Origin of the sequence: Nocardiopsis sp. NRRL B-16309 (assembly GCF_001279585.1) — a bacterium.
Taxonomy (GTDB): Bacteria; Actinomycetota; Actinomycetes; order Streptosporangiales; family Streptosporangiaceae; genus Nocardiopsis.
The window spans coordinates 1-41041 of the sequence record NZ_LGEC01000090.1; the positions used below are offsets into that span (position 1 = coordinate 1).

A 41041-nucleotide genomic window follows, 5' to 3' on the forward strand; every position below is an offset into this window, starting at 1 on the left:
ACCGTTCCCGTCGGCGAAGCTGCGGATGTAGATCTGGTAGACGGCGGCGCTGCGCCACCACTCCCCGCGCGTGGCCGGGGACGCGGTGCTGTGGGTCATGGAAGCTCCAAGGTGTCTGGTGGGTGCGGTCACTTGATCGCGCCCGCGGTCAGGCCGTCGACGATCCTGCGCTGGAAGAACAGCACGAGGAGCACCAGCGGGATCGTGACGACCACGCCGGCTGCCATCTGGGTGCCGAACGGCGTTGCGAACTGGGTCGCGCCCGTGAAGCGGGACAGCGCAACGGGCGCGGTCTGCATCGAGGCGTCGTTGGTCATGGTCAGTGCGATGAGGAACTCGTTCCAGGCGGCGATGAAGGTGATGATCGCCGTGGTGAAGATGCCCGGGGGCGTACACCTCATGGAGTCGGCTGGGGGATGTGGTCGGGGGCGCCTGACAACGTTGTCCGAGCGAACCAGAAGGCGATCGGCTCAGGTTCCGCTGCTGCCCGCGCGGGCCTGACCCGGTGGACGGGATAGAATCCGCACGTGAGGCCTGAGCTAAATCGAATTAGCCTGAGTATGCGCACCACATCACCGCCGTGTCAATAGGCAACCTGCAGGTAACAAATTGACGCGGCGTTCGTCACACGCGACCCTGGACCCTTCCAGGACCAGGAGGATCCACTCATGGCACAGAGACGCGTTACCCTCGCCCAAGTGGCCGAGGAGGCCGGCGTCTCGTCGACGACCGCGTCGTTCGTGCTCTCCGGGCGCACCGACATGCGGATCTCGCCCGACGCCCAGCGCCGTGTGCGCGAGGCTTCCGACCGCCTGGGCTACCGGCCCAATCTGACCGCGCGGGGCCTGCGCACCAAGGTCACGCATACCTTCGGCCTGGTCTCGGACATCATCGCCAGCAGCGGGTACGCGGGCGAGATCATCCGCGGTGCGGTGGACGAGGCCGCCACGCACCAGCACATGCTGTTCGTGGGCGAGACCCAGGGCGACGCGGACCTGGAACGGCAGCTGGTCCAGGAGCTGTTCGACCGGCAGGTGGACGGCCTGGTCTACGCGGTGTTGGGTCCGCGCCCGTGCGTCCCGCCCGAGACGCTGCGCCACCGCCCGGCCGTCCTGCTGCAGTGCATCGCCGACGGCTTCGACCTGCCCAAGGTCATGCCGGACGACGCCCAGGCGGGACGCGAGTCGGCACGTGCCCTCATGGTCGTGGGCCATCGCGAGGGCGTCTACGCGATCGGTGCCCACCACAGGACCGAGGCCCACCCGGCGGGGATACCGGCCGGTCTCGCCCGCATGAACGGCGTGGAGGAGGTCATGGCCGAGCACGGCACCCGCCTGGCCGGTGCCCTGCAGTGCACCTGGGAACCCGCGGAGGGCTTCGCGGCGGTGCGCTCACTCCTGGACTCCGGCGTCCGCCCCCGCGCGCTCATCTGCGCCAACGACCGTGTGGCCATGGGCGCCTACCAGGCCCTCCAGGAGGACGGCCTGCGCATCCCCGAGGACACCTCCGTCGTGTCCGTCGACAACTCCGACCTCGCCACCTGGCTCCGGCCGGCGCTGAGCTCGGTGGATCTTCCCTACTACGAGATGGGACGCCTGTCGGTCCGGCTCCTGGCCGAGCCCGGGGACGCGAACGGCGTCCACCGGGTTCCCATGCGCATGGTGGCGCGCGACTCCGTGGCCGCGCCCGCAGGCTGAAGCTGCGTGGCGCTCGATCCGACTACCGCTTCATCCGCTTGAGCGCCCAGGGCATCAGCTCCTCCAGAACTGTCCCGGGCGATATGCTGAGGCCTATTTGGGCTATGCCGACCGGTTGTAAGGATCCGGCGCCCGAGGGGTCGAGGACCGCGGCCCCACCGTGATCGCACTGCCCTCGCAGCGCCATGCCTTACGGCGGTACCTGCGCCGAGGGCGGCGCGGACGCCGATCGCATTTGCGACCGTGACGGCCACCTTTTCCGCAACCTCCAGATGCCTGAGCTCCTGGGGCCACCACCGCAACACCGCGAGGGAAGCCAGCGCGGCGAATCCTCGCTTCTCACCACGACGTCCACGCGCGGACTACCCCGGCCTGTCCTGACAGAAGAAATCCAAGAGCCGCACTCCCGATCGGCTTCGCACCCCTCAGCGTGGTGAATTCTCTCCGCATGGCATTAATCACTTTTCGTTGTCATGATCGCGGATTCACTCACCGTGGGTAGCCAAGCCTTCTCCACGGCCGGGACGCCCCTTGGACTGTGGAGCATCGGAGAGTGGCCGGATGACCGAGCTGTGTATGGCCAGTGATGGGCACGACCGACGAGTCGGTGCCGGAACACTGCTCCCAGTTGGCGCTCACGCGGCCCGGACCAGCCCGCCCCTGTCGGTTGAAATTCATGCGAGGAGATAGCCTCCCGCGTGCGAGTGATCGCCGAGGAGAGTCCGCCCTCGCCGGGGCCCAGCTCGACATCACCTGCAACCCGCACACACGGCTCTACTACGCACCCCTGCCTCAGGTGAGCCTCTTCCGAGACGGCGGGGCCGCGAGGACCATCAACGGAACCCGCTCCCTGGAGGAGCTCAGGCTGGAGCTCTCCGAGTTCCAGTGAGGCACAGTCGCCTGCACTTGGTGACCTGAGGACCCGGGAAACACGGCTCCACCAAGCTCAGTACATGCCACTCTGAGGCAACGCGTCAGCGTCCGCGGACACGGCACCGTGCTGCGAGAAGTCGGCTTCGAACTTCGCCGGCGGGACCAAACCGATCTCGCCGTGCAGGCGGTGATGGCCGAATCAGTTCATGTACTCGGCGACCGCGATCCCGAGGTGCTCCAGGTTCTTCCAGGGCCGCAGCCCGCGGACCAGATTGGCTGAGTAGCGAGTGGATCGCTTCGGCCAGGACGTTGTCGATAGGAGCCGCGGCTGTCGGTCGGAGCGTGCGGATTCCTGGGACGCAACGGCTGGTCCCGCCAGGTCCCGGTCTGCGTCCACGACGCTGCCGAGGATGAGCCAGTGCTCGTCCCGCCGAGCTGCCCCGAGTTCGTCCGGTTCCTGCGAGGGGGCGGCGCCGTCACCAAGCTGTCGCGGCCCCCTGCCACCAGCAACGACACCACCCGTCACGACCAACCATGATCAAGGAACTACAGATGCCGTGGCAGTGCCTACTCCACGATTCCGATGGGACTGTCGACCACGTAGCGCCATTCGCCGTCGGTACCACGGCGGGCCACCTCCACAGTAGTGCCCGACAACGACAGCGCAGACCCGTCCGGGCCTGTTCCCTCCAACGCCCAGTCCGCGTGCATGAGTGCCACACCGTCTACCTCGAAGGCGACCGTCGGGTTCAGCACGAACGACTTGCTCGCCGCGGTCAGCAAGCCAGTGAGCTGCTCGCGAATCGCATCCAGTCCGACAACAGCTTGCTCGGCAGACGCCACAAACACCGCATTCCGCTCATACAAATCCATTAGTCCTTCGATGTCCTGAGCGAGGAACTTCTCCAAGAACCTTTCCTGAAGAGCGCGGGGAGTAGAGGTGAGCATTGCAATATCCTTCTCTTCAAGGGGCTTATGCGTGGGCGCCGACCCTGAGCTCTGTCTTCTCAAACATTGCTGCGAAAGTCGGTGAAGACAGCGACGTCGTCAGCGATCCGGTGGCGGTGTCGAGTGGGTCAATGAGCGGGGTCGTGCTGGTTCCGCAGCGTGACTACAAGCGACGTCCCGGGTCGAGATCACGGCGATGAGACCGTACTGGGTGACACTGGCAATCCGGGCGGCCACGGCCAGGTCGCCAAACGGGACGATCATCGATGTCGTCCTGCTCATACCCTGCCCGAGCCCCGCCGCACGGTCTTGCTCCCTGACGTACCGGGCTTGTTCATACGCGTACATCTGCAAGGCCATATCTCCGAACCTGTACCAGTACTCACGCCCTGGTAGGACGGGGATGTATCGCCACTGCCACCGAGGCGACTCGCCGCCTGCCTCAGATGCGGTCACGGCGGCGCACGACCACCGCCCCGTTGTGAACTCCTGCGGCGGGGCCACCGTCATCGGCTGAGACGACCGGGACCCCAGGGAAACCACTGCCGGATCGCTGAGATCGCGGTCGCCAGGCTCTCCCGGACGGAAAGACCACCGACACCTGGTCGACCCTGGCGAACTCCAGCGTGACCTCGGCCCGCAGGCCGTGCACAGCGTCCCGCGCCGCCGAAGCCCGCCAGGCGCCGTCCGAAACGATTACCGACGGCCTCATTGACCGCATCATCGGCCGGATTCTCGTCGGCCACGACTGGGCGTTCGACGCCCAGCACCCGCACGCAGAGCGGGCGTTCACCGTCAATCCCCGTGCGGCGATCGGCAACTCGTCCGCGTCTCGACTTGTCACGGTGGACCGCACAGATCCAATCAAGGAGGATGCGATGACCACGACCGCTGAGTCGGTGACGGCCTTCACCACCGGTCTCTACATCGACGGGGTATGGGCCACCGCGGCCGAGACCTTCGACAACCTGAACCCGGCCACCGGCGAGCTGCTGGTGAAGGTCTCCAGCGGCAGCGCCGAGGACATCGACCGCGCCGTCCAGGCTGCTCGCACCGCTCTCGACGGGGTCTGGGCGGAAACGACCGGCGTGGCCCGGGGCCGGCTGCTCAACCGACTCGCCGACCTGATCGAGCGCGACGCGGCCGAGTTCGCTCGGCTGGAGGCCCTCGACGTGGGCAAGCCGGTTGGCCAGCCCGGTATCCTGGACGTCCCCAACACGGTGGCCACGTTCCGCCACTTCGCCGGCTGGGCGGACAAGATCCAGGGTGCGACGATCCCGACCGCCGGCTACCTCGGTGTGGCGAAGACGCACTCCTACACCGTCCGCGAGCCCGTCGGCGTGATCGGTGCGATCGTGTCGTGGAACACGCCGCTGATGATCGCGGGCTGGAAGCTCGGCCCGGCGCTCGCTGCGGGCAACACCATCGTCGTCAAGCCGCCGGAGGACGCTCCGTTGTCGATCCTGCACCTCGGCCGGCTCATCGAGGAGGCCGGGTTCCCGGCCGGAGTGGTCAACATCGTCCCCGGTCTCGGTCGCACCGCGGGCGCGGCGCTCGTGGCCCACCCCGGCGTCGACAAGATCAGCTTCACCGGGTCGCCGGAGGTCGGTCGGCAGATCCAGAAGGTGGCAGCGGACACCTTCAAGCGTGTCACCCTCGAACTCGGCGGGAAGACGCCGCAAATCGTCTGTGAGGACGCCGACGTCGAGGCGGCCATCCAGGGCATCGCGATGGGCCTCTTCTTCAACCAGGGCGAGACGTGCGCGGCCGGAACCAGGATCCTCGTCCACCACTCGCACTACGACACCGTCGTCAACGCACTCGCACAGGCGGCCGAGGCCCAGATCCTTGGCGACCCCTTCGCCGAGTCCACCACGATGGGGGCCCTCGTCAACGAGCGCCAGCAGCAGCGTGTGCTCGACTACATCGAGAAGGGCAAGGCCGAGGGTGCGCGACTCGTCGCCGGCGGCGCTCGGCCCGACCAGCCCGGTTTCTTCGTGCGTCCGACGATCTTCGCCGACGTCGACAACAGCTCGACCATCGCCCGCGAAGAGATCTTCGGCCCGGTCGGCGCCGTGATCCCGTTCGACACCGTCGACGAGGCGATCGCCATCGCCAACGACACGGACTACGGTCTCGCAGCGACGATCTGGACCCGGAACGTGTCGCTCGCCCACACGCTGGCCGCCAAGGTGCGGGCCGGTGCGGTGTGGGTCAACGGCTGGGGCGCCCTCGACCCGGCACTGCCGTGGGGTGGCATGAAGACCAGCGGGATCGGTCGCGAACTCGGCTGGGCCGGGATCGTGGCCAACACCGAGGAGAAGGTCGTCACCGTCGTCCTCTGAGGACGGGGAAAGGGGCGGGTGCTGACATCACCCGCCCCTTTCGCTCGCCTGCATCAGGCAGCGCACCTCTTGCGGAGTTCCCGTGGGGACTGCCCATAGGTACTGCGGAACAGGCGCGAGAAGTGCGCGGCGTCGGGGAAACCCCAGCGGTGGCCGATCTGGGCGATGGAGAGATGCCCGCATCCGGGGTCGACGAGATCGCGGCGGCACTGTTCGAGACGGCGAGTACGGATGAGGGCCGAGACGGAAGTGCCATCCGACTCGAAGACCTTCTGCAGGTAGCGGACAGAGACGAAGTGGGCTTCGGCCACCGTCTTCGAGGTGAGACCCGGGTCCTGGAGCCGTTCGTCGACAAATTTGCGGACCTGCGCGATTAAGGTGCGATGGCCCGCGGGCGATCCCGGATCCAGAGGACGCTGGAGCCGCTGGGCGAAAGCTGCGGTGACCAGTTCGACGACAGCGTCTCCCAAATGCGTGGCGACGACGGGCCGGGCTGCGGTGAGGTGCGCGCCCAGTTCTCTCATCAGGGGGGCGATCAGCGCGCCCAGCCCGTGGTCGCCGGCCAGTCGAACTGCTGTCAGTGAGGCCATCTGCTGTTCCGGGAGGCGGATGAGTGACCGCGGGAACATGGCCACGGTCATCCGGAAGTCGTTGCTGGACGAGACCCGGTAGGGGCGGGAGGTGTCATAGAGCGTGAGATCCCCCGGGTGGAGGTGCGCCTGGCGGTCACCCTGCTCGATGATGCTGGAGCCACTGATCTGGAGCCCGAACTTGTAGAACTCGGGATCATCGGCCTTGATCAGCCGCGGGGTCCGCTCCACTTGGGCGTGGGATGCGGAGACCTCAGCGAAAACCACCGCACCCAGCGTGGCCGAACCGACGTCGCCGGAGAAGTGCGACGTGTCGCGGGAGCACCGGGCACGCAGGGGTACGAAGGTATTGCAGATCCGGTCTTCCCATGCCTCGAAGCTGCCGTCGAGGCCGGGATCCTGAGTGGCCGGTGCGCCCATGTCGTGTCCTCCTGTAGGCGGTGACCCGATCAGAGCGTACGCCACCGCATGTTCGGTCGGTCAAGATCTGTACGACGCCGTCCATGTGCGGGGACAGCTTCGGCGGCAGTCTGGACGGCCAACGCTCCTTCACGTTCAAGAACTGGACGTACCAGCACCCTCCGCGCGCAGCTGCCCGGATCGGCACGCCGTGTACTACCGCACGAACCTCACCATGCGGCAGCTTGCGCCGCTGTTCGGCGTCTCCCTCACTCCCTTTGCTTGACCGCGAAGTGGACAGAGTGGGCGGTGAGCATCTCCGACAGGGCGATCAGCGTCTGCTGTTCGTCCGTACTGAGGGAGCCCGCCCACTGCTGTTCGCGTTCGGTGTGCGCCTGGAATGCGGTGGTGATCGCCCGCAGACCGCTGTCGGTGAGGCTGAGGTTGACCGCTCGTCCGTCGTGCGGGGCACGCGCCTTGATGACAGGACCATCGCGTTCCAGCGTGCTCACCAGCGCTGACACGGCAGTGCGGCTCAGACCGGACAGCTCCGCGACTCTCTTTGCCTCGGCGGGGCCCGACGGCGCTGTCTTCCACCTTGCCGTTCGGTGACGAGTAGCTCAACCGCACCCCTGTGGCGTACACCACGCCATGTTTTGGCATCACCAGCCCTTTCCGTGGTTAACTGCAGAGGTGCAGATGTCCAACATTTGGAGGTTTGATGGAGGGCTTGCGACAGCCTCGCCGCGCATCGACCCTGGCCGCCCAGGTTTCCGACCAGTTGCGGGAGCAGCTGGCGTCCGGGCGATGGCCGGTGGGCACGCGCATCCCGGGCGAGCAGGAGCTGGTCGAGATGCTGGGGGTCAGTCGGAACACCATCCGGGAGGCGTTGCGGGCGCTGATTCACCTCGGACTGCTGGAGGCTCGAGTCGGGGACGGCACCTACGTCCGGGTGACCAGCGAGCTGGAGGCGGTCCTGCTCCGGCGGACGGCCACCTCGCGGCCTGCGGACGTCCTGGAGCTGCGGGCGGTGCTGGAGGAACACGCCGCGGGCCTGGCTGCCGAGCGGCGGTCGGCGGCGGATACCGCCCGGCTGCGTGAGCTCTTGGCGGCGGCTCTCGAGAGCAACCGTTCCGGATCGATGGCGCAGGTAGCGGCGGCGGACGGCGCCTTCCACCTCGCTGTCGTGCGGGCCGGTGGCAACGAGCTGCTCGTGGAGCTCTACGAATACCTGGGTCATGCCCTGTCGGCGCTGTTGACCGCGCTGCCGTGGGACGGCGAGGTCGCTGCCGAGCACGAACACTGGCATGGTGCGCTGGTCGACGCGATCGCTGCCGGCGACGCGGTCGCTGCCCGGAACGCGGCGTCCACGCTGGTCGGGGTAGCCATCCGGCTGAGCGAAGCTGCCACCGCCAAGCAGGACGGCACGGCGGGAAGTGGTCGTTATGCGGATGAATGACTCGGACCGCTCTTCGCACCGGACGACCGATGCTGCGTCGGGACGGTGGTCCATGGTGTGGCTGCTCGTGATCATCGTGCTCATCGCGGTGAACCTCCGTGCCGCGCTGACCGGGGTGGGTTCGCTGCTTCCCCGCATCGAGGATTCGACCGGCCTGTCCAGCACCTGGACCGGGCTGCTCAGCACGCTGCCACTGCTCACCTTCGCCGCCACCTCGCCGTTGGTTGGCCGGACCGCACACCGCTACGGCGCGCCCCCCACCCTGGTCGTTTCGCTGGCCGTGCTGGCAGCCGGACTGGTCATGCGGTCCCTGCCCGGGGTGTTCTTCCTGTTCGCCGGCACAGTGGTGATCGCGGCCGCGATCGCCTACGGCAACGTCCTGCTGCCGTCGGTCATCAAAAGGACCGTGCCGGAAAACCGGATCGGGCAGGCGACCGCCCTCTACGTCACGACGATGGGCCTGCTCGCCGCGCTCTCCTCAGGGGTGTCGGTACCGCTGGCCGAACACCTGCCGGGTGGCTGGCGCACCGCACTGGGAATCTGGGTGGTGTTCGCCGTGCTCGCCGTGCTCGCCCTCGCGATCTGGCTCCCGCGATACCGGCGCACCGGCCCCATGGCGGCACCACCCGCCGCGCGAGCGCGCGTCCCCTGGCGTTCTCCCCTGGCTTGGCAGGTCAGCGTGTTCATGGGCCTGCAGTCCCTCGGCTTCTACACCATGATCGCCTGGTTGCCCAGCATCCTCCATGACCATGGGGTGGGCGAGGCCGCTGCCGGGTGGCAGCTGTTCCTCTTCCAGATGGTCGGCATGGTCTCGAGCAGCGCCCTTCCCATCCTGGCCCGCAGAGTCAAGGACCAACGGATCCAGGCCGCGGCCGGCTCGGTGATCGTCGCGCTGGGCTACGTGCTACTGGCCGTGGCCCCGCAACTGGCCGTCGTGTCCAGCCTGCTCATCGGCCTGGGCGGCGGAGCCTGCCTTGTCCTCGCCCTGTCCTTCCAAGGCCAACGGGCGGCCGATCCCGAGCAGGCGGCAGCACTGGCCTCGATGGCCCAGTCCGTCGGCTACCTGGTGGCCGCCGCCGGGCCGCTCCTGCTCGGGACACTGCGCGACCTCACCGGCAGCTGGACACTCCCACTCCTGCTGCTGGTCGCCCTGACGCTCACCCAGGCCGCCGTCGGCGCCCGCGCCGGCCGCGACCTGCACCTGTAACTCCCCGTCCCCCGCTCCCGTACCCATCGGGAACTGACCGCCATGCCCACGACCGCCCCCTTCAGCTACCCGGACACGCCGACAGCGGCGCCACTGTTCTGTTCGCTGGTGTACGTCAATCCCTTCGCCTCGGCTGAGTGAGCTGCGGAAGCACCACGACCAGCTGTTGCTGGTCGCGAACATGACCAGGGCATCCAGAAGGACAGGGCGGCTATTCCTTCCGGGCTGCCACCGGACAGAGCCTCATCAGGCACATCCATCGCCCTGGTCATCCCACCCCGAACATCACCAAGCTTAGGAGAGCAACATGAACGACCTCGCGTTCGCGTCGGCGACGCGCCTCGTCGCGGCGCTGGCACGTAAGGAGCTGTCGAGCAGCGAACTGCTCGACTACTACCTGGAGCGCGTCGCGCGCCTGAACCCCACGATCAACGCGGTCGTGGTGCTGGACGAGGAGCGGGCGCGCGAGGCAGCCCGCGCCGCAGACGCGGCGATCGCGGCCGGCCGCTCGCTCGGCCCCCTGCACGGGCTCCCGATGACTGTCAAGGAGTGCTTCGAGACGGCCGGCATGCACACGACCTGCGGCGCCCCCGCGTTCGCCGACAACGTGTCCAGTCACGATGCTGACGCGGTCGCACGGCTGCGCGCAGCGGGCGCCGTCGTGTTCGGCAAGACCAACCTGCCGATCTGGTGCGGCGAGGGTCAAGCGTTCAACGAGGTCTACGGCACGACAAACAACCCCTGGGACCTGTCGCGCGGGCCAGGCGGCTCGTCGGGCGGTTCCGCCGCCGCAGTAGCGGCGGGTCTGACCGGGCTCGAGCTCGGCAGCGACATCGCCGGCTCAATCCGCAACCCCGCCCACACGTGCGGCGTCTACGGACTCAAGCCGTCCCAGAGCGTCGTGTCGCTGCGCGGCCACATGACGGGACAGCCGGGCGCGCTCGCGCCCCGGGATCTGGCCGCCGCCGGCCCACTCGCGCGCAGCGCCGACGACCTCGAACTGGCGCTCGACGTGCTCGCAGGGCCGATCGAGGAGGAGCGCACGGGCTGGCGGCTCGAGCTGCCGCCTCCCCGCAGGCGAGAGCTCGCGGACTTCCGTGTCGCCGCGTGGCTGGACGACCCGTGGGCACCCGTCGACGACACGGTGCTCGAGCTGCTCCAGGACGCAATCGGTGTGCTCGAACGCGAGGGGGCTCGCGTAGAACGGCGGCCAGGCCCGGTCGCGCTGGAGGCATCGGACCGCATCTACCGGCGGATGCTGATGGGGGCTGTCTCGATCGGACTGGGCGACGAGGAGGTGGCAGGGATCGACGCAGGACTGGCACGGCTCCCAACTGCGGCCGACAACGTCGGCACACGCCACATGCGTGGCCTCGTCCAGCGTCATCGCGACTGGCTGCGTGCCGACGAGGAGCGCTGGCAGATGCGCCGCCGATGGGCCGACTTCTTCCGGGACTACGACGTGCTCGTGTGCCCGGTGCTGTCGCTGCCGGCGAGGCCGCACGACCAGTCGCCAGACTTGGATGCGCGCGTGATCGAGGTCAACGGGATTACGCGACCGGAATGGGACCTCGTGACGTGGGTCGGCCTCGCCAATCTGCTCGGCCTGCCCGCCGCGTCAGTGCCGATCGGCCGCACGCGCGGCGACGGCCTCCCCGTCGGCCTACAGATCATCGGTCCGTACCTCGAGGACCGAACTGTGATCGAGTTCGCCCGCCACGTCGCCGAGCACGTGCCCGGCTTCGAGTCACCGCCCCGCTCCCGCGCCTGACCATCCGCACACCAGCAGACGAAAGAGCCATGTCCGCTCAGTAGGGTCGGGGACTGGCGCGGTGGCCTGTGAGGCTCCGTTTCCAGCCCCCGCCCGTCAAACCGTGCATGCGCTTCTCGCGCACACGGCCTACCGACATCGTTCACCGCCTGGCATGCACCGCCACCCTGCGCACGTTTCGCTACAGCGGTACCTGTCTGGCCTACCAGATCGGCGCCGTTCTCGGCGGAGGTCTCGCTCCCACCGCATCAGCCGTGCTTCACGCCACGTGGAACTCCTCGGTCCCAGTCAGCCTGTACCTCGTCGGCATCTCGACGCGCGTGTGCTGCATCGTTGCCCTCAGACGCCACACCGAGACAGCCGCCTGAGCGGCACTCGATCTGATCCGCGCACGCCCGTGCCGGGCCGCTAAGCAAATGCCTCGACACAGTAGGCGGCGAACGCCTGTGCGCGGCGGGTGAGTCGCGCACCTCGCGCATGGGCGAGCACCACGTCCACGGTCAGGACCTCGTCGGCGATCTCGCGGTGGACCAACGGGGGGCCGGCATAGGTGAACTCCGCGCGGGGGCGCTGGAGGAGGACGGCGTAGCCCACCCCGCTGGCGACCAGCGACCGTACCGACTCGAAGTGGGTCGAGACGAACCGCACGTCGGGCTCCACACCGCCGACCGCCAGGACCTCCCGGAACATCTCCGCGCTCGGCGGCATGTCGAGCATGACCATCGGCTCCTCCCGCAGCTCGGCGAGGGAAATCGGCTCGGGGGAGGCGAGTCGATGATCGGCCGCCAGGAGAACGTAGGGGCGGACGCTGTAGAGAACGGTCCTGGAGATGTCGTCCGCGATGCCGAGGTCGTACATCAGCGCCATCTCGCAGGCGCCGTCCAGCAGTCGATGCGCCATCTCGGTCACCGATCCCTCGAACAGCCGCACCGTCACGTCGGGGTGCAGCACCGGGAAGCGCCTGAGGATGTCCGGCAGCACAAACGGAGTCAGGGTCGGAAAGCAGCCCAGCGTCAGCTCCCCGCTGACCGACCGGCCCAGACTCTGGGCGGTCGACTGCACCTCCCCGGCATGCGCGAGCAGGCTGCGCGCCTCGGGAAGCACGCGCCGAGCGGCGTCGGTCAGCGAGATACCGCGGGATCTGCGGCGCAAGAACAGCTGCACTCCCAGAGACCGCTCAAGCTGGCTGATCGCGAGAGAGACGGCCGACTGGGATATGAGATGGCGCTCGGCCGCGGCCGCCAGCGTGCCCTCCTCCGCGACAGTCACGAAGTAGCGCAGTTGCCGCAGGCTGAACCTCTCCACGTTGGCGGTCATCGCCTGATGCTAACCGCTTCCTTAGTTTTACTCAACAACTTCGTCAGGATCCTGTTCTTTACTTGGGAGTGGCTGCGGCTGACCATGGATCGACGACGCGCAGACCGGGTTCCGAAGAAGCGGACCGTCTCGACAAGAGGGGTGCCCATGCCCAAGGTGACTTTCCATCACGCCGGCACACGCGCCAGCGTTCTGCAGGTCAACGCAGGTGCCAACCTCATGCGTGCAGCCGTCCACGACAGCGTCCCGGGCATCGTGGGGGAGTGCGGCGGGCAGGCGATGTGCGCGACCTGCCATGTCTACGTACGGGAGCCCTACCTCGAGGCGCTCGGCTCGATCGGAGAGGACGAGGACGAGATGCTCGACTGCACGGTCACACCGCGCGACCAGGTCCGGAGCCGCCTGGCCTGTCAGATCACCGTGGGTCCCGGTGTGACCGACATCGAGGTCGACGTCCCCGAGAGCCAGGTCTGAGGTTCGACATGAGCCATGTGATCATCGTGGGGGCTGGACACGCCGGAGTGCAGGTCGCCTCCAGCTTGCGAGCCGAGGGGTTCACCGGGGCGATCACCCTCGTGGGAGAAGAGCACGAGCACCCCTATCAGCGGCCGCCGCTGTCCAAGGACTTCGTCGCCGGGCAGGATGAGGGACCGCTCCTGCTGCGGAGTGAAAGGTTCTTCGCAGAGAACGCGATCGACATTCGGCGCGGCGTCCAGGCGACCCACATCGACAGGCTCGGCCGAAGCGTTGCACTGGGCAACGGTGATGTCCTGGACTACTCGGCGCTCGTGCTCGCCACCGGCGCCACCGGACGGCACCTGCCGATACCCGGAACGGATCTCCGTGGCGTGCGTCAGCTCCGTTCCCTGGGCGACGCGCGAGGCCTTCGCAAGGACGTGTCCAAGGCCGACTCCGTCGTTGTCGTCGGCGCCGGCTTCATCGGGCTTGAATTCGCTGCCGCGGCGCGGAAACGCGGGCTCGATGTGACCGTCCTCGAGACGGCCGAGAAGCCCATGAGCCGAGCGTTGACGCCGTACATGTCGGACCACCTCACCCGAGCGCATCGCGATATGGGCACCGACCTCCGGCTCGGCGAGGGCCTCGCGGGCGTTTTGGGACACGTCGGCACGGTCACGGCCGCGGTCGGCACGAGCGGCCGCGCATATCCAACGGACCTCGTGCTCCTGGGCATCGGAGTCGTTCCGCGCGACGAGCTCGCGCGCTCGGCCGGCCTGCCCGTCGACAACGGCATCGTCGTCGACCAGTTTCTCCGGACAGCTGACTCGGCCATCTACGCCGTGGGCGACTGCGCCAGCTTCCCGGGCGACGCGCCATACTCGCGACTGCGCCTCGAGTCGGTGCAGAACGCTAACGATCAAGCCCGACACGTCGCCAAAGCGATCGCCGGACACCCCGCACCCTATGCCGCACTGCCGCTGTTTTGGAGCAACCAGGGCCCTCTCCGCCTGCAGATCGCGGGCCTCGCCATGCCAGGCGACCGCACTGGGGTGTCGGGCGACCTGAGCGGATCACGCTTCTCGGTTTTCTGCTTCCGAGACGGACGCCTGGCCGCCGTCGAGTCGCTCAACAACCCGAAGGACCACATCGCCGCCCGTCGGGTGCTCGCCTCGCAACATCCCCTGACCGCCGAGGAGGTCGCCGAACCCGGTTTCAGCCTCCAGGACCACGCGAAGCATCTCGCCCCGGCGAACTGAGACCCCCGGAGTTGATCACGATGACCACCACAGACTCTCCCACCGCACAACCACAGTCGGCCGCCGTCGCGGACTGGGTTGATCCCGAGACGATGTTGCGCGACCCGTATCCGACCTACCGTCGCTTGCGCGAGCAAGGCCCCGTCGTGTGGGTCCCCGTGATGGATCGCTATCTGGTCACCTCGTTCACAGGGTGCTGGGCGATTGAGGCGGACCAATTGACCTACTCCGCCAGCGTCGGCGGCAGCGGCGCAACCATGGCCCGCGCATTGGGCGCCCAGCCGATGCTGCGGAAAGATGACCCCGAGCACGCCGCTGAGCGCAAGACCATCAACCCGTGCATGCGGCCCAAGAACGTGCGACAGAACTGGCTTCCCCTGTTCGAGCGCAACGCGGAGACTCACCTTGCCGCACTGCTCGAGCGCGGGCCCAGCGAAGCCGACCTCAACCGTGACTACGCCGCACCGCTCGCAGCCCAGAACCTGATCGACATGCTCGGGCTCCAGGGCGCATCGCCGACCGACATGACGCGCTGGTCGCATGCCTTCATCGCCGGCATCGGCAACATTCACGACGATCCCGAGATCTGGGCCCGATGCGAGGCCGCCCAAGCGGAGGTCGATGCGTTACTCGACGAGCTCATCCCCTACTACCGGAACAACCCAGACGGCTCGGTGACGTCGGCGATGGTGACCAGCAGCCTGCCCGAAGCAGCCGTGCGCGCCAACGTGAAGCTCACCATTTCGGGCGGCATGAACGAGCCGCAACACATGGTCACCAACATCGTCTGGGCGCTCAGCCGGCATCCGGAGCAGCGAAATCATGTGCTGGCGGACCCATCTCGGTGGCCGACGGTTTTCGACGAAGCCGTCCGCTGGCTGTCGCCCATCGGCATGTACCCCCGACAGACAACGAGAGAAACGGTCCTCGAAGGGATCGAGCTGCCCGCAGGCGCAGGGATCGGTGTCGTGGTGGGCGCGGCCAACAGGGATCCCGCCGCGTTCGACCACGCCGACGAGTTCGACTTCGCACGCGAGAAGAAGCCCCACCTCGGGTTCGGCGCTGGCGCCCACCTGTGCGCTGGCCACTGGGCGGCCCGCATCTCCATAGGTGAAGTCGCGGCGCCACTGCTCTATCGACGTATCCCGCGGCTGACCACTGACCCACACCGGGCTGAGCAGTGGAATGGATGGGTGTTCCGAGGGCTCACCGAACTGCCGGTCACTTGGGAGCCTGCATAGACGTCCACCAGCAGTGCCCTGTAGACGTGGCCTTGGATCGCGCAGTCGCTGCCCGGGACGGTGCACGACAACCGGGCCGCCCGGGTGTGGAAGATCGCTGAGCGCATCCGAGCCGCGGACCTGCTCGGCCTGGGCGACAACCGACCTCGTCCTCCCGGTGCACTGGGACGACTTCGGGCGGTCGCTCGAAAGGAGGCCGAACCCGCCTGGGTCCTGGAACTCCTCGCCCGCAAACGACTGGAGATCACCTGGGCGCCGAGACCTGATCCCGGGGTGTCCGGTCAGCTGTGGCGGGAGGCTCGGAAGGGCCCTGTGCCGAGCTGAGCCCGTCCAGCAGGAGGTCCCCGAGTTCGGAGAAGGCGTCGCCGGCCGTCAGGCCGGTCCTCTCCAGGAGGATCCCCGACTGAATCGCGTCGACGGTGACTGCCACGACCTGGGCGGCGAAATGCCCGTTGAGCGCGCGGAAGACGCCGGTCCGTACGCCCTCGTCGATCAGTTCGTGGACCCGGTGGGCCGCGGCGGCGGAGTTCTTGCGGTATATCTGCGCGGTCGGTTCGTAGCCGACCATGTCGTCGTAGAAAGCGTGGGAGTGCCGTCGCATGGCCGTGCCGACGCTGGCGAGGTAGACGCGGATGCGTTGCCTGGCGTCGGGCTCGGCCTGGACGGCCTGCTCGATCTCGGCTGTCGCATCCCGGAAGAAGGCGCGGGCGACCGCCAGCACCAGCTGTTCCTTGGTGGAGGCGAGGCTGTACAGCGTCGCCTTGGAGCACCCCAGCCGCTGGGCGAGCTCGTCCATGGTCACCGAGGTGAAGCCTTCGGCCAGGATGATCGCCTCGGCCTGACGCAGCAGTTCGTCCCGCCGACCGGTGTCCACGACCCGCCTTCGTGCCGTTCGGCGCGGGCGTCGGTCACGCGAGTCAGTTTGGGCCGTCATCGCAGCAATCCCCCACGATCGTCTCCGTCTGAAGCGGCATCTGGTCGTCTGGGCCGGAAGGCCGACCCATACAAACACGTACCAGCGTACCGGTTAACGTACCCGCAGGCAGTGCCCCGAGTGACGTCCGGACAAGGCTGCCGGAACGGACCCAGGCGGCCGCCGTGAGCTCACTTGCCGAGCGCCACATCGCCGCGAAGGGTCCAACCGGCCGGACGTCAGCAAGGCCCAGAGTTCGTGCCCATGGGTGCGGGCGGCATCCGGATCCTGGTGCCAGTACTCGCCCACCCCGACTCCGAGCACGGAGGGGTTGGTCAGCAGCAGGCGATTCACCTTGACGGTCGGGGTGTCCCGGACCGCGAATCCCAGGACGAGGCGCCCCCGCCGCGCCGCAGCGCACGAAACGAGGCCGGGAAGCGATCCCCGCCGACGGGGTCGAGCACGAGGTCTGCTCCCCGGCCGTCCGTCAGGGCCCTGACTTCGTCAAGAAATCCGTCGGCTCCCACGACCTCCTGTGCTCCTACGGATCGGGCCGGTTCGGCCTTCTTCTCGTCCGGCGGGCTCGCGGCCGCGGTCACCGGATCGAGGATCCGATGGAGATGCCGCCGTCCACGTCAAGGACGACACCGGTGATATAGCCAGCGGGTTCGCTGGCGAGGAAGGCCGCGGCTTCGGCGATGTCCTCGGGTCTGCCGGTGCGGCGCATGGGGACCTTGTTGGTGAGTTTGTCGCGTGCGGAGCCGTTCATCGAGGCCAGCATCGGTGTGTCGATGAGGCCGGGGGCGATGGCGTTGGCGGTGATGCCGTCGCGGGCGCCCTCGAGTGCGAGGGTGCGGGTCATGCCGACGATGCCGGCCTTGGCGGCCACGTAGTTGGTCTGGCCGAAGTTCCCGCGCCAGGACATGGAGGCGAAGCTGACGATGCGTCCGTAGCCCTGGCGTTTCATGGGGCCGAACGCGGCGCGGGCGCAGTGGAAGCCACCGGTGAGGCTTACGTCGATGACGGCGTGCCAGTCGTCGTCGGTGATGTCCTCGACGCGGTTGTCGCGGATGATGCCGGCGTTGTTGACGAGTACGTCGAGGCGGCCCAGTTCGGCGGTGACGCGGTCGATCCAGGCACCGACCTGGCCCGAGTCGGTCACGTCCACCACGTCGGTGCGGAGTCTGGCATGGGATTCGGCGACGGTCCCGGCGGCGTCGGTGAGAACCTGTTCGTTGACGTCGGCCAGCGCGACCGTGGCGCCCTCCGCTGCGAACCGGATCGCCATGGCGAGGCCGAGACCTTGTGCGGCCCCCGTGATGGCGACGACACGTCCTTGGTAGCGATTCACGTGTGGTCCGCCTTCTTGGTGTTTGGTGCGAGGAAGTCTCGCAGGGCGTCGGCCACCGAACTCGCCGACCAGTTGTCGGCGAAGATGGCGAGTTCCGCACGCAGGGCGTCCTCGGGAGTGAGGCCGTCGATCCGGTGCAGCAGCGTCTTGAGCCGCTGCTGGGCGGGGCCGCTGCGGTCGGCCAGTTGTCGGCAGATGCGGGTGGCGGTGGCGTCGAGGTCCGCCTCGGGCACGATCGCCCCGATCCAGCCGGTGTGGGCGAAAGCGGTCGCGGGCAGAAGTTCGCCGGTGAGCAGAAGCCAGCGCGACAGGCCTCGTCCGACCGCGTCGGGCAGTCGCACGCTCGACCCGGCGGCGGGTACCAGTCTCCGCTTGAGGTGGCCGTCGCCGATCAGCGTGGTCTCGGCGGCGACAACAACATCGCAGGCCAGTGCGAGTTCGAGTCCGCCGGCGACGGTGTGACCGTGCAGGACGGCGACCCACGGTTTGGGGCTTGCCGCGATGCGGTCGAAGCAGGCCGATACGTCCGCCAGGAAGTCGACCGGGTTCTCGCCGCGCTCATGTAGTTCCAGGAACTGTTGGAAGTCCCCGCCGGCACAGAAGCTCGGTCCCTGTCCTGCCACGGCGATGACCGCTGTGCCGGGGTCGTCTTCGGCACTGGTGATCTGCTGGTCCAGGGCTGCGATGAGAGTGGCGTCGAGGGCGTTACGCCGCTCGGGGCGGTTGAGCAGCAGCCATCGGACCGTGCCGCATTGCTCGACGAGCAGAGGATCGGTGTCTGTCAACGGGGCTCCGGGTTGGCGGCTTCGGCCCGTCGGCGTTCGCGTAGCAGGTAGCGCTGGATCTTGCCGCTGGGTGTCTTGGGCAGGGCGTCGAGGAAGTGGATCGTGCGCGGGTAGGCGTGGGCGGCATACCGGGTCTTGACCAGCGTCTGGAGCTCGCCAGCCAGGTCCGGTGAGGCGTCGGTGCCTTCTCGCAGGACGACGTACGCCTCGATGATCTCTCCGCGGACCTCGTCGGGCGCGCCGATGACACTGCACTCGGCGACAGCGGGATGCTGGGCGAGGACGCTCTCGATTTCGAAGGGCCCGATCCGGTAGCCGGCCATGATGATGACGTCGTCGTCGCGGGAGGAGAAGAAGAAGTCGCCGTCGTCGTCGACCCGGCCGGCGTCGCCCGTGAGGTAGTAGCGGCCGTCGGCGCTGAACTTGGTGTGGCTCTGCCCCGGGATCTGGTAGCCGCGGAAGGTCATCAGCGGGCTCGCCGCGACGTCGATCGCGACCCGGCCGAGGATGTCCGCCCCAGCGGGCTCGTCCCTGTCGTCGGCCAGGACGGTGAGGCTCCAGCCGGGCACCGGCCGACCCATCGATCCCGTCTTGAGGGGGCGTGCGAGTTCGCGGTGGTGGTGGTTGGCCAAGGTCATTCCGACCTCGGTCTGGCCGAAGTGGTCGTGCACGGCTACGCCGAGCGCGGAGTCGGCCCACTCGTTGATCTCAGGAGTCAGGGGCTCGCCCGCGCTGGACGCTCGTTCCAGCCGCAGCCCCTGTGGCACCGGCACCGACGCGGCGCGCAGTCCCCGGTACACCGTCGGGGCGGCGGCGAAGTCAGTGACCCGGCGGTCGACGAGGGTGCGCCAGGTCGTCTCGGCGGAGAATCCGCCGGACAACAGCAGGCTGGGAATGCCCGCGGCCATCGGAGCGACGATGGCCGCGTACAGTCCGTAGGCCCAGCCGGGGTCGGCGGCGCACCAGTAGCTGCTGTCCGGGGTGACGCCGAGCGCGTACTCCAGGTAGACCTGCCATCCGGCGATGTAGGAGACGGGGTGGATGACCCCCTTGGGCTTGCCGGTGGTGCCGGAGGTGAACATGTGCACGAGGGGTCCGTCGCCGCTCGTGGTCAGGGCGGGCACCGGCTCGGGCGACGCGTTCGCGACAAGGTCGATCAGTGACGCGTCAGCGGGTGCAGCGCTGGTTCCGGTGACGACGACGCGGCGCTGAGGATCGTCCGGCATGTCGGGGCCCGGGTCGAGCTTGTGGCGCTGGTCCGGGTCGGTGACCACGACGTGCGCACCCGAACCCTCCAGGCGCAGGGCGATGGCTTGGGGCGCGAACGCGGTGAACAGCGGGACGTAGACCGCGCCGAGCCGCCAGATCGCGAGGATGACGGTGATCAGATCGGTGCTCTTGCCCATCAAGGTCGCCACCCTGTCGCCCGGACCGACACCAAGCCCCTGCAGTGCCCTCGCGTAGCGGTGCGAGTCCGCGGCGAGATCGCCGAAGGTCAGCGTCGCGGCCTCACCGGTGCTCTCGACGACGGTGAAGCAGACACGGTCGGCGGGGTGCTGGTCGCACAGCAGCCAGGCCACGTTGAGAGTGGGGGCCGTGAATGTCGCGTTCAGTTCGCAGACTCGGTCGGCGGCGCTCATCGCTGGTCCTTCCGGTCGATGATGGGCAGGACCAGGCGGCTGGGGTGATCCGGCCCGTGATGGATGTGGTTGACCGCGGGAATCATCTGTTCCTCGCTCTCACGGGCGATGACGCCGCCGGTGTTGGTGTTGCGGTCGTAGCGGGGGAAGTTGCTGCTGGGGACGTCCAGGCGGATGCGGTGACCGGGAAGGAACACGTTGGCGGTGGCGGTCATGTCGACGGTGATCTCGTAGACGGTGCCGGGGTCCATCAGTTCTTCGGTGGCGAGGCCGTTGCGGTAGCGGGCGCGCAGGATCCCGTCGCACAGGTTGAAGGCCCTGCCGTCCGGGAAGACGTCGACGAGCTTGGCGGTGAAGTCGGTGTCCACCGCCGAGGAGGAGACGAACAGGGTCAGGCTGACTGGACCGGTGACCTCGACGGGCTCCTCGAGGACGGGGGTGGCGAAGCACAGGACGTCCTCGCGGCCGGCGACGGTTCGCTGGTCGACCGGGCCGCAGAACCCCGGCGTCGTCGGCATGGACGCCCCGCCGGCCGAGGGAACCGGACGGCGCGGATCGTAGAGGTAGGTGTCGTGCTCCGCGCTGGTCGGCGCCTCGGTCGTCAACACGCCGTCGCCGTCCGCGGTGTTGGCGTGGCCGACGCTCGTCAGATGGAAGTCGCTCCACCTCGTGTCAGGCAGCGGCCACTCCTGCTCGTCGCGCCACTGGTCGATGCCCATCACGAAGATCTTCACCGGCGCCACGTCGTCCAGGGCGGTGGTGTCACCCCGCAGCCAGCGGTCGAAGAACTTCACGTGCAGATCGCTCAGGCCCATCATCCTGGCGCCGGCCAGCAGGCCGAAGGAGCGGTCGCGATAGACGCCATCCGCGAGGAGGCCGTGATCCCACGGACCGATGATCAGCCGCTGCCCCTCGCGGGCCTGCGCGCTGCCCGCCTGTCGGCGGGCGGTGGTGTAGGTGCGTAGGGTCTGTCCGATGAACAGGTCGTACCAGCCGCCGATGTTGAGCGCCGGAACGGTGACGTTCTCGAGTTCGGGCGTGAGCTCCATGGCGTCCCAGTAGCCGTCGTGGGAGGGGTGCGCCATCCAGCCGTCCCACCACTTCCCGTACTCCGACAGGGCCGGTACCGAGGCCGTCGGCAGGACGTCGTTGAGGGAGTCGGCGGACAGGACCGCTTGACCGAGCTGCTGCAGGTCAGCCGCAGCGTCCTCGCCGGCCGCCAGGGAGCGCTGCGCGTCAGCCGCGTACATCTGGGCGTTCCACAGCGTGACCACGCTCAGTGACAGTGCACCGCCCGCCGAGTACCACGGCGCCTCGTACTTGTCGATCGAGGTGACGGCCGGCGCGATCGCCTTGAGTCCGGGGACGCCGGTCACGGCGGTCTCCCACTGGACCATCCCGAGGTAGGACCCCCCGTACATGCCCACCACGCCGTCCGACCAGGGCTGCTCGGTGATCCAGGTGACGGTGTCCTCGCCGTCGGCCCGGTCGGCCATGTGCGGAACGAAGTGGCCTTCCGAGCGGTAGGTACCCCGGCAGTCCTGCACCACCAGCGCGTAACCCGCCTCTAGCAGGGCCAGGAAGTCGGGCATGAGCGCATGGCCGATGCCGAACGCGATGTCCTTGCCGTACGGCAGGCGCACGAGCAGCGTCGGAGCCTGCCCGACGGCGGGATGCCACACGTTCGCGGCGAGGGCTACGCCGTCCCGCATCGGAACTCGGACGTCTATGTCGTAGATGTGCTGCATCGGTGTTCCTCATCTGACGGCTGCTCAGGATGTGAGGTACGTTACGCAGTACTTAAGTACCCTGTCAATTACCCAAAAGGGATCGACCTGGCGCGCCGCCCTGCGCACAAGCGCCCGGACCTAGCAACCTGGGTTGCTAGGTCCGTGGAGAGTCGGTGCGGGCCGTCGTCACTGTGCGGAAGCGGTACGCGGGTACGGCCGGTGTGCGTCTCGCAGCGCCGCCAGGGCCTCCTCGCGCCATGAGCGCGCCGCGGGCAGCAGCTTGGTCAGTGCGGAGGAGGTATGGATCTGCCCGCGCTGCAGCGAGAAGGTGGCCGGTACACCGGCTTCGGTGAGGCGCCTGGCGTACTCCTCGCCGTCATCGCAGACCGGGTCGTACTCGGCCGACAGGATGTAGGCGGGCGGCAGTCCGGACAGGTCCGGGGCCAGCAGCGGTGACGCGTACGGGTGATGGGCGTCCTGGGGAGAGTCGAGGTAGTACCGCACGCAGGCCTTGATGCCGTCATGCGTCAGCCCGTAGCCCGTGGCGTTGCGCTGATGGGACGGCGTGCTGGCGGTGAGGTCGAGGGCCGGGACCTCCAGCAGTTGCAGGACCAGAGCCGGGCCGGTCTCGTCGCGGGCCTTCAACGCCACCGCCGCGGCCAGGTTGGCGCCGGCGGAGCCACCACCGATGCTGATCGAGTCGGTCCGGACACCGAGCTCGTCCGCGTGCTCGGCGGTCCACAACAACGCCGCGTAGCAGTCGTTGAGGCCGGCCCCGAACTTGTGCTCGGGGGCCTTGCGGTATTCGACGGTGACGACGACGCAGTCGGCGCCGGCGGCCCGTTCCCTGCAGAGGATGTCGATGGATTTGTGCTTGATCGACCCGCCGATCCACCCGCCGCCGTGCAGGTAGAGATGCGCCGGGTGCGGACCCGCCGTGGGTGGGGTGAAGACGTGCAGCTCGACCGAACCGCCCTCGACGGGCAGCTCGACGACGCGCCGTTCCACGCCGTCCGGTGCGGGCTCCATGATCTGGTCCATCAGGACGTCGGCGGCCGCGCCCTCTTCAGCACGCCAGACATCGAAGTCGTCGATCTCTTCCGGCATCGGGGGCATATTGGAAAGGAGCGGTTCGAGGATGGGGTCGATGGGCACGGTGATCTCCAACGGTTGGGAGTGGCTGGACGTGGTTTGGGTTCGGTGAGTTTCAGATGCAGGCGCGCAGGGCGCCGCAGAGGGCTTCGGCTCGGTCGTCGGTGACTCCTCCGGGGCGGATCGTCTGATAGGCGAACGCGGTCTGGGATTCCAGGTGGCCGAAGGCGAGCTGGCCGCCGAGACCGTCGTGACCGAAGCTGCCGGGTCCCGCCATGGGCCGGCGGCGGCTGTGGAGCATGAAACCTGTGCCCCATTGATTCCCTTCGTCCGGGCCGACGTGCGGAGTGCCGCGGGACTGAACGGCACGAGCGTCGCGGACCGTCTCGGGGGCCAGGAGCCGGACTCCTGCGACGTCACCGACGGTGGCGGCGTACACCCGGGCCAGCCCTCGAGCACTGGCGACGAGATTCGCGCCGGGCATCTCGGCGTCGAGGAACTCCGGCCGGTTCGCGGAGGCGGGCATGTCGTAGGGGTCGAAGACTCCTCCGAGGCTCATGGAGCGCTCCACGAGGGGCTGGGCGAGTGCCTGTGCCTGCCGTTCGGCGGCGATCGGATCGGGGTCGGGCATCGGCGCGGCCAACGCACGGACGTCGGGTGCGGCCCTGTCGGCGCCGTAGCTCATGGCGACGCGGAGCGGCTCCGCGATGCGCGCGGCCAGCCACTGGCCTGGACGACTGCCCGTGGCGCGCCGGAGTACCTCTCCGGCCAGCCAGCCGAAGGTCAACGCGTGGTAGCCGTAGGCCGTTCCGGGTCGCCAGGCCGGGGTCTGGGCCGCCAGTGCCCCCACGATCGGGTCCCAAGCCCGGAGGTCGGCTGCGCTGAGGTCCACGTCGGGTGCCATGAGCCCGGCTCGGTGGGCGAGCACGTGCCGGACCGTGGTGGCTTCCTTGCCGTGGGCGCCGTACTCGGGCCAGTAGCGGGTCACGGGCGCGTCGAGCTCGATCAGGCCCTCCTCCACCGCCATGAGCAGGCAGACGGTGGTCACTCCCTTGGAGGCCGAGAACACGACGCTGCGGCAGTCCGGCCCCCAGGGTCCGTCCGGCGTGGTGCCCGCCCACAGGTCGATGGCCACCTGCCCTCCCGCGTACACGACGCAGGACGCGGCGGTGTCGCCTCGGACCTCGAAGTTGGCAGCGAAGGCGTCCGCGACGCGTTCGAACCCGGAGGCCACGGTGCCCTGAACGTCGATCGGGCCGGGGCGGCGACGGGCCCGTGAAGGATGAGGCGGGGAACCGGGCATCGGGTCTCCTGGCTGGCTGATGGTCGATCCGGACGGCGTCGCCGCATGTGATCGTTGACACGTGTAACCTGAACTCGGCAAAAGATAGACCACCTGATTACACGTGTCAACGGTGACGCGGGAAAGGACGTGGCGTGAGCCCTCGACCTCCCACCAGCGCGGACGTGGCCAAGGCCGCCGGGGTGTCCCGAGCGACCGTCAGCTACGTGCTCAACGGCCGCGCCGACGTTCGCATCACCGACACCACTCGCCAACAGGTGTTGACCGCGGCACAGAAGCTCGGTTACCAGCCGTCACCGGCCGCACGTGCTCTGCGGGCGGGTCGCGGCGCCGTCATCATCGTCCTGGTGCCCGCGTGGGGTTCGGGCCGGTTCGCCGACCTGTTGGCCGAGGTGGGGCAGCTCGTCAACCGGCACGGCCTGGTGTGCCTGCGGCACGAAGGCGCCCACTGGGAGGGCAGACTCGCCGAGCTTCTCGCCAGGGTCACGGCGGCCGTGGCCGTCACGATGGAGCCGCTCGGCCCGGAGGACGCCGCCGCGCTGGAACGGGCCGGTGTCCCGGAGGTGAGGTGGTGGCTGGACGACCCGCGACCGCACGACACCACGGTGATCAGCCAGGCCGGGATCGTGCGACTGCAGGTCGAGCACCTCCTGGAACGCGGATACGAGCGGCTGGCCTTCATGGCGCTGAGCCACCCGCAGGAACAGCGCTTCCAGGACATGCGCATCCAAGCCTTCAAGGAGGCCTGTCGCGACCACGGTCTTCGGAGTGCGTCGGTGGCCGTGGAAGAACCCGACCTGGATGCCGTGGCGGCAAGGCTGCGCTCCTGGCGTCGTCGGTCCCATCGCCCGCTCGGAATCTGCGCCTGGAGCGACGTCACGGCGACCGCGGTGCTCAACGCGGCTCGGGCGGTCGATCTGGAGGTGCCGAACGAGGTCGGCGTCATCGGCGTCGACGACGCGCCGATCGCGAGGCTCGCCCTACCGGCCCTCAGCAGCATACGACTGAACCTCTCCCAGGAGGCCGCCCTGGTGGCGCGCAACGTCGCCGCGACGCTGGCGATCGACGAGCCGGAATTCTCTGCCACCCTGGAGTCGGCGATCGTGGTTCCGAGGGCGTCCACGATGAGGCATCACGTCGCATGAAGTGGCGTTCGGTGGTCGAGTCCATAGCGTCTCGGACTGCCTGGACGGTCACGGTTGACAGGATGCGGACCTGTCAGGTCGCCCCGAGCACGCACGTTCAGCGAGTCGACCGCGCACCGCGAACAGTCCAGCTCGGGTTGGCGAAGACCTCCCACCACGCCTCGGCCGCGCTCCTCCAGGTAGAGGCTGCGGCCGTCGGTTCCGGAAAGGACTTCGACGTGAACACCGGTCCGTGGGAGCTGGTGTTTCAGAACGCCTCCACGACGACAGTCATACTGCGCCGTTACCAGCACCGCCCACGTTCTGAGCAGAACCCCGACAAGACGATCTGTCCGTACTCGGTCCCGGTGTCAAGGTGTCCCGCGGGCCGGCCGGACACAGGACCCGAGCGCTCCCGGACAGAGTGCAAGTCCTGCTCTCTGTGTGCCAGGGATTGCGTCCGAAGTCGACTCTACGTGCCGTGACATTCGTGGTTCTCGGGCAGGGCTGAGCGGGCTCCGGCCAGGACCAGATCGACGAGTCGGCGGACATGGTCGCGGCCTGTGGGCTGTCCGCGTTGCAGGACGCGCAGGTGGAGCGGGCCCGCCAGAGCTTCGAGGAGGAATTCGGGATCGGTCTCCCGCGGGAGGTCGCCGCGCTCGATGCCGCGTCGGACCAGATGGCCGGCGCGATCGAGGCGGTCGGTCCAGAACCGGCCGCGCAGTTGCGCTGCCTGGGTGTCGTCGTCTTGCGGGTCGAGGGCGATCCGGGCCAGCGCACGGCCGGTGGGCGTGGCGAGGAAGGCTGCCAGCGCGGTGAAGAAGGTTGTCAAGTCCTCGTGTGTGGAGCCGGTGTCCGGTCGGGGCAGTTCGCTGTCCAGGCGGTGGGAGAGGGCTTCGAGGATCAGCTTGCTCCGGGTGCCCCAGCGACGGTAGACGGAGGTCTCGTGGACTCCGGCTCGGGCGGCGATGTCCGCGATGCGGGTCCCCTCCAGGCCCTCGGTGGCCAGGAGTTCGGTGGTGGCCTCCAGGACGGCCTGGCGTACGGCTGCGCCGCGGCGGTGAGAGGGGGTCGGGCGGGGTGGTGTCATGTCTCTCATTATCGCAGGTGGACTTGCGATCCCTCCGGGCAGAGGTTTCACTGGCCTTATCGCAAGTCAGCTTGCGATGGAGTGATCTGCGGAGGCGACGCCATGCTCACCAGGGCCAAGACCGATAACGGCGTGCTGCGCGGCCGGGCTGAGGGCGGCCTGACCGTCTTCCGCGGGGTGCGCTATGCCACCTGTGAGCGGTTCGCCCCGCCCCGGCCGGTGCCCGCCTGGAGCAGGGAGCGGGACGCCACGGTCGACGGATCGATCGCTCCGCAGGGGCCGTCCCGGCTGGAGCCCGTGATGGGTGTGCCGGAGCGGCACGAGCAGGACGAGGACTGCCTGAACCTGACCATCACCACTCCACAGGCCGACGATCGGGCCCGACCGGTGCTGGTGTGGTTCCACGGCGGCGCCTGGGTCTCGGGCGCCGGATCATGGAAGTGCTACGGCGGTCACCGGCTGGCCCGTGAGGGTGACGTGGTCGTCGTCTCGGTCGGCCACCGGCTCGGCGTCCTGGGCTACCTGCGTTCCCCGGGAATCTCCGAGGGCAATCTGGGCCTGGCCGACCAGCTCGCGGCCCTGCGGTGGGTACGCGACAACATCGCCGCTTTCGGTGGGGACCCGAACGCGGTGACGGTGGCGGGCCAGTCCGCGGGCGCCCACACCGTGCAGTGCCTGCTGGGCATGCCCGACGCCGAGGGCCTGTTCCGCCGGGCCATCATCCAGAGCGTTCCGGCCGGTTTGGGCCTGGGCAGCGCCCGCACCGCCCAGCGTGCCGCCCGGCGCTTCCACGCCCGGCTCGGCACGGACCCGCGCACCGCTCCCTTGGCCCACGTCCTGACCGCCCAGAGCGAGGTCGCACGCGAGGCGGCCGGCAGGTCGCAGCTCAACACGACACCGCGGTTCGCGCCCGTCGCAGGTGTCGGCCCGCTGCCGGACGAAGCACGCTGGGCCACATGCCTCGCGGAGCGGGCGCCCGGCCTGAGCGTCGTCATCGGCACCACCGGGCAGGAGATGAGCGCCTTCTACGCCACGAACCCCGCGCTGCGCCGTCTGCGCCGGATCCCCGTCCTGGGGGCGGCGGCCGCGGACACTGTGGAACGCGTCGCGAGCGCTGCCGTCTTCTCCCGCCCCACCCGCCACCTGGCCGGCCGGTTGAGCGGGGCCGGTGCCCGAGTCTGGGCCTACCGGTTCGACTACGCCGCCCCTGGATCGCCCTTCGGCGCCGCTCACTGCATCGAGCTGCCCTTCCTCTTCGGCACCGACGCCGACTGGGCCACCGCACCGATGCTCGCCGGCGCCCGCCCGGACGACATCGAGACCCTCGGACGGCGCTTGCGCACGGCCTGGCTCGGCTTCGTCCGCACCGGCACCCCGAACACCGGCACCCCCTGGCCGCGGTTCACGGCAGACGCCCCCGCCATCCACTACTGGTACCGCTGAGGTTCCTGCCGACGGGTCCGCGTGCGTTCGTCGGCGGTGATACCGGCTTTCCAGTACGTGGTGACCAGGGCCCGGTCCAGGGCTGCGCGCTGACGCGCTGATAGGCCTGCGCCGAACATGACCGCCATGAGGGTGTGCAGGAACAGCGCTCGGCGCGACACGGCATCGCGTGAGGTCGCGCGGTCAAGCGCAAGGTCCAGAGAGTTCAGATGGACGCCTGAGCGCCGAGCAGGGTGACGATTCCGCCCACAGCCGTGGTCAGGCGGGTGTACTCGTCCTCGGGGTCGATGACCGCAGCCGTCACCCCGGAGTAGAGCGATCTCAGCAGGTCCAGCTTACAGAAATAGGACTTGCCGGATCCGGACCGGGCGAGGACCACGGTGTCGTAGGTGTCAGCCGCCCACCGGTCCCACACCACCACCCCGGAGGACCCGGCATTGAGCCCGTACAGAACAGCCCTGCAGCAGGGGCGGTTCGATCAGGTGTCCTTGATGGCCTCTACTGTGTCGAGGTAGTAACGGCCTCGTGGTGACCTGCGCCGACGAGTGTTCGCCCAGGTCGGAGGGTTCCGTTGAGGGACCTCCACGGCGGTTGGGAGCCGTTGGGAGACGTTCGCGTCTCCCAAAAATCTCCCAGTCCGGGGTGGGAGACGCCCGTCTCCCACCCCGTCCGGACGGACGGCTTCCGCCTCGTGGAGATCCCTCGGTCACCAGGAAAGGGTGATCGGGATGGAGTCCTTCCGTTGGCCACGATGGGTCACCATCGCAGCCGTGCTGCTGCTCGCTGGCATCGCCGCAGTGGTGTCCTACTCCCACATGTACGAACTCGCCCTGCGCCACGGCGAACCCGAGTGGCGCGCGAGCCTGTTCCCGCTCTCGGTGGACGGGATGATCGTCGGCGCGTCCATGACGTTGCTCAGCGACGCTCGCCACGGCCGCAAAGACGGTCTGCTGCCCTGGGCGCTGCTGATCATGGGATCCGGGGCGTCGCTGGCGGCCAACGTCGCGGTCGCCGACCCCACGATGTGGTCGCGGATCATCCACGCCTGGCCGTCCTTCGCGCTGATCGGTGCGTATGAGCTGCTCATGCGCGAGTTCCGCACGGCGGCTAGGAGCGTACGCACTGCGTCCGCAGCTCGTGACCAGTCCCTGCGGGCAGAGGAAGAGGAAGCTCAGGGCTCTGGGGCATCGGAATCCGGGGAGGTCGCCGACCTGCAGACCGTGCATGATCCAGGCAGCGGGCCTGGAGAAATGCTGGCTCTGTCCCCGTTCCAGGACCGAGCTTGGCAGTGGGCGCTGGAGCAGCAACGCGAGACGGGGCGGTTGCCGAGCGGGAAGGAGATCGCGGCGCACTTCGGCCGAAAGGAGCGCTGGGGGCGACTGGTCAAGCAGCGAGGACAACGAGAAGGCGTTCTCGCAAAGGTTGGATAGGTGCTCCGTGTGAGTGAGCCCCACACAACTCCATGCGGTGTGACCTGAACGGCCTGAGAGGTAGAAGTTCCTGCGCCGCGCACAGCCGTGCTGGGGCTTCACACTTGCGGGAAGAGATCTCTGATGCGGCATGGTGAGAGTTAGCCTCAGGACGTGTCGTCGCGGGCCCGGAAGGAGCGGTTGAGAACCGGAAGTGATCGTGGGATCTCGGGGAGGTTCCTAGCTCGTTTTCGTCGGTGATGGGGAGTAGTGTCCGGTCTTGTATCAGCGCGTGGCACTGGTTCGGAAGGTGTTTGGGCAGGTTGCGCGCCGTGGCGGTCGCCCTCCGGGGCGGCCGAGGATCGCAACAGGTCCAAGTACACGGTCGCGGACTGCTGCCGACCGTGGCGGTCGCCCTCCGGGGCGGCCGAGGATCGCAACCGCATCATCGAGGGCGTCGCCGCCGACACCACAGAGGTGGCGGTCGCCCTCCGGGGCGGCCGAGGATCGCAACTCGACAATGTTGATGTGCCCCGTGTCGCCCCGGTAGTGGCGGTCGCCCTCCGGGGCGGCCGAGGATCGCAACACCACCACTCCTGACCGGTGTGGGTGATGCTCTGGGTGGCGGTCGCCCTCCGGGGCGGCCGAGGATCGCAACCGAAGGGACCCATGCCCACCACACCCCAGAACCGGCGTGGCGGTCGCCCTCCGGGGCGGCCGAGGATCGCAACGCCGTGGCAGATGTAGACCACGCCCGGAGCCCAGGTGTGGCGGTCGCCCTCCGGGGCGGCCGAGGATCGCAACAACTTCGTGCCGGAGGACGGCTCCTCCTGCCCTCCGGTGGCGGTCGCCCTCCGGGGCGGCCGAGGATCGCAACATGCCGTTCGACACGGCCGACCGGAGCGCTGACCAGGTGGCGGTCGCCCTCCGGGGCGGCCGAGGATCGCAACTCGTACACGTCGCGCATGTCCACCAGGGGCTTCGGTGTGGCGGTCGCCCTCCGGGGCGGCCGAGGATCGCAACCCTCAGCGGGGCGCCCAACGGCAGCACCACCTGCGTGGCGGTCGCTCTCCGGGGCGGCCGAGGATCGCAACGACCCCGGCGGCGCGAGACGCAACGTCGACCTGCCCGTGGCGGTCGCCCTCGGGGGCGGCCGAGGATCGCAACTACAACGAGACCAACGAGGACGTCAGCAGCACCGCGCGTGGCGGTCGCTCTCCGGGGCGGCCGAGGATCGCAACGAGGGACTCGGGCCCGTCATCGACGACGCGTCGGCGGTGGCGGTCGCTCTCCGGGGCGGCCGAGGATCGCAACGACACTCTGCAGGCGGCCGCCGAGAGCTGCGCCGTGTGGCGGTCGCCCTCGGGGGAGGCCGAGGATCGCAACCCCGCCACCACGGCCCACTCGTAGCCGAGCCCAGTCGTGGGGGTCGAGGATCGCAACGACCACCGCTTCCAGCATGTACACCCCAAGCAGCAGTTGTGGCCTTGCCAGCCGTCGTGCTGGTTCGGTTCGCACTGCACCTGCCAGAGTTTTAAGGAGTTTGGAGGTATTTGTCTATTTTTGGGAACTAATGAGAAATTAGGGACTTTTGCGTTGTGTCTATTTTGTCATTTTTCTTGAAGTGCCGAGAATTGTCGTCGGCCTCCAGTAGGTTCCTTGCTCGTGGCATTCGTGAACGATTTGGGCTTGGAGCGCACCTGTGGCCTTGTGGGGGCATAGCGTCAACCACCAGGGAAAACGACACTCCCTGGAAGATCATCTGAAGGGAACCGGCCGTCGTGCCGGACAGGCCGCGAGTGTGTTTCGGGCTGCTGGTCTGGCCCGTCACCTGGGTCATCTGCATGACGTGGGGAAAGGCGCTTGCGACTGGCAGGACGGGCTGCTGCGGGCCGAGCGCAGCGGTGGGCGGGTCGGTATCCCGCACAAGCACGCCGGAACCTGGCTGGCTGAACAACAGGGCCTAGCGGTGTTCTGCGGGGTGGTCTTCGGCCACCACGGTGGGCTTCCGTCGCTGTCCCGGCTCAAGGACGAACTGGACCAAGCCGAGGGTAAGTACAAGCTGCAGGTCGAGGAGGCCATCGACCGGGTCAGCAAGATCGTCCCGGAAATCCTGACCGGACCCGGGCTGCCCGCCTGGATCGAGCAGACCCAGGATCCGATGGCCGTGGACGTGCTGGTCCGCATGGTCTTCAGCGCGGTCGTGGACGCCGACTACCTCGACACCGCCGAGCACTTCGACGGTCGGCCCCGCTCCCCGCACACCCTGAACGCGGCCGACCTGGTGAGCCGGTTCGAGAGCGCACGGCAGCAGAAGTTGGCTGACGCCGTGGCCTCGCCCGTGAACTTGTTGCGCAACGAGGTCTACGACCAAGCCGTGGCCGGCGCTGCGGGGCCGGTGGGGTTGTACCGTCTTCCCTCACCCACCGGGTCGGGCAAGACCTTCTCCGCTGCGGCGTTCGCGCTGCACCACGCGGCCGCCAACGGTCTACGGCGGGTCATCGTGGCGGTGCCGTTCATGTCGATCACCGAGCAGAACGCCCAGGTCTACCGCGACCTGCTGGACCGGCCCGGCCACACCCCCGTGGTGCTGGAGCACCACAGCGGCATCGACCTGGACAAGCCGGGCAAGGCCGTCTCTGCGGCGGAGCGGTGGCGGCGCCTGGCAGCGGAGAACTGGGACTCCCCGTTCGTGGTCACCACCACGGTACGGCTGTTCGAGTCCTTGTTCAGCAACCGGCCCGCCGCGATGCGGCGCCTGCACAACATCGCTGGGTCCGTGCTCGTGCTGGACGAGGTCCAGGCCCTGCCGGACGCCATGCTGCGGCCCATCCTGTCGATGCTGCGCACCCTGACCGAGCACTTCAACGTTACGGTGCTGCTGGCCTCGGCCACTCAACCCGCCTATGGCAACCTCAAGGTCGTGCGCGACCTGCCCGTGCATGACCTGATTCCCGAACCGGAGCGGCTGTACAAGGCGCTGAACCGGGTCCGCTACCAGTGGTGGATTTCCCCGAAGCCCACCCCCGACCAGGTCGCCCAGCGCGCCGCGGCTCAGCGCCAGAGCCTTGTCATCTGCAACACCACAGCCCAGGCCGCCGAGCTGCACACCCTGATGGAGCAGCACCGCGCTCCCGAGGGCGGGCAGGTCTGGCACCTGTCCACCCGCATGGCCTCCGCGCACCGCAAACGCCACCTGGAGGAAATCCGCGCGCTCCTCACAGCGGGCGAGCCGGTGGCGGTGGTCTCCACCCAGCTCGTCGAAGCCGGGGTGGACCTGGACTTTCCCATGGTGTTCCGCGCGTTCGCGACCGCCGAGGCGATGCAGCAGGCCGCCGGCCGGTGCAACCGCAACGGACACCTGGCCCAAGGCGACGTGGTCATCTTCGACATCGACGGCTGGGACAAGGCCGCACAGCGCATCTACGGCCCGGCCCTGGGGGTGACCCAGGAGTACTTCGGGCCCGGCCGAGCCCTGCCCGACGACATCACGGTCATGGACGCCTACTACACCGAGCGTTTCGCGCGCGCCAACGTCGAAGCGGTGGGCGCCACGATCCAGGACCGGCGCGAGAACGGCGACTTTCCCAAGGTCGCGGAGCTGTTCCGGATGATCGAGGAGCACACCGTCCCCGTGGTGGTCCCGCACAGCACCAAGGACACAGCCGAACAAGCCGAGTGCCATCGCCTGATCGGCCGACTGCGTGCCGGCGCCCCGGGCAGTGGCGATCTGCTGCGCCGGCTGCGGCCCTCCATTGCGAGCCTGCCCAAGGCCCTGGCCCGCAAGCACGCCGACCTGACCAGCCCGGTCCTGGGCGACCTCGTCGAATGGCTGGGCGATTACGACGATCAGCGCGGCATCGAGTTGTCCGATTCGAAGGAGTACGTGTTTTGACCCGACCCCGCCACCGCCCCGGCCAACACCCACCCCTGGTGGTGGAGATCCAGGGCCCCAACGCCTGCTTCACCCGCCCGGAGTTCAAGACCGAACGGCTCAGCTACCCCGTCATGACCCCATCCGCGGCCAAAGGGGTCCTGGAAGCGATCTTCTGGAAACCGGAGTTCGCCTACCAGGTCCAGGCCATCGAGGTGCTCACCCCCATCCGCTGGTTCTCCGTCCGCCGCAACGAGGTGGACTCCACCCTCTCCCTGGACTGGGTGCGCACGGCCATGAGCGACCACCAGCACCGCTTCGACGCCGAACAGCACCGCGACCAGCGCAACATGGTGTGCCTGCGGGATGTGGCCTACCGCATCCACGCCCAGATGCGGATGCGACCACACGCGGACGCGCCCGAGGCCAAGTACCGCGACCAGTTCCGCCGACGCATCCAACGCGGCGCGTGCTTCTCCCAACCCTTCCTGGGCACCCGGGAGTTCTCCGCCTCCTTCGGCAAGGCCACCACCCGGGGCCCGATCGACCACACCGAGGACCTAGGGGTGATGCTGCACAGCATCGACTACACGGACGGCCGTGAGTCCTACCGGTGGTTCCACGCCCAACTCGAGGACGGGGTCCTGGCGGTTCCCCCGCAAGGAGCCGAGCTGCCCACCGCCTCTGCCGGAGTCCGCACCGGTGGGAGGGGATGAGCCGATGCTGTTGACCCGCCTGGTCGAACACGCCCCCCACCTGGACCTGCCACCGGTCTACTACCGGCACCGGCGCGTGCGCTGGGTCCTCTCCCTGGACGCTCAAGGCAGGGTGAAGTCGGTGGACAGCGCCGGACACCCCACGTTGGGCTCCCTTGCCGACGGCGAAAACCGCCACGGGATCGACCTGGCCACCCCTTACGTCTACCGGTCCGGGGCCAAACCACCCCCGATGCTGCTGGTGGACACCCTGCAGTACGTGCTCGCCATGCCGGTGAACGACTCCGACAAGGCCGAAGCCGAAGCGATCCGCCGCAACGACGCCTACATCGCCCTCCTCGAGCAGTGGTTCGAGCACGCCCCGGACGAGTCGACCGCGGCGGCCGTGCTGGCGTTCTTCCGCCGCCAGGACCACCTCAACGTCACCATTCCCGAGGACGCCAAGCCCAGCGACACACTCGCCCTGCGCGTGGAGGGCCAGTGGGCCCATGAAGCCGACAGTGCCTCATCGGTGTGGCGCACCGTTGTGGCCCAGCGAAAGGGAAGCGACACAGGCCAGGGGGTGTGCTTGGCCTGTGGGCAGGAAGGGGCTCTGCTGGACACCATCCCCGAACCCGTCAAGGCCGGGGCGATCCCCGTCCCCACGGGGATGGGCAGGGACACGGTCCTGGTGTCGGTCAACAAGTCCGCCCAGGGCCGCGGTGGACGGATCCAGCTCGCCGACATTCCCATCTGTGACGGATGCGGCAGTACGGCCACCGCCGTGCTCAACTCGCTGCTGGCCACCAACGAGCACCGGTACCGCACCAGCGACAGCGTCACCGTCTGGTGGCTCAAACGCCCCACCCAGGTGAGCCTGCTGCGGTCCTTGCGTGAGGCCCGCCCCGAGGACATCGGCGCGCTCTTCGCCGAACTCGACCAGCCCCACACCGGGCTGGAGAATACCCGCACCGACCCCAACGCCTTCTACGCCTTGACCTTGTCGGCTAACCAGAGCCGAGTCGTGGTCCGTGACTGGCTCGATGTCCCCCTCACCGACGCGCTGACCCACGCCCGCACCTGGTTCCAGGACCACCAGATCCAGGACGTGTGGCAGACAGAACCCCAGCACGTGGCGCTATGGCGAATGGCGCGCTGCCTGGGCCGCTGGAAGGACGACGACACCGGCAAGGGCTACGCCAAGGACAGCGAACCCAAAACAGCGGAGCGCACGCTGCTGTCCATGGCGCTACACGGCGAGCACTACCGGCCGCCGGTGTTCCTGCTCCAACGTCTGGACCAGCGCATCGGCGCCGACGGACACCTCGATCTGCCCCGCATGGCCCTGCTCAAACTCCTCCTGCTCCGCCTCAACCCCCAGCTTCGGGAGACCGTGATGCCCACCCTCAACGACAACGACGACCACCCCGCCGTGCTGTGCGGGCGCTTGTTCGCCACCTTCGAGCAGATCCAGTACCAGGCCCTGCGCGACCCCGCGACGAAGAAGGGCCCCAACACCACCGTCACCGACAAGTACTTCACCGCAGCCAAAGCCCGACCGCTGTCGGTGATGGAGATGGTCCGCGACACCGCCAACGCCCACCTCAAGCGCCTCAAGCGCGACAGCCCGGGTGCCTGGGGCGGATTGAGCAACCGCCTGGACGTCCTCTACACCCGCCTGGGCGGGGCACCACCGGCCACCCTGAACCTGGAAGGCCGCGCCCTCTTCACGCTGGGCTACCACCAGCAGCGCGCCGACGACCGCGCCGCGGCGGCCAAAGCCAAGGAAGCCAAAGCCGCCAAAGCCGCTCAGGACACCCCGTCAGCCGAAACCGAATAACCCCCGCTGAGAACCCTCGGAAAGGACCTCTTCATGAGCACTGACACCACCCGCACGCACCTGGACCCCGCCCGCAAGCACGACTTCGTGTTCCTGTTCGACGTGCGCGATGGCAACCCCAACGGAGACCCCGACGCCGGAGGCATGCCGCGCACCGACCCCGAAACCGGCCAGGGCCTGGTCACCGACGTGGCCATCAAGCGCAAGATCCGCAACACCGTCTCCCTGATCGCCCACGACCAGGCCGGCTACGACATCTACGTCGAGGCCGGCACCTCCCTGAACTCCCAGCACGAACGCGCCTATGAGGCCCTGAACCTGGACGCCGACAAGAAGAAGCGGCGCGTGTCCGAACCCCAGGCCCAGCAGTGGATGTGCGCGCACTTCTTCGACGTGCGCATGTTCGGCGCGGTCATGACCACCGGGAAGAAGACCGCCGGGCGAGTGCAGGGCCCGCTCCAGCTCACCTTCTCCCGCTCCCTCGACCCGGTGCTGCCGCAGCTGCACGGCATCACCCGCGTCACCCAGACCCGGGAGGAAGATGTGGAGAAGGGGGAGAGCACCGAGTTGGGCACCAAGCACACCATCCCCTACGGGCTGTTCCGAGGCCACGGACACTTCAGCGCCCCCCTGGCCCAGCGCACCGGCGTCACAGGCAAGGACCTGGAGGTGTTCTGGCGGGCGATGACGCTGATGTTCGAACACGACCGGGCCTCCACCCGCGGGGAGATGGCGCTGCGCGGGTTGTACGTGTTCTCCCACGACGACGCGTTCGGCAGGGCCCCGGCCCACGAACTCCTGGAGCGCATCGAGGTGGCCAGCCTTGACCAGGGGGCGGTGCGGTCCTTCGACGGCTACAAGGTGCAGGTCAGCGACGAGAACCTGCCCGAAGGCGTCACGTTGACCAGGATCGTGGGGTGAGCACGCCTGAGGCGCCACCCCGAGAGCTCACCCCGGTGATGCTCTCGGCCCTGGAGCATTACGACTACTGCCCCCGCCAAGCCGGGCTCATCCTGCTTGAAGACGGATACGCCGACGACGCCGCCACGGTGCGCGGCACCCTGCTGCACCACCGCGTCCACGAACCCGGCGAAGACAACCGGCCCGGCGTACGCACCCTGCGCGCCCTGCCGGTCTGGCACGACGGCCTCGGGCTGAGCGGGGTGTGCGACGTGGTGGAAATCCACGCCGACGGCACAGTCCTGCCCGTGGAGCACAAGTCCGGCTCTTACAAGCCGGGAGGGCCGGCCGACCTCCAGGTCGCCGCTCAGGCCATGTGCCTGGAGGAACGGCTGTGCACCACGATCACCTCAGCGGTCATCTACTCCTCCGCCGACCGGCGACGCCACACCATCACCGTGGACGGGGACCTGCGCGCCAGGGTGCGGGAAACGGCCGAGCACGTGCGGGCGGTCATAGAACAGACCGCGCTCCCCGCCCCTGCCGCGGACCAGCGGTGCCGCCGCTGCTCGATGAACATCACCTGCATGCCCAAGGTCCTGGCCAACCACAAGAAGTTCGCCACACTTCGGGGAGCGTTGTTCTCCCCGGCACCCGAGACGGACTGGGATGACTGAACTCCTCAACACCCTCTACATCCAAACCCCGGGAGCGTCCCTGCATCTGGAGCACGACACGGTCCGCGTCGTCATCCCCGACACCCCACAACGCCATGTGCTGCCGCTGCGCCGGTTGGAATCGATCGTGGTGATGGGCAACATTCAGGTCAGCTCCCAGCTGATGTCGCGCTGTGCCGAGGACGGCCGCCCCATCGTGTGGATGAGTAGAGGGGGCCGGTTCCTCAACCGCACCGACGGGCCCACCCGCGGCAACGTCCTGCTGCGCCACGCCCAACACCTGGCCCACGCCGACCCCGTAGCGCGTCTGGGGATCGCGCAGGCCTGCATCGCGGGCAAGGTGCAGAACTCCCGCCAGGTCGTCCTGCGCGGGGCGCGGGATGCGACCACGCACAAGACGCGGCTGCGCGAGATCGCCCAGACACTCGCCGAAGCCGTGGACAGCCTGCCCGATATCCAGGACGTGGAGTCGGTGTTCGGGGTGGAGGGCAACGCGGCCCGCGTCTACTTCGAAGCCTTCGCTCTCATGCTGCGCACGGACACCGGAATCGACTTCCCGGGCCGAGTGAAACGGCCACCCACGGACCCCGCCAACGCGCTGCTGTCCTTCCTGTACGGCCTGACACGGTCGGTGGTGCACGGCGCGTGCGAGCAGGTCGGGCTGGACCCCTACATCGGGTTCCTGCACGGGTTGCGCCCCGGGAAACCGGCGCTGGCCTTGGACCTGATGGAGGAGCTGCGGCCATTCACCGCGGACCGTCTCGCGCTCACGCTGATCAACCGCAAACAGGTGCGCCTGGACCATTTCGAGACACTTCCGGGCGGAGCCGTGCAGCTCACCGAGGAGGGGCGCAAACAGGTGCTCACCCAGTGGCAGGCCCATCGGAAGAAGGAGCACCCGCACCGTCTCCTGGGAAGAAAGGTGCCGGTGGCATTGCTGCCCGCGGCCCAAGCCCGGATCCTGGCCCGCCACGTGCGTGGTGACCTTCCCGGCTACCTGCCCTGGACACTGTGATGGAGCTACTGGTCACCTACGACGTGGCGACCGTCGAACCCGAGGGTGCACGCCGGCTGCGGCAGGTCGCCAAGCTCTGCGAGGGGTACGGGCTACGCGTGCAGAAATCAGTGTTCGAAGTGGTGTGTACCGACGCCGAGGTGTTGACGCTGACGGACCGCATCGAGCGGATCATCGATGACAGCGAGGACAGTGTGCGCATCTATCGGGTGCCGAGGGGAACGTTCAGCTCGGTGAACACGCTGGGCATCGCCCAGTGTCTCCCGCACGGGGACTCGTTGGTGCTGTAGTGAGGAACCTGAAGTGATCAGAGAATCCCGGGACGGTTCCCAATCGCCTTCGGGTGCCTCTGGGCGCGAGTGTCTGTTTTTGACCGCATGTTCGGCGCGGATCCCAGGGGAGTTCTCCCAGTTCGCGCGCCGTGGCGGTCGCCCTCCGGGGCGACCGAGGATCGCAACATCGGTTGCTCCAAGCGGGCATGTAGACGGGGGCAGCGTGGCGGTCGCCCTCCGGGGCGACCGAGGATCGCAACACCCTCCCTGATGTGGGCGGGTTGGGGCACATGATCGTGGCGGTCGCCCTCCGGGGCGACCGAGGATCGCAACCCCTTTCTGGGGGTGGTGGCCCGCCCGGTCCCTGGAAGTGGCGGTCGCCCTCCGGGGCGACCGAGGATCGCAACGTCACGGGTCGCGCCCGAAAGCTGGCGTTTGCGGCGTGGCGGTCGCCCTCCGGGGCGACCGAGGATCGCAACGCGAGCTTCTTCAACCCGCGGCTGATCTTCGACACCGTGGCGGTCGCCCTCCGGGGCGACCGAGGATCGCAACTCCCTCAAGGCCGGCCAGGACGCCATGGTCCCCGAGTGGCGGTCGCCCTCCGGGGCGACCGAGGATCGCAACGGTTTGTGCACCGCCGTTGTGCAGCCGGTGTCAGGCGTGGCGGTCGCCCTCCGGGGCGACCGAGGATCGCAACGCCCTCGCTCTGGTCAACGAAGGCCTGGAGGAAGGCGTGGCGGTCGCCCTCCGGGGCGACCGAGGATCGCAACGAGGACACCCGGTTGGGGCTGATGGCCGCGGAGACGGTGGCGGTCGCCCTCCGGGGCGACCGAGGATCGCAACCGCCTCCGAGCTTGCGCGCCAGCCAGTCCCACTCGGGTGGCGGTCGCCCTCCGGGGCGACCGAGGATCGCAACACCACACACGTCGCACACAGCGATCCCCGTGAGCAAGTGGCGGTCGCCCTCCGGGGCGACCGAGGATCGCAACAGCTCAGGGAGACGAGTGGGGCCACGTCGTCGGTGGGTGGCGGTCGCCCTCCGGGGCGACCGAGGATCGCAACGCCAGGATGCAAATGCCTCAGTCGTGGGGCGAAGCAAGTGGCGGTCGCCCTCCGGGGCGACCGAGGATCGCAACGACCAAGACGTGGGCCAGTCCGCGGAAGCCGTCGGCGTGGCGGTCGCCCTCCGGGGCGACCGAGGATCGCAACGCCGGTATCCCCTACCGCATGGTCGTCGGCATCCGCGTGGCGGTCGCCCTCCGGGGCGACCGAGGATCGCAACGCCCTGTCGGCCCTGGGTCTCGCGTGCGTGCTCCGCGTGGCGGTCGCCCTCCGGGGCGACCGAGGATCGCAACCGAGTGACCACCACCACGGCCATGAGTCGCCGCGAGTGGCGGTTGCCCTCCGGGGCGACCGAGGATCGCAACGACGCAGGGTCTCGGAGCTCACCCATGGCGCACCTGTGGCGGTCGCCCTCCGGGGCGACCGAGGATCGCAACCCCTCGCGCAGGATCAGCTCTGTCCGGGCCACCTGGGTGGCGGTCGCCCTCCGGGCCGACCGAGGATCGCAACAAGCAGATCGTCGCCGGGATCGTGGAGTACGACGGGTGGCGGTCGCTCTTCGGGGCGACCGAGGATCGCAACGTCCAGCGTGCCCTGCGCGGCGACGGAGCGGAGGGTGGCGGTCGTTCTTCGGGGCGGCCGAGGATCGCAACGATCTGGGACATCAGGGCCATCATGCCTCCACAACGTGGCGGTCGCTTTCCGGAGTGACCGAGGCATAACGCGTACGAGCTTGGCCATTGAGCGCCGCTGTGCCGACAGGCCCGGACGTGACCGTGAGGATCGAGACCTGATGCGGGAGCCGCAGAGGCTACCTGGTCGATACCCGCGTCCACTAAGAGCTCATCTCATTTGGATTCTCGGTAACCTGGCCGCGTGTCGATGGTTGAACGCCTTGTGCCGGATGAGCTGTGGGACCTGTTCCAGCGAGTGGTGCCCGAGGCGCCCACGCGTCACCAGGCCGGCGGGCGGCGCAGACACGGGGACCGCGAGGTGCTGGCCGCGATCATCTTCGTCGCGACCAGCGGTTGCACCTGGGCGCAGCTCCCGCCGGTGTTCGGCCCGTCCGGGCCCACCGCTCACCGGCGCTTCACCGAGTGGACCCGGGCGAGGGTGTGGGCCAAGCTGCACCGGCTGGTGCTGGACGAACTCGGTTCCCGCGGCAAGGTGGACTGGTCGCGGTGCGCGATCGACTCGGTCAACATGCGTGCCCTCAAAGGGGGGAGCTGACGGGTCCGAATCCTGTCGACCGGGGCAAGAAGGG

General features: G+C 68.5%; 34 protein-coding genes, 2 pseudogenes and 2 CRISPR repeat arrays. Of the genes and pseudogenes, 20 read left to right on the forward strand and 16 right to left on the reverse strand.

All coding sequences use genetic code 11. The features are described 5' to 3' along the window. Positions 1-128: 128 nt before the first annotated feature. Entirely contained in the window at positions 129-401 is a 273-nt protein-coding gene (locus ADL05_RS20290) for an ABC transporter permease subunit (RefSeq protein ID WP_053618579.1), read from the reverse strand. Between the two features lie 267 nt (positions 402-668). Between ADL05_RS20290 and ADL05_RS20295 the strand changes: the two genes are divergently transcribed. Next, positions 669-1697, forward strand: a complete 1029-nt coding sequence (locus ADL05_RS20295; RefSeq protein ID WP_053618580.1) for a LacI family DNA-binding transcriptional regulator — start codon at positions 669-671, stop codon at positions 1695-1697. Between the two features lie 676 nt (positions 1698-2373). Then, the gene (locus tag ADL05_RS20300; RefSeq protein WP_156365935.1) at positions 2374-2586 is read left to right on the forward strand and encodes a hypothetical protein; all 213 of its coding nucleotides are present in this window, start codon (positions 2374-2376) and stop codon (positions 2584-2586) included. Between the two features lie 551 nt (positions 2587-3137). Here the strand turns inward: ADL05_RS20300 and ADL05_RS20305 are convergent. After that, entirely contained in the window at positions 3138-3518 is a 381-nt protein-coding gene (locus ADL05_RS20305; protein WP_053618582.1) for a nuclear transport factor 2 family protein, read from the reverse strand. An 878-nt stretch (positions 3519-4396) separates the two neighbouring features. Between ADL05_RS20305 and styD the strand changes: the two genes are divergently transcribed. Then, positions 4397-5863 (forward strand): phenylacetaldehyde dehydrogenase StyD, encoded by a 1467-nt coding sequence (styD, locus tag ADL05_RS20310; RefSeq protein ID WP_053618583.1) that lies wholly within the window; start codon positions 4397-4399, stop codon positions 5861-5863. 53 nt (positions 5864-5916) lie between these two features. Here styD and ADL05_RS20315 read toward each other — a convergent pair whose 3' ends face one another. Beyond that, the gene (locus tag ADL05_RS20315; RefSeq protein WP_053618584.1) at positions 5917-6873 is read right to left on the reverse strand and encodes a helix-turn-helix domain-containing protein; all 957 of its coding nucleotides are present in this window, start codon (positions 6871-6873) and stop codon (positions 5917-5919) included. Between the two features lie 248 nt (positions 6874-7121). Continuing rightward, a complete protein-coding gene (locus tag ADL05_RS32495; protein WP_156365936.1) occupies positions 7122-7364 on the reverse strand; it encodes a hypothetical protein in 243 nt (80 codons plus the stop codon). A 209-nt stretch (positions 7365-7573) separates the two neighbouring features. Here ADL05_RS32495 and ADL05_RS20325 point away from each other — a divergent pair, with 209 nt between their 5' ends. From ADL05_RS20325 to ADL05_RS20335, 3 genes are all read left to right on the forward strand, one after another. Then, positions 7574-8311: a FadR/GntR family transcriptional regulator gene (locus ADL05_RS20325; RefSeq protein WP_053618607.1), complete on the forward strand. Its 738-nt coding sequence runs from the start codon at positions 7574-7576 to the stop codon at positions 8309-8311. Positions 8312-8363: 52 nt separating this feature from the next. Further along, a complete protein-coding gene (locus tag ADL05_RS20330; RefSeq protein WP_197285874.1) occupies positions 8364-9518 on the forward strand; it encodes an MFS transporter in 1155 nt (384 codons plus the stop codon). A gap of 307 nt (positions 9519-9825) precedes the next feature. Then, positions 9826-11289: an amidase gene (locus tag ADL05_RS20335; protein ID WP_053618587.1), complete on the forward strand. Its 1464-nt coding sequence runs from the start codon at positions 9826-9828 to the stop codon at positions 11287-11289. A 408-nt stretch (positions 11290-11697) separates the two neighbouring features. Here ADL05_RS20335 and ADL05_RS20340 read toward each other — a convergent pair whose 3' ends face one another. Then, positions 11698-12606 carry a LysR substrate-binding domain-containing protein gene (locus tag ADL05_RS20340; protein ID WP_053618588.1) on the reverse strand — a complete coding sequence of 303 codons (909 nt, stop codon included), beginning with the start codon at positions 12604-12606 and terminating at the stop codon, positions 11698-11700. 147 nt (positions 12607-12753) lie between these two features. On the opposite strand from ADL05_RS20340, the gene ADL05_RS20345 reads away from it, so the two are divergent. Genes ADL05_RS20345 through ADL05_RS20355 form a run of 3 tightly spaced genes read left to right on the forward strand, consistent with a single transcriptional unit; the run spans position 12754 to position 15562 of the window. Further along, positions 12754-13080: a 2Fe-2S iron-sulfur cluster-binding protein gene (locus ADL05_RS20345; RefSeq protein ID WP_053618589.1), complete on the forward strand. Its 327-nt coding sequence runs from the start codon at positions 12754-12756 to the stop codon at positions 13078-13080. A gap of 8 nt (positions 13081-13088) precedes the next feature. Further along, positions 13089-14321: an NAD(P)/FAD-dependent oxidoreductase gene (locus ADL05_RS20350; protein ID WP_053618590.1), complete on the forward strand. Its 1233-nt coding sequence runs from the start codon at positions 13089-13091 to the stop codon at positions 14319-14321. Positions 14322-14341: 20 nt separating this feature from the next. Next, positions 14342-15562, forward strand: coding sequence for a cytochrome P450 (locus ADL05_RS20355; protein ID WP_053618608.1), 1221 nt, complete (start codon positions 14342-14344; stop codon positions 15560-15562). A gap of 244 nt (positions 15563-15806) precedes the next feature. On the opposite strand, the gene ADL05_RS20360 is transcribed toward ADL05_RS20355, so the two are convergent. From ADL05_RS20360 to ADL05_RS20390, 8 genes are all read right to left on the reverse strand, one after another. Further along, entirely contained in the window at positions 15807-16436 is a 630-nt protein-coding gene (locus ADL05_RS20360; RefSeq protein ID WP_197285875.1) for a TetR/AcrR family transcriptional regulator, read from the reverse strand. 389 nt (positions 16437-16825) lie between these two features. Further along, entirely contained in the window at positions 16826-17074 is a 249-nt protein-coding gene (locus tag ADL05_RS32315; protein ID WP_197285876.1) for a zinc-binding dehydrogenase, read from the reverse strand. Next, positions 17071-17826, reverse strand: coding sequence for an SDR family NAD(P)-dependent oxidoreductase (locus ADL05_RS20365; RefSeq protein WP_053618592.1), 756 nt, complete (start codon positions 17824-17826; stop codon positions 17071-17073). Before ADL05_RS20365 ends, ADL05_RS32315 begins: the two co-directional genes overlap by 4 nt. Continuing rightward, a complete protein-coding gene (locus ADL05_RS20370; RefSeq protein ID WP_053618593.1) occupies positions 17823-18611 on the reverse strand; it encodes an enoyl-CoA hydratase/isomerase family protein in 789 nt (262 codons plus the stop codon). Before ADL05_RS20370 ends, ADL05_RS20365 begins: the two co-directional genes overlap by 4 nt. After that, on the reverse strand, positions 18608-20251 hold the full coding sequence (locus tag ADL05_RS20375) for an AMP-binding protein (protein ID WP_053618594.1): 1644 nt from the start codon (positions 20249-20251) through the stop codon (positions 18608-18610). The genes ADL05_RS20370 and ADL05_RS20375 overlap by 4 nt, the downstream gene beginning before the upstream one ends. Continuing rightward, positions 20248-21999 carry a CocE/NonD family hydrolase gene (locus ADL05_RS20380; protein WP_053618595.1) on the reverse strand — a complete coding sequence of 584 codons (1752 nt, stop codon included), beginning with the start codon at positions 21997-21999 and terminating at the stop codon, positions 20248-20250. The genes ADL05_RS20375 and ADL05_RS20380 overlap by 4 nt, the downstream gene beginning before the upstream one ends. A gap of 168 nt (positions 22000-22167) precedes the next feature. After that, a complete protein-coding gene (locus ADL05_RS20385; RefSeq protein WP_197285877.1) occupies positions 22168-23088 on the reverse strand; it encodes an alpha/beta hydrolase in 921 nt (306 codons plus the stop codon). 100 nt (positions 23089-23188) lie between these two features. Then, the gene (locus ADL05_RS20390) at positions 23189-24376 is read right to left on the reverse strand and encodes a serine hydrolase (protein ID WP_053618596.1); all 1188 of its coding nucleotides are present in this window, start codon (positions 24374-24376) and stop codon (positions 23189-23191) included. Positions 24377-24510: 134 nt separating this feature from the next. On the opposite strand from ADL05_RS20390, the gene ADL05_RS20395 reads away from it, so the two are divergent. After that, positions 24511-25521, forward strand: coding sequence for a LacI family DNA-binding transcriptional regulator (locus ADL05_RS20395; protein ID WP_082376630.1), 1011 nt, complete (start codon positions 24511-24513; stop codon positions 25519-25521). Positions 25522-25556: 35 nt separating this feature from the next. Here the strand turns inward: ADL05_RS20395 and ADL05_RS31905 are convergent. Together ADL05_RS31905 and ADL05_RS20400 are read right to left on the reverse strand one after the other, a co-directional pair. After that, positions 25557-25661 (reverse strand): annotated as a pseudogene (locus ADL05_RS31905) (IS5/IS1182 family transposase); the annotation flags it as partial. A gap of 311 nt (positions 25662-25972) precedes the next feature. After that, the gene (locus ADL05_RS20400; protein ID WP_053618598.1) at positions 25973-26590 is read right to left on the reverse strand and encodes a TetR/AcrR family transcriptional regulator; all 618 of its coding nucleotides are present in this window, start codon (positions 26588-26590) and stop codon (positions 25973-25975) included. Positions 26591-26692: 102 nt separating this feature from the next. Between ADL05_RS20400 and ADL05_RS20405 the strand changes: the two genes are divergently transcribed. After that, positions 26693-28033, forward strand: coding sequence for a carboxylesterase/lipase family protein (locus ADL05_RS20405; protein WP_053618599.1), 1341 nt, complete (start codon positions 26693-26695; stop codon positions 28031-28033). Positions 28034-28238: 205 nt separating this feature from the next. On the opposite strand, the gene ADL05_RS31910 is transcribed toward ADL05_RS20405, so the two are convergent. Further along, positions 28239-28454: a helicase HerA domain-containing protein gene (locus ADL05_RS31910; protein ID WP_053618600.1), complete on the reverse strand. Its 216-nt coding sequence runs from the start codon at positions 28452-28454 to the stop codon at positions 28239-28241. A gap of 307 nt (positions 28455-28761) precedes the next feature. Between ADL05_RS31910 and ADL05_RS20415 the strand changes: the two genes are divergently transcribed. From ADL05_RS20415 to ADL05_RS20455, 9 genes and pseudogenes are all read left to right on the forward strand, one after another. Then, complete coding sequence (locus ADL05_RS20415; RefSeq protein ID WP_053618610.1) at positions 28762-29463, forward strand: DUF2637 domain-containing protein; 702 nt, start codon at positions 28762-28764, stop codon at positions 29461-29463. Positions 29464-29774: 311 nt separating this feature from the next. Continuing rightward, positions 29775-30885: direct repeats of the CRISPR family, unit length 37 nt; unit sequence GTGGCGGTCGCCCTCCGGGGCGGCCGAGGATCGCAAC. Positions 30886-31144: 259 nt separating this feature from the next. After that, complete coding sequence (locus ADL05_RS20420) at positions 31145-33337, forward strand: CRISPR-associated helicase/endonuclease Cas3 (protein ID WP_053618601.1); 2193 nt, start codon at positions 31145-31147, stop codon at positions 33335-33337. Continuing rightward, positions 33334-34032, forward strand: a complete 699-nt coding sequence (gene cas5c, locus ADL05_RS20425) for a type I-C CRISPR-associated protein Cas5c (protein WP_231640835.1) — start codon at positions 33334-33336, stop codon at positions 34030-34032. Before ADL05_RS20420 ends, cas5c begins: the two co-directional genes overlap by 4 nt. A 4-nt stretch (positions 34033-34036) precedes the next feature. Beyond that, entirely contained in the window at positions 34037-35851 is a 1815-nt protein-coding gene (gene cas8c / locus ADL05_RS20430; protein ID WP_082376634.1) for a type I-C CRISPR-associated protein Cas8c/Csd1, read from the forward strand. A gap of 33 nt (positions 35852-35884) precedes the next feature. Continuing rightward, positions 35885-36772 (forward strand): type I-C CRISPR-associated protein Cas7/Csd2, encoded by an 888-nt coding sequence (gene cas7c / locus ADL05_RS20435; protein WP_053618602.1) that lies wholly within the window; start codon positions 35885-35887, stop codon positions 36770-36772. Beyond that, a complete protein-coding gene (cas4, locus tag ADL05_RS20440; protein WP_231640836.1) occupies positions 36769-37428 on the forward strand; it encodes a CRISPR-associated protein Cas4 in 660 nt (219 codons plus the stop codon). Before cas7c ends, cas4 begins: the two co-directional genes overlap by 4 nt. Then, entirely contained in the window at positions 37421-38443 is a 1023-nt protein-coding gene (gene cas1c / locus ADL05_RS20445) for a type I-C CRISPR-associated endonuclease Cas1c (protein ID WP_053618604.1), read from the forward strand. Before cas4 ends, cas1c begins: the two co-directional genes overlap by 8 nt. Continuing rightward, the gene (gene cas2, locus ADL05_RS20450) at positions 38443-38733 is read left to right on the forward strand and encodes a CRISPR-associated endonuclease Cas2 (RefSeq protein WP_053618605.1); all 291 of its coding nucleotides are present in this window, start codon (positions 38443-38445) and stop codon (positions 38731-38733) included. Before cas1c ends, cas2 begins: the two co-directional genes overlap by 1 nt. Positions 38734-38864: 131 nt before the next feature. Next, a CRISPR array of direct repeats spans positions 38865-40502; the repeat unit is 37 nt; unit sequence GTGGCGGTCGCCCTCCGGGGCGACCGAGGATCGCAAC. A 151-nt stretch (positions 40503-40653) separates the two neighbouring features. After that, a pseudogene (locus tag ADL05_RS20455) lies at positions 40654-41041 on the forward strand (transposase); the annotation flags it as partial.

Excerpts from the sequence above, each read along its gene's own strand:
- ADL05_RS20290 (WP_053618579.1), bottom strand. The coding sequence starts at position 401 with ATGAGGTGTACGCCCCCGGGCATCTTCACCACGGCGATCATCACCTTC.
- ADL05_RS20295 (WP_053618580.1), top strand. The coding sequence starts at position 669 with ATGGCACAGAGACGCGTTACCCTCGCCCAAGTGGCCGAGGAGGCCGGC.
- ADL05_RS20300 (WP_156365935.1), top strand. The coding sequence starts at position 2,374 with ATGCGAGGAGATAGCCTCCCGCGTGCGAGTGATCGCCGAGGAGAGTCC.
- ADL05_RS20305 (WP_053618582.1), bottom strand. The coding sequence starts at position 3,518 with ATGCTCACCTCTACTCCCCGCGCTCTTCAGGAAAGGTTCTTGGAGAAG.
- styD (WP_053618583.1), top strand. The coding sequence starts at position 4,397 with ATGACCACGACCGCTGAGTCGGTGACGGCCTTCACCACCGGTCTCTAC.
- ADL05_RS20315 (WP_053618584.1), bottom strand. The coding sequence starts at position 6,873 with ATGGGCGCACCGGCCACTCAGGATCCCGGCCTCGACGGCAGCTTCGAG.
- ADL05_RS20325 (WP_053618607.1), top strand. The coding sequence starts at position 7,574 with ATGGAGGGCTTGCGACAGCCTCGCCGCGCATCGACCCTGGCCGCCCAG.
- ADL05_RS20330 (WP_197285874.1), top strand. The coding sequence starts at position 8,364 with ATGGTGTGGCTGCTCGTGATCATCGTGCTCATCGCGGTGAACCTCCGT.
- ADL05_RS20335 (WP_053618587.1), top strand. The coding sequence starts at position 9,826 with ATGAACGACCTCGCGTTCGCGTCGGCGACGCGCCTCGTCGCGGCGCTG.
- ADL05_RS20340 (WP_053618588.1), bottom strand. The coding sequence starts at position 12,606 with ATGACCGCCAACGTGGAGAGGTTCAGCCTGCGGCAACTGCGCTACTTC.
- ADL05_RS20345 (WP_053618589.1), top strand. The coding sequence starts at position 12,754 with ATGCCCAAGGTGACTTTCCATCACGCCGGCACACGCGCCAGCGTTCTG.
- ADL05_RS20350 (WP_053618590.1), top strand. The coding sequence starts at position 13,089 with ATGAGCCATGTGATCATCGTGGGGGCTGGACACGCCGGAGTGCAGGTC.
- ADL05_RS20355 (WP_053618608.1), top strand. The coding sequence starts at position 14,342 with ATGACCACCACAGACTCTCCCACCGCACAACCACAGTCGGCCGCCGTC.
- ADL05_RS20375 (WP_053618594.1), bottom strand. The coding sequence starts at position 20,251 with ATGAGCGCCGCCGACCGAGTCTGCGAACTGAACGCGACATTCACGGCC.
- ADL05_RS20380 (WP_053618595.1), bottom strand. The coding sequence starts at position 21,999 with ATGCAGCACATCTACGACATAGACGTCCGAGTTCCGATGCGGGACGGC.
- ADL05_RS20385 (WP_197285877.1), bottom strand. The coding sequence starts at position 23,088 with ATGCCGGAAGAGATCGACGACTTCGATGTCTGGCGTGCTGAAGAGGGC.
- ADL05_RS20390 (WP_053618596.1), bottom strand. The coding sequence starts at position 24,376 with ATGCCCGGTTCCCCGCCTCATCCTTCACGGGCCCGTCGCCGCCCCGGC.
- ADL05_RS20400 (WP_053618598.1), bottom strand. The coding sequence starts at position 26,590 with ATGACACCACCCCGCCCGACCCCCTCTCACCGCCGCGGCGCAGCCGTA.
- ADL05_RS20405 (WP_053618599.1), top strand. The coding sequence starts at position 26,693 with ATGCTCACCAGGGCCAAGACCGATAACGGCGTGCTGCGCGGCCGGGCT.
- ADL05_RS20415 (WP_053618610.1), top strand. The coding sequence starts at position 28,762 with ATGGAGTCCTTCCGTTGGCCACGATGGGTCACCATCGCAGCCGTGCTG.
- cas8c (WP_082376634.1), top strand. The coding sequence starts at position 34,037 with ATGCTGTTGACCCGCCTGGTCGAACACGCCCCCCACCTGGACCTGCCA.
- cas7c (WP_053618602.1), top strand. The coding sequence starts at position 35,885 with ATGAGCACTGACACCACCCGCACGCACCTGGACCCCGCCCGCAAGCAC.
- cas1c (WP_053618604.1), top strand. The coding sequence starts at position 37,421 with ATGACTGAACTCCTCAACACCCTCTACATCCAAACCCCGGGAGCGTCC.
- cas2 (WP_053618605.1), top strand. The coding sequence starts at position 38,443 with ATGGAGCTACTGGTCACCTACGACGTGGCGACCGTCGAACCCGAGGGT.